This window comes from Vogesella oryzae, assembly GCF_902829295.1.
Classification (GTDB): Bacteria; Pseudomonadota; Gammaproteobacteria; order Burkholderiales; family Chromobacteriaceae; genus Vogesella; species Vogesella oryzae.
Genome location: NZ_CADEPL010000055.1, coordinates 1 through 56,871 on the forward strand (window position 1 = coordinate 1; position 56,871 = coordinate 56,871).

Annotated in this window: 51 protein-coding genes and 4 tRNA genes (1 of these 55 only partly in view); 35 read left to right on the top strand and 20 right to left on the bottom strand. The window is 62.8% G+C overall.

Translation table 11 applies throughout. The features are described from left to right. Positions 1 to 252 precede the first annotated feature (252 nt). Complete coding sequence (gene gltX / locus HU218_RS14945) at positions 253 to 1,638, top strand: glutamate--tRNA ligase (protein WP_174875744.1); 1,386 nt, start codon at positions 253 to 255, stop codon at positions 1,636 to 1,638. A gap of 159 nt (positions 1,639 to 1,797) precedes the next feature. Here gltX and rlmD read toward each other — a convergent pair whose 3' ends face one another. Continuing rightward, entirely contained in the window at positions 1,798 to 3,390 is a 1,593-nt protein-coding gene (rlmD, locus tag HU218_RS14950) for a 23S rRNA (uracil(1939)-C(5))-methyltransferase RlmD (protein WP_174875745.1), read from the bottom strand. Positions 3,391 to 3,516: 126 nt separating this feature from the next. Between rlmD and HU218_RS14955 the strand changes: the two genes are divergently transcribed. Beyond that, complete coding sequence (locus HU218_RS14955) at positions 3,517 to 4,416, top strand: L,D-transpeptidase (RefSeq protein WP_174875746.1); 900 nt, start codon at positions 3,517 to 3,519, stop codon at positions 4,414 to 4,416. A gap of 87 nt (positions 4,417 to 4,503) precedes the next feature. Here HU218_RS14955 and HU218_RS14960 read toward each other — a convergent pair. The 4 genes from HU218_RS14960 to HU218_RS14975 all read right to left on the bottom strand — a co-directional run bounded on the left by HU218_RS14960 (position 4,504) and on the right by HU218_RS14975 (position 4,972). Further along, a tRNA-Leu gene (locus HU218_RS14960) sits at positions 4,504 to 4,590 on the bottom strand. A 53-nt stretch (positions 4,591 to 4,643) separates the two neighbouring features. Next, a tRNA-Leu gene (locus HU218_RS14965) sits at positions 4,644 to 4,730 on the bottom strand. 39 nt (positions 4,731 to 4,769) lie between these two features. Beyond that, positions 4,770 to 4,856, bottom strand: a tRNA-Leu gene (locus HU218_RS14970). A gap of 29 nt (positions 4,857 to 4,885) precedes the next feature. Next, a tRNA-Leu gene (locus HU218_RS14975) sits at positions 4,886 to 4,972 on the bottom strand. Positions 4,973 to 5,059: 87 nt separating this feature from the next. On the opposite strand from HU218_RS14975, the gene rnr reads away from it, so the two are divergent. Both rnr and HU218_RS14985 read left to right on the top strand, forming a co-directional pair. After that, the gene (gene rnr / locus HU218_RS14980; protein WP_174875747.1) at positions 5,060 to 7,675 is read left to right on the top strand and encodes a ribonuclease R; all 2,616 of its coding nucleotides are present in this window, start codon (positions 5,060 to 5,062) and stop codon (positions 7,673 to 7,675) included. Between the two features lie 186 nt (positions 7,676 to 7,861). Next, positions 7,862 to 8,620: a CHAD domain-containing protein gene (locus HU218_RS14985; RefSeq protein WP_174875748.1), complete on the top strand. Its 759-nt coding sequence runs from the start codon at positions 7,862 to 7,864 to the stop codon at positions 8,618 to 8,620. 32 nt (positions 8,621 to 8,652) lie between these two features. On the opposite strand, the gene HU218_RS14990 is transcribed toward HU218_RS14985, so the two are convergent. The 4 genes from HU218_RS14990 to mfd form a co-directional block, all read right to left on the bottom strand. Continuing rightward, complete coding sequence (locus HU218_RS14990; protein ID WP_174875749.1) at positions 8,653 to 9,333, bottom strand: Clp protease ClpP; 681 nt, start codon at positions 9,331 to 9,333, stop codon at positions 8,653 to 8,655. Between the two features lie 135 nt (positions 9,334 to 9,468). Continuing rightward, a complete protein-coding gene (locus HU218_RS14995; RefSeq protein WP_217450843.1) occupies positions 9,469 to 10,074 on the bottom strand; it encodes a BPSL1445 family SYLF domain-containing lipoprotein in 606 nt (201 codons plus the stop codon). 111 nt (positions 10,075 to 10,185) lie between these two features. Further along, positions 10,186 to 10,662 carry a DUF2127 domain-containing protein gene (locus HU218_RS15000; RefSeq protein WP_174875750.1) on the bottom strand — a complete coding sequence of 159 codons (477 nt, stop codon included), beginning with the start codon at positions 10,660 to 10,662 and terminating at the stop codon, positions 10,186 to 10,188. 73 nt (positions 10,663 to 10,735) lie between these two features. Next, complete coding sequence (mfd, locus tag HU218_RS15005; protein WP_174875751.1) at positions 10,736 to 14,131, bottom strand: transcription-repair coupling factor; 3,396 nt, start codon at positions 14,129 to 14,131, stop codon at positions 10,736 to 10,738. Positions 14,132 to 14,318: 187 nt separating this feature from the next. Between mfd and HU218_RS15010 the strand changes: the two genes are divergently transcribed. Further along, complete coding sequence (locus tag HU218_RS15010) at positions 14,319 to 17,540, top strand: sensor domain-containing protein (RefSeq protein WP_246211248.1); 3,222 nt, start codon at positions 14,319 to 14,321, stop codon at positions 17,538 to 17,540. 50 nt (positions 17,541 to 17,590) lie between these two features. Beyond that, positions 17,591 to 18,337 (top strand): 23S rRNA (guanosine(2251)-2'-O)-methyltransferase RlmB, encoded by a 747-nt coding sequence (rlmB, locus tag HU218_RS15015; RefSeq protein WP_174875752.1) that lies wholly within the window; start codon positions 17,591 to 17,593, stop codon positions 18,335 to 18,337. A 45-nt stretch (positions 18,338 to 18,382) separates the two neighbouring features. On the opposite strand, the gene HU218_RS15020 is transcribed toward rlmB, so the two are convergent. Together HU218_RS15020 and HU218_RS15025 are read right to left on the bottom strand one after the other, a co-directional pair. Next, on the bottom strand, positions 18,383 to 19,384 hold the full coding sequence (locus HU218_RS15020) for an HD-GYP domain-containing protein (protein ID WP_174875753.1): 1,002 nt from the start codon (positions 19,382 to 19,384) through the stop codon (positions 18,383 to 18,385). Continuing rightward, positions 19,381 to 23,040, bottom strand: a complete 3,660-nt coding sequence (locus HU218_RS15025) for a PAS domain S-box protein (RefSeq protein ID WP_174875754.1) — start codon at positions 23,038 to 23,040, stop codon at positions 19,381 to 19,383. Before HU218_RS15025 ends, HU218_RS15020 begins: the two co-directional genes overlap by 4 nt. A gap of 137 nt (positions 23,041 to 23,177) precedes the next feature. On the opposite strand from HU218_RS15025, the gene HU218_RS15030 reads away from it, so the two are divergent. The 14 genes from HU218_RS15030 (at position 23,178) to HU218_RS15095 (ending at position 31,195) form a co-directional block, all read left to right on the top strand. Further along, the gene (locus HU218_RS15030) at positions 23,178 to 24,689 is read left to right on the top strand and encodes a multicopper oxidase family protein (protein ID WP_174875755.1); all 1,512 of its coding nucleotides are present in this window, start codon (positions 23,178 to 23,180) and stop codon (positions 24,687 to 24,689) included. Positions 24,690 to 24,691: 2 nt separating this feature from the next. Beyond that, positions 24,692 to 24,994, top strand: coding sequence for a metal-sensitive transcriptional regulator (locus HU218_RS15035; protein WP_174875756.1), 303 nt, complete (start codon positions 24,692 to 24,694; stop codon positions 24,992 to 24,994). Between the two features lie 26 nt (positions 24,995 to 25,020). Next, positions 25,021 to 25,227, top strand: a complete 207-nt coding sequence (locus HU218_RS15040; protein ID WP_174875757.1) for a heavy-metal-associated domain-containing protein — start codon at positions 25,021 to 25,023, stop codon at positions 25,225 to 25,227. 147 nt (positions 25,228 to 25,374) lie between these two features. After that, positions 25,375 to 25,743, top strand: a complete 369-nt coding sequence (gene rpsF / locus HU218_RS15045) for a 30S ribosomal protein S6 (protein ID WP_174875758.1) — start codon at positions 25,375 to 25,377, stop codon at positions 25,741 to 25,743. Between the two features lie 18 nt (positions 25,744 to 25,761). Further along, entirely contained in the window at positions 25,762 to 26,061 is a 300-nt protein-coding gene (gene priB, locus HU218_RS15050) for a primosomal replication protein N (RefSeq protein WP_174875759.1), read from the top strand. 4 nt (positions 26,062 to 26,065) lie between these two features. Further along, on the top strand, positions 26,066 to 26,293 hold the full coding sequence (rpsR, locus tag HU218_RS15055; protein ID WP_088966962.1) for a 30S ribosomal protein S18: 228 nt from the start codon (positions 26,066 to 26,068) through the stop codon (positions 26,291 to 26,293). A gap of 23 nt (positions 26,294 to 26,316) precedes the next feature. Further along, positions 26,317 to 26,766 (top strand): 50S ribosomal protein L9, encoded by a 450-nt coding sequence (gene rplI / locus HU218_RS15060; RefSeq protein WP_174875760.1) that lies wholly within the window; start codon positions 26,317 to 26,319, stop codon positions 26,764 to 26,766. 173 nt (positions 26,767 to 26,939) lie between these two features. Next, the gene (locus HU218_RS15065) at positions 26,940 to 27,122 is read left to right on the top strand and encodes a hypothetical protein (protein WP_174875761.1); all 183 of its coding nucleotides are present in this window, start codon (positions 26,940 to 26,942) and stop codon (positions 27,120 to 27,122) included. Between the two features lie 86 nt (positions 27,123 to 27,208). Beyond that, a complete protein-coding gene (locus HU218_RS15070) occupies positions 27,209 to 28,333 on the top strand; it encodes a glycerate kinase (protein ID WP_174875762.1) in 1,125 nt (374 codons plus the stop codon). Next, positions 28,327 to 28,863 carry a macro domain-containing protein gene (locus tag HU218_RS15075; RefSeq protein ID WP_174875763.1) on the top strand — a complete coding sequence of 179 codons (537 nt, stop codon included), beginning with the start codon at positions 28,327 to 28,329 and terminating at the stop codon, positions 28,861 to 28,863. The genes HU218_RS15070 and HU218_RS15075 overlap by 7 nt, the downstream gene beginning before the upstream one ends. Before the next feature lie 113 nt (positions 28,864 to 28,976). Then, positions 28,977 to 29,909, top strand: coding sequence for a cysteine synthase A (cysK, locus tag HU218_RS15080; RefSeq protein WP_174875764.1), 933 nt, complete (start codon positions 28,977 to 28,979; stop codon positions 29,907 to 29,909). A 46-nt stretch (positions 29,910 to 29,955) separates the two neighbouring features. Next, positions 29,956 to 30,384, top strand: coding sequence for a hypothetical protein (locus HU218_RS15085; protein WP_174875765.1), 429 nt, complete (start codon positions 29,956 to 29,958; stop codon positions 30,382 to 30,384). Then, positions 30,381 to 30,794 (top strand): YchJ family protein, encoded by a 414-nt coding sequence (locus tag HU218_RS15090; protein WP_174875766.1) that lies wholly within the window; start codon positions 30,381 to 30,383, stop codon positions 30,792 to 30,794. The genes HU218_RS15085 and HU218_RS15090 overlap by 4 nt, the downstream gene beginning before the upstream one ends. Before the next feature lie 92 nt (positions 30,795 to 30,886). Beyond that, a complete protein-coding gene (locus tag HU218_RS15095; RefSeq protein WP_174875767.1) occupies positions 30,887 to 31,195 on the top strand; it encodes a hypothetical protein in 309 nt (102 codons plus the stop codon). Positions 31,196 to 31,243: 48 nt separating this feature from the next. On the opposite strand, the gene HU218_RS15100 is transcribed toward HU218_RS15095, so the two are convergent. The 3 genes from HU218_RS15100 to dcd all read right to left on the bottom strand — a co-directional run bounded on the left by HU218_RS15100 (position 31,244) and on the right by dcd (position 33,001). Further along, positions 31,244 to 31,687: a MarR family winged helix-turn-helix transcriptional regulator gene (locus tag HU218_RS15100; RefSeq protein ID WP_174875768.1), complete on the bottom strand. Its 444-nt coding sequence runs from the start codon at positions 31,685 to 31,687 to the stop codon at positions 31,244 to 31,246. Continuing rightward, on the bottom strand, positions 31,684 to 32,160 hold the full coding sequence (locus HU218_RS15105; protein WP_174875769.1) for a glutathione peroxidase: 477 nt from the start codon (positions 32,158 to 32,160) through the stop codon (positions 31,684 to 31,686). Before HU218_RS15105 ends, HU218_RS15100 begins: the two co-directional genes overlap by 4 nt. A gap of 271 nt (positions 32,161 to 32,431) precedes the next feature. Then, a complete protein-coding gene (gene dcd, locus HU218_RS15110) occupies positions 32,432 to 33,001 on the bottom strand; it encodes a dCTP deaminase (protein ID WP_174875770.1) in 570 nt (189 codons plus the stop codon). A gap of 164 nt (positions 33,002 to 33,165) precedes the next feature. Here dcd and bfr point away from each other — a divergent pair, with 164 nt between their 5' ends. The 10 genes from bfr to HU218_RS15160 all read left to right on the top strand — a co-directional run bounded on the left by bfr (position 33,166) and on the right by HU218_RS15160 (position 45,539). Continuing rightward, a complete protein-coding gene (bfr, locus tag HU218_RS15115) occupies positions 33,166 to 33,654 on the top strand; it encodes a bacterioferritin (protein WP_174875771.1) in 489 nt (162 codons plus the stop codon). 152 nt (positions 33,655 to 33,806) lie between these two features. Continuing rightward, complete coding sequence (locus HU218_RS15120; RefSeq protein WP_174875772.1) at positions 33,807 to 34,547, top strand: response regulator; 741 nt, start codon at positions 33,807 to 33,809, stop codon at positions 34,545 to 34,547. Next, complete coding sequence (locus tag HU218_RS15125) at positions 34,544 to 37,129, top strand: ATP-binding protein (protein ID WP_174875773.1); 2,586 nt, start codon at positions 34,544 to 34,546, stop codon at positions 37,127 to 37,129. The genes HU218_RS15120 and HU218_RS15125 overlap by 4 nt, the downstream gene beginning before the upstream one ends. 139 nt (positions 37,130 to 37,268) lie before the next feature. Then, on the top strand, positions 37,269 to 38,543 hold the full coding sequence (locus HU218_RS15130) for an ABC transporter substrate-binding protein (RefSeq protein ID WP_246211259.1): 1,275 nt from the start codon (positions 37,269 to 37,271) through the stop codon (positions 38,541 to 38,543). Between the two features lie 80 nt (positions 38,544 to 38,623). Continuing rightward, complete coding sequence (locus HU218_RS15135; protein ID WP_174875774.1) at positions 38,624 to 39,562, top strand: carbohydrate ABC transporter permease; 939 nt, start codon at positions 38,624 to 38,626, stop codon at positions 39,560 to 39,562. Between the two features lies 1 nt (position 39,563). Continuing rightward, on the top strand, positions 39,564 to 40,400 hold the full coding sequence (locus HU218_RS15140; RefSeq protein WP_174875775.1) for a carbohydrate ABC transporter permease: 837 nt from the start codon (positions 39,564 to 39,566) through the stop codon (positions 40,398 to 40,400). 166 nt (positions 40,401 to 40,566) lie between these two features. Beyond that, entirely contained in the window at positions 40,567 to 42,183 is a 1,617-nt protein-coding gene (locus tag HU218_RS15145) for an alpha-amylase family glycosyl hydrolase (protein ID WP_174875776.1), read from the top strand. Positions 42,184 to 42,185: 2 nt separating this feature from the next. Beyond that, positions 42,186 to 43,307, top strand: a complete 1,122-nt coding sequence (locus HU218_RS15150; protein WP_174875777.1) for an ABC transporter ATP-binding protein — start codon at positions 42,186 to 42,188, stop codon at positions 43,305 to 43,307. A 242-nt stretch (positions 43,308 to 43,549) separates the two neighbouring features. Further along, positions 43,550 to 44,515 (top strand): porin, encoded by a 966-nt coding sequence (locus HU218_RS15155; RefSeq protein WP_174875778.1) that lies wholly within the window; start codon positions 43,550 to 43,552, stop codon positions 44,513 to 44,515. 88 nt (positions 44,516 to 44,603) lie between these two features. Then, a complete protein-coding gene (locus HU218_RS15160) occupies positions 44,604 to 45,539 on the top strand; it encodes a carbohydrate kinase family protein (protein WP_174875779.1) in 936 nt (311 codons plus the stop codon). Between the two features lie 61 nt (positions 45,540 to 45,600). On the opposite strand, the gene mscL is transcribed toward HU218_RS15160, so the two are convergent. The 5 genes from mscL to HU218_RS15185 form a co-directional block, all read right to left on the bottom strand. Further along, positions 45,601 to 46,062, bottom strand: coding sequence for a large conductance mechanosensitive channel protein MscL (gene mscL, locus HU218_RS15165; protein WP_174875780.1), 462 nt, complete (start codon positions 46,060 to 46,062; stop codon positions 45,601 to 45,603). A 182-nt stretch (positions 46,063 to 46,244) separates the two neighbouring features. After that, positions 46,245 to 47,912: an L-lactate permease gene (locus tag HU218_RS15170; RefSeq protein WP_174875781.1), complete on the bottom strand. Its 1,668-nt coding sequence runs from the start codon at positions 47,910 to 47,912 to the stop codon at positions 46,245 to 46,247. A gap of 273 nt (positions 47,913 to 48,185) precedes the next feature. After that, a complete protein-coding gene (locus HU218_RS15175; RefSeq protein ID WP_174875782.1) occupies positions 48,186 to 48,920 on the bottom strand; it encodes a UDP-2,3-diacylglucosamine diphosphatase in 735 nt (244 codons plus the stop codon). A 53-nt stretch (positions 48,921 to 48,973) separates the two neighbouring features. Then, positions 48,974 to 49,471, bottom strand: a complete 498-nt coding sequence (locus HU218_RS15180) for a peptidylprolyl isomerase (protein WP_174875783.1) — start codon at positions 49,469 to 49,471, stop codon at positions 48,974 to 48,976. A gap of 21 nt (positions 49,472 to 49,492) precedes the next feature. Continuing rightward, positions 49,493 to 50,056: a peptidylprolyl isomerase gene (locus HU218_RS15185; protein WP_174875784.1), complete on the bottom strand. Its 564-nt coding sequence runs from the start codon at positions 50,054 to 50,056 to the stop codon at positions 49,493 to 49,495. Between the two features lie 169 nt (positions 50,057 to 50,225). Here HU218_RS15185 and HU218_RS15190 point away from each other — a divergent pair, with 169 nt between their 5' ends. From HU218_RS15190 to HU218_RS15210, 5 genes are all read left to right on the top strand, one after another. Then, positions 50,226 to 50,945, top strand: a complete 720-nt coding sequence (locus HU218_RS15190) for an LPP20 family lipoprotein (protein WP_174875785.1) — start codon at positions 50,226 to 50,228, stop codon at positions 50,943 to 50,945. A gap of 6 nt (positions 50,946 to 50,951) precedes the next feature. Next, positions 50,952 to 52,256: a flagellar assembly protein T N-terminal domain-containing protein gene (locus HU218_RS15195; protein WP_174875786.1), complete on the top strand. Its 1,305-nt coding sequence runs from the start codon at positions 50,952 to 50,954 to the stop codon at positions 52,254 to 52,256. A gap of 82 nt (positions 52,257 to 52,338) precedes the next feature. Then, on the top strand, positions 52,339 to 53,331 hold the full coding sequence (locus HU218_RS15200) for a Fe(3+) ABC transporter substrate-binding protein (protein WP_174875787.1): 993 nt from the start codon (positions 52,339 to 52,341) through the stop codon (positions 53,329 to 53,331). 142 nt (positions 53,332 to 53,473) lie between these two features. Continuing rightward, positions 53,474 to 55,096, top strand: coding sequence for an ABC transporter permease (locus HU218_RS15205; RefSeq protein WP_174875788.1), 1,623 nt, complete (start codon positions 53,474 to 53,476; stop codon positions 55,094 to 55,096). Beyond that, positions 55,096 to 56,139: an ABC transporter ATP-binding protein gene (locus HU218_RS15210; protein WP_174875789.1), complete on the top strand. Its 1,044-nt coding sequence runs from the start codon at positions 55,096 to 55,098 to the stop codon at positions 56,137 to 56,139. Before HU218_RS15205 ends, HU218_RS15210 begins: the two co-directional genes overlap by 1 nt. Positions 56,140 to 56,208: 69 nt before the next feature. On the opposite strand, the gene pbpG is transcribed toward HU218_RS15210, so the two are convergent. Continuing rightward, on the bottom strand, positions 56,209 to 56,871 hold the 3' portion of the coding sequence (gene pbpG, locus HU218_RS15215; protein WP_174875790.1) for a D-alanyl-D-alanine endopeptidase. 192 nt of this gene lie beyond the right edge of the window; 663 of the gene's 855 nt are visible here — the last part of the coding sequence; the start codon falls outside the window, past its right edge — the gene reads right to left on this strand; the stop codon is at positions 56,209 to 56,211.

The following is a 56,871-nucleotide window of genomic DNA, read 5'->3' on the forward strand; positions in this document are numbered from 1 at the left end:
CGCCAGTTGTTTATAAGACCCCCCCGCCTGGCCACGGCCGCGGCCTCCCCCCGCTTGGTGGCTGCGGCTGCCCCCCCTGCCCGCCAACCCTGCCCTGCCGGCCGGCCTGAACGCCTGATCCCGCCATAGCCACCGTTGGCCGCATTGCCGCAGGGCATGCGGCCAACTTGCTTTGCAGCATGGTTTGCCCGCGCTTTGGCCGGCAACGTACAATAGCCGCCTTTACCGATCTTCACAGTTCAGGCGTAGACCATGATCCGCACCCGTTTTGCCCCCAGCCCCACCGGTTTCCTGCACATCGGTGGCGTGCGCACCGCGCTGTTTTCCTGGGCGTTCGCCCGCAAGAATGCCGGCACCTTCGTGCTGCGCATCGAAGACACCGATCTGGAGCGCTCCACTCCGGAGTCGGTAAAAGCGATTCTGGATGGCATGCACTGGGTAGGCCTGGACTACGACGAAGGCCCGTTCTACCAGACCCAGCGCTTTGACCGTTACAAGGACGTGATTCAGCAGCTGCTGGCCAGCGGCCACGCCTACCACTGCTACATGAGCAAGGAAGAGCTGGATGCACTGCGCGCACAGCAGGAAGCCAACGGCGAGAAGCCGCGCTACAACCGCGTGTGGCGTCCGGAAGCCGGTAAGACCCTGCCGGCGATTCCGGCCGACGTACAGCCGGTGGTGCGCTTCAAGAACCCGATCGGCGGTTCGGTGGTGTGGGAGGACGCGGTAAAAGGCCGCATCGAGATCAGCAACGACGAGCTGGACGACCTGATCATCGCCCGCCCGGACGGCAGCCCCACCTACAACTTCTGCGTGGTGGTGGACGACTGGGACATGAACATCACCCACGTGATCCGCGGTGACGACCACGTGAACAACACCCCGCGCCAGATCAACATCCTTAAGGCGCTGGATGCCCCGCTGCCGGTGTACGCGCACCTGCCGATGATTCTCAACGAGAACGGCAACAAGATGTCCAAGCGCCGCGACGCGGTGAGTGTGGTCGATTACGCCGCCAAAGGCATCCTGCCGGAAGCGCTGCTGAACTACCTGGCACGCCTGGGCTGGGGCCACGGCGACGAGGAATTCTTCAACATGGAGCAGTTCGTGGAATGGTTCAGCCTGGAGGCGGTAAGCCCGTCCGCCAGCCGCTTCAACCACGAAAAATTCATGTGGCTGAACGCGCAGCACATCAAGGCCGCCGACAACCAGCGCCTGGCCGGGCTGATTGCCGACCGCCTGGCTGCGGCCAACGTGGATACCAGCCACGGCCCCGCCCTGGCCGACGTGGTGGCGCTGGTGAAGGAGCGCATCCAGGACCTGAACGCACTGGCACAGGAAGTGGACTACTTCTACGCCAAGCGCGAGCCGCAGGCCGCCGACGTGGAAAAGCACCTGTCCGGTGACAGCCGCGAACGCATGCTGCGTTTTGCCGACAAGCTGGCCGCACTGGACAGCTGGACTGCCGAGAGCATCCACGAACTGTTCAAGCCATTCTGCGCCGAGGAAGGCATCAAGATGGGCCAGCTGGGCATGCCGCTGCGCGTGCTGGTATGCGGTACCACCCAGACACCGTCGGTGGATGCGGTGCTGGCACTGATCGGCAAGGATGAAGTGTTGCACCGCCTGCGCGCCTGATACGGCCTGCTGGCATCACACAACCCCGGTGCGTGCCGGGGTTTTTGTTTGCCTGCTGTAAGGGCGGGTGAGGCTGTGTTGTCGCATCGTCAAGAAAAAACCGGCAACGCGATGGGCGTTGCCGGTTGTTGAAGTTTCCTGCCGTCGAGTGGGCGGTGCTTACTCGCCCTGCGCCTCGCTGTTGCCGCCTTCGGCCTGGCGTGCTTCATAAGCGGCACGTTTGTCGGCGTTGGCCTGGGTGCGGGCGTGGAACTCGGCAGTGCGGGCGGCCTTGGCGGCCAACCTTTCGGCCTTTTCCGCGGCCTGCTGCTCGGCCAGCGTGGCTTCGCGCTCCAGACGGGCAGCGATGGCGATTTCACGGGCGGCGGCGCGCTGCGCTTCTTCCTCGGCTTCCATCGCTTCCAGTTCGGCGCGGGTCTTGCACGGGCCGGTCTTTTCGAACCAGGCGACGGACTCGACGTGCGCGGTGTGCGGGAACATGTTAACGATGCCGGCGGATTTCAACGTGTAGCCCTTGGTATGTACCAGTACGCCAGCGTCGCGTGCCAGGGTGGACGGGTTACAGGACACGTACACGATGCGCTGCGGCGCGGTTTCCTCGGTAATGGCTTTTACCAGCTGGATGGCGCCGTCGCGTGGCGGGTCGATCAGCATCTTGTCGAACTTGCCCAGCGCGGCGAACGATTCCTCGGTCACCTCGAACAGGTTGGCCATCTCGTAGCTCACCTTGTGCTGCAGCTGGTTGTGGGTGGCGTTTTCCACCGCGCGCTTCACCAGTGCCTCGCTGCCTTCCATGCCGTGTACGTCGGCACCGCTACGCGCGATCGGCAGGGTGAAGTTGCCGATACCGCAGAACATGTCGGCAATGCGTTCGCCGGCCTTGGGTTCCAGCAGGCGCAGTGCGCGGCTGACCATCACGTTGTTGATTTCCGGGTTCACCTGGGTGAATTCGGTGGGGTAGTACGGCATTTCCACGCTGAAATCGCGCAGGCGGTAGGTCAGCTTGGGCGCGTCCAGCGGGTAGATCGGGTAGCAGGTATCCGGTCCTTTGGGCTGCAGCCAGATCTGCAGCGGGCGCTTGGGTTGCGAGTATTGATCGGAGAACTTCTTCAGAATGTCGAAGTCAGCATCAGTAATGGCTTCCATATTGCGGAATACCAGGATGTCGACTTCGGCACCTACCGCTACTTCTACCTGCGGCATGCGATTGTTGATCGACAGCTTGATGATCATTTCGCGCAGCGGCACGATCAGATCCGAGATGTGCTTGGGCAGTACGCGGCATTCGCGCATGTCGGCAATGAAGCTGGAGCGCTTTTCGTGGAAGCCGACCAGCACGCCGCCTTTCTTCTCCACCAGGCGGGCGGACAGGCGGGCGCGATGGCGATAGCCCCAGGTCGGGCCTGCAATCGGGGTCATGACCACTTGCGGTTTTACCTTGCCCAGCCGGGTGAGGTTGTCTTCCAGTACGCGCTGCTTGATGGCGACCTGGGCACTGAACTCGACATGCTGCATCGAACAGCCGCCGCACACACCGAAGTGCGGGCAGGCCGGTTCGGCGCGCATATAACTTTCCTTGATAATATCGACGGCAACAGCGTTTTCGTAGCTGGGCTTTTTGCGGAAGCTGCTATAGCTCACGGTTTCGTAGGGCAGGGCCCCTTCGATGAACAGGGTTTTGCCGTCTACGTGGGCAACCCCGCGGCCTTCGTGGTCCAGTGATTCGATATGGGCAAGCTGCTGTTGAGTCATTGTTTTGTAAGTCAAAATGCTAGGGCAAAGACGATGATTGTCGCAGAAACCACCGCAAAACGCACGGTGCCGGCGGCTGTCGATCGCAATGCAACAAACGAGGGGTCATCTGCTACCATCACGGCCATGCAAATCTTGTTATCTATTCCATCCCTGTGGCGTGTCGGGCTGCTCTGCGGGCTGCTGGCGGGCTATGCTGCGCCGGCGCTGGCGGTCGATCCGGAGCCGGATGTGGCGATTGCCGATCAGGGGCAGCATCTGGTGGTTAACCTGCCACAAACCCGTGTCTATCTGTACCAGGACGGCTTGCTGCTCAGAACCTATCCGATAGCGGTAGGCAAGCAGCTGACCCAGACGCCTACCGGCAATTACAGTATTACCGGCATTTACCGCGACCCGACCTGGCATATTCCCAAGTCAATCCAGGACGAGATGGTGAAACAGGGCAAGCCGCTGCAGACCGAAATTCCGCCGGGGCCGGATAATCCGCTTGGCAAGGTGTTTATCCGCTTTGGCGAGCCGCGGCTGGGCCTGGGCTTTCACGGCACCAATCAGCCAGCGAGTGTGCCCGGGGTGCGCAGTCATGGCTGTGTGCGTCTGCGCAACGAGAATGCGCTGGCGCTGGCGGACTGGGTGAATGTCGGGGCGTTGGTAACCATTGCCTATCAGCCATTGGTGCTCAATGAAGATGAGGCAGGCGAACTGTGGCTGACGGCGTATCGTGATGTCTATGGCATGAAAGACCCTTCTTATCGCTATCTGGCCAATACCCTGCTTTCCTGGCAGCAGGAAAAGGGGCGGGTATTGCATGGTGCGCGGGTGGATCGGGCGATTCGTGAGCGCAAGGGGGTGCCGGTGTGTCTGTCTTGCAAGGATGCCGAGAAAGCGGTGGTAACGGGTAGTTTGATGGCCAAGCGCTGGCTGAGTATCGATAGCGGTGGGGTGCCAGAAGATGCCGAGTCGGTGCGGCCGGCTGGTGGTCACTTCAGCCCGAAATTCCCACGTAGCATGCCGAGTGTCAGCTAATCCGCTTGCGCCCCGCCAGTGCGGGGTGCTTTGTTTTTGCTGTTGAAATGCAAAAAAGCTGCAGACAATGTCTGCAGCTTTTTATGCTGGTGCCCAGGAGAAGACTCGAACTTCCACAGTGTTGCCACCGCTAGGACCTGAACCTAGTGCGTCTACCAATTCCGCCACCTGGGCTAAAACCTGATTGTGTATTGCTGATGTGAGGACACCAACAACAAGAAACTTGTTGGTGCCCAGGAGAAGACTCGAACTTCCACAGTGTTGCCACCGCTAGGACCTGAACCTAGTGCGTCTACCAATTCCGCCACCTGGGCACATCGCAAATTTTTATCCGGAGGGCATCAGCGTAGTGCTGGTGCCCAGGAGAAGACTCGAACTTCCACAGTGTTGCCACCGCTAGGACCTGAACCTAGTGCGTCTACCAATTCCGCCACCTGGGCCTTCCGGATTGTTACAGCTAGCAAAGTAGTGGTGCCCAGGAGAAGACTCGAACTTCCACAGTGTTGCCACCGCTAGGACCTGAACCTAGTGCGTCTACCAATTCCGCCACCTGGGCTTTGCTTTGCTGTATCATCGATGCGTTGCTTTTTCGCTGCAGCACATCGAAGAAGCACGCATTATAAAGAACTTTTTGAGTGTGTCAATGGCTACCAAGCGAAGAAACAGTAAAAATACCCCTTTGCGCCTGCAAGATCCGCATCTTGCCCGCGAAAAAGCCAAGTACGACAATCCCTTACCTAGCCGCGAGTTTGTGCTCGAGGTTCTCGAAAAAAATGGCGTGCCGATGCATGCCGAAGAGTTGGCCGCAGTTTTCCCTATTTACGACAATGAGCTCGACCTGTTCGAGCGCCGCCTGCGCGCCATGGAGCGTGCCGGCCAGATTCTCATCAACCGCAAGGGCGATATCTGCGTTGCGCAGAAACTGGACCTGATTCCCTGCCGCGTCAGCGGTCACCGTGACGGCTTCGGCTTCGCGATGCGCGAGGCCGCCGATGGCGACGATATCTTCCTGCCCGAGCGCGAGATGCGCAAAGTGATGCATGGCGACCGGGTCATGGTGCGCGTGGCCGGTGTCGATCGCCGCGGCCGCCAGGAAGGCCGTATTGCCGAAATTATCGAACGCAACACCACCCGCCTGATCGCCCGCATCTACAAAGAGCGCGGGGTATGGTTTGTGGTGCCGGAAGACCGTCGCATCAATCACGAGATGCTGGTGGAAGCCGGTGGCGAGGACGGCGCCAAAGATGGCCAGGTGGTGATGGTCGACATCATCGACTATCCGGACGAGCATCGTCAGGCCATCGTCAAGGTCAGTGAAGTGCTGGGCGACTATGCCGATCCGGGTATGGAAATCGAGATTGCGCTGCGCAAGCACGACCTGCCGCACGTGTTCTCCGACGATGCACTGGCGCAAGCCAAGGCTACCAGCCAGAAAGTGGGCAAGCGCGACATCAAGGATCGTGTCGATCTGCGCGATCTGCCGCTGGTGACCATCGACGGCGAAACCGCGCGCGACTTCGACGATGCGGTCTATGCCGAGAAAAGCGGCAAGGGCTATCGCCTGATCGTGGCGATTGCCGATGTCAGTCACTATGTGCGTCCGGGCGATGCGCTGGATATTGATGCCCGCGAACGCAGCACCTCGGTGTACTTCCCGCGCCGGGTGATTCCGATGTTGCCGGAGGAGCTGTCCAACGGCATCTGCTCGCTGAATCCGGATGTCGATCGCTTGTGCATGGTCTGCGATATGCAGATTTCCGCGCGCGGCAAGGTGAAAAAGTACCAGTTCTACCCGGCGGTGATGCGCTCTCAGCACCGTTTCACCTACACCCAAGTGTGGCAGCTGCTGTCGGAAAATGGCGAACACAAGCTCAAGCCGCAGCTGGAAACGCTGTATGCCTTGTTCCAGCAGTTGCTGGAGCAGCGCAAGAAGCGCGGCGCGGTGGACTTCGATACCACCGAAACGCAGATGCTATTCGACGACAATGGCAAGATCAGCCAGATCGTGCCGGTGGTGCGCAACGACGCGCACCGCCTGATCGAGGAATGCATGCTGGCGGCCAACGTTTGCGCCGCCGAATTCATCCTCAAGCACGAGCACAAGGGCCTGTTCCGCGTGCATGAAGGCCCGACGCCGGAGAAGCTGGAGCAGCTGCAATCCTTCCTGCGTCTGAAAGGCCTGCAGCTGGGCGGCGGCGACAAGCCGACCACCAAGGACTATGCCGCACTGGCCGATGCCGTACGCGAGCGCCCGGATGCACCGATGATCCAGACCATGCTGTTGCGCTCCATGCAGCAGGCGGTGTACCAGCCGGCCAACCTCGGCCACTTCGGTCTGTCCTACGACGCCTACACCCATTTCACTTCGCCGATCCGCCGCTATCCGGACTTGCTGGTGCATCGCACTATCAAGGCCATTTTGCTGGACAAGAAGTACAAGCCGGGCAAGTGGGAACAGCTGGGCATGCATTGCTCGATGGCCGAGCGCCGCGCCGACGATGCCAGCCGCGATGTGCAGTCCTGGCTCAAGACCTATTACATGCGCGACAAGGTGGGCGAAGTGTTCACCGGCAAGATCAGCGCGGTGGCCGGTTTCGGTATCTTCGTGCTGCTGGATGGCCTGTACGTGGAAGGCATGGTGCACATCTCCGAACTGGGCAAGGATTACTTCCATTTCCACAAGGAGCAGCAGGCCATCATCGGCGAGAAGAGCGGCCTGAAATACCAGCTGGGGGATGTTGTCACCATCAAGGTGATGCGTGCCGATCTGGATAGCGCGCAAGTGGACTTTGCGCTGGTCGGGGTTGGCCGCGATGCTGCCGCGCAGGGCGGCGATGTTGCCACCACTGGGCGCCGCCACGGTCGTGATGACAAGTCGGCACACAAGCCGGCAGGCAAGGGGCGTGACCAGCGCCGCCAGCCTGCGGCGAAGGCCGCGCCGCAACCGGCCGGCAAGGTTGCCACCAAGCCGGCAAGCAAGGCTGCGGCCAACGTTGCGGCCAAACCGGTAGCCAAGCCGGCGGCAGCAAGTGCAGTCGCACCGGAGCAGCCTCCGGTTACCGAGGCGCCTGCAGCCAAGCCGCCGCGCCGTAGCCCGGCCAAGCGCACTCCCGCCGCAGAAACGCCCGTCGCCGAGCTGCCGGCGGCCAAACCCGCCAGCCGTCGCCGCAGCCCGGCCAAACCGGCGGTTGAGCCCGCGCCACAGCCGGAGCCAACGCCGCCAGCGGCGCCACGCGCCCGCCGCAGCCGCCGTAGCTGATCGCCACCGGACCGCAGCCTTGTGCTGCGGTTTTTTTTGTCACTTGGCACCGCTGCCGCTGCTGCCAGGGTAGTCCGTCTGGCTGCCATGCCTTCGGCGATAGCACGCCAGCGCCAGCAAAATGGCCAAATGCGGCAATACTTGGGGTGTACAACGCCTGTCGCCAGGCGCAGCCATGGAGGAGTCATGAAACGCAAGTCACCGCGTCGCTTGCTTCGGCGCCGTTTGCAGCTGTTGCTGCAGCAAATCCGCAGTGCGCTGCCACAGCTGGCCGATACCGCCGTGCCGGAGGCGCTGCACGCCTTGCGCATTGCCCTGCGACAGTTACGCAGCCTGCTGCGGGTGTTGCAGGCGCTGCCGCAAGGCGAGCTGCTGCCCGCCTTGTCGTTGCAGTTGGCCGCATTTACCCGTGCCAGCAACGACTGGCGCGACCGCGAAGTGCGCCTGCAGCAGTTGCAGTTGCTGGCGCAGCAGGCCGATAGCCAGCGCTTTGCTGCCTGGCGCCGGCACGAGGCTTTTGCCATCGGTGCCGGAAAGTTGCAGCTGGCGCGCCAGCAGGGCGAACTGGAGCCGCTGCTGCTGGCCATCGAACAGGCATGCCTGCCGCCGCTGCGCAACAAGTCCGTCGTTCTGCGGCGGCAGGTGCGGCGGGCGCTGCGAGACAGTCGCCAGCGTTACCGCGAGGCCAGGCGCCGCTGGCAGCAACAGCCGGATAATGACCGTAGGGTGCATAAAGTGCGCTTGCTGGCCAAGCGGCTGCGCTACCAGGTGGAGGTGTGCCAAGGGCTGCTGGCTAAACGCTGGCAACGGCGTGCCGAGCGTGCCCGTGCTGACCAGCAGCAGCTGGGCGAGTTGCGCGACCGGCAGCTGCTGCTGCAAAGCCTGCGCCGCGATGCGGTGCCGCTACCGGCGGCATTGCGGCGGCAGCTGGGGCTGGCGGACTAGCTGGCGGCCAACCTTGTCGCCGCTGGCGGCCCTCAGGCGGGCTTGCTGTCTTTTTTCTCCAGTCCCGGTTCCATCTTGGGTTTTGGCTTGGGTTTGCTCTTGCGTGCCAACGTGCTGGGCTGCCCCTTCTGGATGCGGTGCAGGCGGCGGCGAATCTCGTCGCTATCCATCCAGATATCCTCGCCCTTGAAGATGCGCTCCAGTTCCTCGTCGGCGAGGAAGGGCTTGCAGACGTGGCGCATCACCTTGTCGAACCACTTACCGCTGGCCAGTACCTGCGCCTGCTGTTCGTTGCCCTTGCCGATTGATGCCGACGAGTAGTTGTGGAACATCAGCTGGCAGGTGTCGTGCAGGATCAGTTCGTCGCCGGCGAGGAACAGCAGCGCGCCCATCGAATAGGCGCGGGCTTCCAGGATGGTGACCACGTGTGCCGGGCTGGCGGCGATGTTGTTGATGATCTGCAGCCCGGTATCGAAGTTGCCGCCCGGCGTGTTCAGATGCAGAAAGATCACATCGGTATTGTTGGCGCTGCGCAGGGTATACAGCAGATCGGTGTAGTGGATCGGGTCGCCGATTTCGCCTGACAGGTAGAACGAAATCTGCCGTACCGTGCCCTGGGCCTCGTAACGGCGAAAGCGCGGGATGACTTCTTCGTCATCATCATCATCATCATCATGCTGGCGGGGCAGGTTGCTGAGGCGGTGGCGGGACATGGCGGCTCCTCTTGTTCGGGCATGGCGCCCGGGGCTGTTCATGTCTTGATGGTAGCTGCTGCAGCCTGCTCTTGCTGCCGGCATGCTGTGGCCAAGCGGTGCCGGCGGTCATGGCGGGCCGCCGGAAAACGGGTGTCACATATCGAGCTTGCTGATCTTGGTGCCTTCCAGCGTCAGGTTGGCCATCAGCCCGGCATTGGTCATCACGAAGCCGATTACCGGTTGTTGCGCGGTATTGAGATCGACATCGCCATTCGCGCCGATTTTCACCAGCGCCACCGAGGCATCCACGCCGGCGGTCCAGCCGTTGCCGCGACGGAAGCGGTCCAGCGCGTCCTGGGTCATGAACAGGAAAATGACGGCCTTGGACTGGGCGCCCAGTTGCCAGCCCAGCGAACCGCTAACCGTCTGGTAGTAGCCGGCAGGTTGGCCGCCAACCCGCAGCGCACCCTTGCCATACTCGGCGCCAACCACCAGGCCGGCAGCCAGTACCGAGGGGAAAATCAGCACGCCGCGTGCCTTGGCCACCAGCTCGCGGGAGCCGCGGGCATTCTGGTACAGGCGTGGCAGCGTGGCATCGTAGCCGGCGTCGATCTCCTGCTTCAGGCTGGCGATATTGCCGGCGGTGGCATTCGGCGCCGCCTTGCTGGTGGTCATGTAGCCGCCGCCTGTCGAGGTGCAGCCGCTGCCCAGCAACGCCGCGACGCTCCCCAGGATAAGCAGGGATAGTTTCAGTTTCATCGGGTCCTCCATTCTGCGACTTGCGCCGCACTACTGCTGGTAACGGGCAGCGTGTTGCCCAGACCTTAGTTATAGGCCCGGCGGCGGCGCAAGGCGCGGTGGAGAGTCCCGTTAGCGGGTGTGATGACCGGTTGGCCGCGCCGTCTGGCGGCGTTGCCACAGTGCGGCCAACATCAGCACCACCACCAGCAGATTGAGCACGAAGGAGCCAATGCTGATGCTGTTGGGGTGATGCAGCAGTTCGAGCACTTCGAACGGTAGATAAATGGCGCCGCTGGCGGCGGCCAGCACCTCGGCCCAGGCCGCTTCGCGGTACAGGCCGTAGGCTTCGGCAAACCGCAGCGAGGAGTAGGCGGCGGCGCCCAGCGCGATCAGCAGCAGCTTGCCATTGAGCTGCTGGGCGGCGGTGATGAAGATGCTGGGATAGTGGGCGGCCGGATTCAGGTGGGCATGCTCGACCAGGCGGATGGCCAGATCGTGCAAGTCCTTGTGCAGCAACAGGAGCAGGCCGGAGGCGCCGGCCAGCGCCAGCAGCCCCTTGAAGGCTTCGAAGGCGGCTACCGCACGGATGGCCTGGCGTGTCTGCATGGCAAATGTCTCTGCGCTTGATGTGGAAAATACTGACCGGTACCGGCGCGTAAAGTGCCGGGCCGGTCGCTTATCAGGCCAGTTCCTTCAGCAGCTCTTTCACCTTGACGATGCGCTGTGCCACTTCCGGCAGCGGCTGCTCCACCCGCAACTTGTCCTGGCCGGCCAGTTTGTAGTGCCGCTTGCTCTGGATCAGCATGATGATCTTCACCGGGTCGATCGGCGGGTTCTTCACGAAGCTGATCTGGATCGCCACCTCGCTGGCGTCCAGCTTCTGGATGCCCATTTCCTTGGCCGCCAGCCGCAGGCGGTGGCTTTCGATCAGCGTCTTCACGCTTTGCGGCGGCAGGCCGAAGCGGTCGATCAGCTCCTCGTGGATGGTGTCGATTTCTTCCTCGCTGTCGCAGGTAGCCAGCCGCTTATAGATCACCAGCCGTTCGTGCACGCCGGGGCAGTAGTCGTCCGGCAGCAGCGCCGGGCTGTGCAGGTTGATCTCGGTGGTGACGCCCAGCGGTGCGTCCAGGTCCGGCTCGCGGCCCTTTTTCAGGTCGCGCACCGCCTGCTTCAGCATCTCGGTGAACAGACTGAACCCGACTTCCTGCATCTCGCCGGACTGGCCTTCGCCCAGCACTTCGCCGGCGCCGCGGATTTCCAGATCGTGCATCGCCAGATAGAAGCCGGCGCCCAGTTCTTCGGAGGCCTGGATCGCCTCCAGCCGCTTCTGCGCGTCCTTGGTCATGCCGTCCGGCGTCAGCAGGTAGGCATAAGCCTGGTGGTGGCTGCGGCCAACCCGGCCGCGCAGCTGGTGCAGCTGCGCCAGACCGAATTTGTCGGCGCGGTTGATCAGGATGGTGTTGGCGTTGGGGATGTCGATGCCGGTCTCGATGATGGTGGAGCACAGCAGCACGTTGTAGCGTACCTGCAGGAAGTCGCGCATCACCTGTTCCAGCTCGCGTTCGCGCAGTTGGCCGTGCGCCACGCCGATGCGTGCCTCCGGCACCAGCTCGGCCAGCTTCTCGCGCATGTTCTCGATGGTGTCCACTTCGTTATGCAGGAAGAACACCTGCCCGCCGCGCTTGAACTCGCGCAGCATCGCCTCGCGGATGATGCCGTTGCGGGTCGGGCTGACGAAGGTTTTTACCGCCAGCCGGCGCGATGGCGCGGTGGTGATGGCGGAGAATTCGCGCAGCCCTTCCAGCGCCATCGACAGCGTGCGCGGAATCGGCGTCGCGGTCAGCGTCAGCACATCGACGTTGGCGCGCAGCCGCTTAAGCTGCTCCTTCTGCCGCACGCCAAAGCGGTGCTCCTCGTCGATGATCACCAGCCCCAGGTTCTTGAACTCGACATCCGGCTGCACCAGTTTGTGGGTGCCGATGACGATGTCGATGCTGCCATCGGCCAGGCCGGCCATGGCGGCTTTGACTTCCTTGGCGTTCTTGAAGCGCGACAGTTCGGCGATCTTCACCGGCCAGTCGGCAAAGCGGTCGGAGAAATTCTGGAAGTGCTGCTCGGCCAGCAGCGTGGTTGGCACCAGCACCGCCACCTGCTTGCCGCCCATTACCGCCACGAAGGCGGCGCGCAGCGCCACCTCGGTCTTGCCGAAGCCGACATCGCCGCATACCAGCCGATCCATCGGCTTGCCGCTGGTCATGTCGCCGATCACAGCCTCGATGGCGGCGGCCTGATCCGGGGTTTCCTCGAAGCCGAAGCCGGCGGCAAAGGCGTCGTAGTCGTGATGGCTCAGGGTAAAGGCATGGCCTTCGCGCGCGGCGCGCTGGGCATACAGGTTGAGCAGTTCGGCGGCGGTGTCGCGTGCCTTCTCGGCCGCCTTTTTCTTGGCCTTGTCCCATGCCGGGCTGCCCAGCCGGTGCAGCTGTACCGTGTCGCTGGCATTGCCGGCGTAGCGGCTGATCAGCTGCAGCTGCGATACCGGTACGTACAGCGTGGCGCCTTCGGCGTACTCCAGCTGCATCATCTCGGTTTCGCCTTCGCCCAGATCGATGGACACCAGCCCCAGGTAGCGGCCGATGCCGTGCGCCTCGTGCACTACCGGGTCGCCGATTTTCACCTCGGCCAGGTCGCGCAGCATGGCGTCGGAGCTGGCAGCCTTGCGGCGCTTGGCATGGCTGCGTGCCACGTGCTGGTACAGCTCGGCCTCGGTGACGATGGCAAGGTTGGCCGCAGCCAGTTCGAAGCCGCTGAACAGCGGCGTGGCCGCCAGTGCCAGCTTGTGGTCGCTGGCGAGGAACTCGGCCCAGCTGTCCATCGCCGTGGGCTGGATGCCGTTGTCGCGCAGGAACTGCTGCAGGGTTTCGCGGCGGCCCAGGCTTTCGGCGCCGATCAGCACCCGGCCGGGGAAGCGGCGCAGGAAGTCATCCAGCTTGGTCAGCGGGTTGTCGGCGCGGCGATCGACGCCCAGATCCGGCAGGCGGCGGTAATCGGCATTGTCGCCATCGGCGGCCAGCTCGAAGCGGGCATACGGCTTGATAGCGGCCATCAGCTCGTCCGGGCGCAGGAACAGGTCGGCCGGCGGTAGTACCGGCCGCTCCGGCGCGCCCTGTGCCATCTGGTAGCGCGACAGTGCATCGCGCCAGAAGCTCTCCGCCTCGGCCAGCACATCGCCGTGCAGTACCACGTTGGCCGCGGTGCCGAGGTAGTCGAACACGCTGGCGGTGTCGCTGAAGAACAGTGGCAGGTAATACTCGATACCGGCCGGCCACAGCCCGGCGGACACGTCCTTGTAAATGCGGCTTTTCGACGGGTCGCCCTCGATGCGTTCGCGGTAGTGCTGGCGGAAGGCGGTGATGCCGTCTTCGTCGCTGGGGTATTCGCGCGCCGGCAGCAGGCGGATTTCCGGCACCGGATACAGCGTGCGCTGGGTATCCGGGTCGAAAGTTCGCAGGCTGTCGATCTCGTCGTCGAACAGGTCGATGCGGTAGGGCAGGGTGCTGCCCATCGGGAACAGGTCCACCAGCCCGCCGCGGATGGAGAACTCGCCCGGCGCCACCACCTGCGACACGTGCTGGTAACCGGCGGTGACCATGTCGGCGCGCAGCTTGTCCACATCCAGCCGCTGTTTCTGCTGCAGCCAGAAGGTGCGGCCAACCAGATAGCTGACCGGGGCCAGCCGCGACAGCACCGTCGACACCGCGGCGATCACCACGTCGCACTCGCCATTGCGGATTTGCCACAGCGTGGCCAGCCGCTCGGAAATCAGGTCGCCATGAGGCGAAAAGTGGTCGTATGGCAGCGTCTCCCAATCCGGTAATAGTGCAATGCGCAAATCCGGACGGAAGAACGGCAACTCAGCCTGCAGGCGCTGCGCGTCCTGGGCGCTGGCGGTCAGTACCAGCAGGGGCAGGCCGGATTGCGGCAATGCAGCAAGCAGGGCGCTGTCGGCGCTGCTGGCCGGCATGGCAAGGCGGGTCTTGTGGGCGGCCGGCGGCCAGGCGGGCATAGGGGGGGGCATATCGCTACACATTCGCAAAGAGGCGGGTATTATAGTGCGGCGCCGTGATCCAGGCTGCGCAAGACAGCCGACACAACACATACAGCTTCCGGCGCTTACCCGTGTACTGCATTTACTGACGTTGCCATCACTGCCCCCAGCCGCAGGTTGCCGGGGTACGGGTAGTTTTTACTTGAAGCGGGGAGACGTGGACAAATCCACTGCAAGCGCGTTGAGCGCGATGATCATTTTTGTCGGTGGCATGCTGCTGTGGCCGGGAGACTGGCAGCATCCGCTATTGCCGGGCGCCTTCATTGCCCATGCCGCGATGGCATGGCGCTTTGCCGCCGGCCGCTTCCAGGTAGTGTGGTGGTGGGGGCTGCCGGCAACTGCCGTGGCGCTGCTGACCATGCCGCTGGAGCCGGCGCTGCTGTGGTCGGCCTCGTTCGGTGTCATGTTGCTGGGGCTGCATGTCATGCTGCCGGCCAGCCATTTCCGTCTTGATTCCCTGACTGCACTCGGCAAGCTGTTGCTGTGCCTGCTGTTGCCGGCGCTGCTGGTCAATGCCCTGCTGTGGCCGCTGCTGACGGTGACCGAGGCTTTGCGCGGCTTGCTGCTGCTGTGGTTGTCACTGTCCTTGCTGGTGCCCTTGCTGTATGCCGGTGTTCCGGCCGCCCTGGCGCGGCGCGAACTGCTGGGGCTGCTGTCGCTGCAGGCGGTGCTGGCCGGCGTACTGTGGTGGATCGGGCGTGGCAATTGCGCCACGACTTGCCAGCTGGTGTTGCTGCCATTGCTGTTTCTGGCCGCGATCCGCGCCGGTTTGGTCGGCGTCGCCGGCAGCGGCACGCTGTATCTGTTCATTTTCTCGTTGCCTGTGTTGCTGGGCGGTCTGGTGTGGGGTGTCGCCGCCGATCTCGGCAATACGCTGGGGCTGTTGCTGTTCGGCCTGCTGGCACTGGCGGTGGCGGTGTTCGGTGAAGGCTATCGCCGCCGCGAACGCTTGCTGCACGACGTGCAGGCGCGCTTCGAGTCGCTGCTCAACCAGAGCACCAGCCTGATGACGCTGAAAGACCCGGATGGCCGCTATCTGCTGGTGAACCTGAACTTTGCCCGCCTGCTGGGGCTACCGCAGCAGTTCTTCAAGGGTCGCAGCGCGCGCGAGTTGTTCGCGCCGGACGAGGCCGCGGTGATCATCCGCCATGACCAGCAGGTGATGAGCAGCCTGGAGTCGCGCCAGTTCGAGCAGTCGATCACCGTCGGCGGTCGCCATTACCTGATGCTGTCCAGCGTGTTCCCGCTGTTCGACAGCGACGGCCTGCCGGCAGGGGTAGGCAGTATCTCGGTGGACATCAGCCAGCGCGCCGAGGAAGAGCGCCAGCGGCAGGAGGCGATGGACCAGTACCGCGCGGTGGTGGAGCAGTCGCTGGTGGGGATTTACATCACCCAGCACGAGAAGCTGCTGTACGTGAACCCGAAGCTGGCCGCCATGGCCGGCTACCAGCCGGAAGAAGTCAGCGGCCGCAGTATCGAAGAGATGCTGATGCCGGGCGAGGATGGGCGCATTCGCGCCCAGATCCGCCGCCGCATCCGCGAGAACATCCAGGTGATGCACTACACCACGCGCATCCGTCATCGCGATGGCAGTGCGGTCGATGTCGAGGTGCACAGCCGGCTGTTCGATTACAACGGCGACAAGGCCATCATCGGCGTGATGATGGATATCTCCGACCGCATTGCGGCCAACGCCGAGCTGCGGCTGGCCGCCACGGTGTTCGACAATGCCACCGAAGGCATTCTGGTCACCGATGGCGAAGGCCGCATCGTGATGGTGAACCAGGCGTTCACCCGCATCACCGGTTTTACCCAGGATCTGGCGATCGGCCGCGTATCGCGCATGTTGCGGGTGGCCAACCGCGAGCGTAACCGCGGGCTGCAGGAGGCGCTGGAGCGCGATGGCCACTGGAAGGGCGAGTTGTTCGATCGCCGCAGGAATGGCGACCCGTACATTGCCGAGCTGTCGATCAGCGCGGTGCGCGATCCGTTCGGCCAGCTGTCGCACTACGTCGGCGTGTTCTCCGACATTACCGGCCGCAAGCAGGCCGAGGATCGCTTGCAGTTCCTCGCCAGCCACGACCCGCTCACCCGGCTGCCCAACCGCAGCGCGCTGATCGAAGCTATCGATACCGCCATTCTGGAGGCGGGGGACATCGAGCCGCGACTGGCGCTGATGTTCATCGATCTCGACCGCTTCAAGCTGATCAACGACTCCTTCGGCCATCAGGCCGGCGACGAGGTGCTGCACGAAATCGCCGCGCGGCTGACGCAGTCCACCGAACGCTTCGGCCTGGTAGCGCGGCTGGGGGGCGACGAGTTCACGCTGGTGGTGCGCGATTTTGACGACCACGGCAATCTGGGGCGCATGGCGGAGGAAGTGTTGGCCGCACTGGCGCGGCCGATCCGCATCGAAGAGCACGAGGTGTTTGTCAGCGGCAGTATCGGCATCAGCGTCTATCCCAACGACGGCGTGGAGGCGGCATCGCTGCTGAAGAACGCCGATGCGGCGATGTACCGTGCCAAGGAAGCCGGCAAGAACACCTACCAGTTCTTCGATGCGCAGATGAACGCGCAGACTTTCGAGCGGCTGCTGATGGAAAGCGGTCTGCGCCAGGCGCTGGAGCGGCAGGAGTTCGAACTGCACTACCAGCCGCAGGTGTCGTGCGACGGTGGCCGGCTGGAAGGGGTGGAGGCATTGATACGCTGGCGCCATCCGCATCTGGGGCTGGTGCCGCCGGGGCGCTTTATCCCGCTGGCGGAGGAAACCGGCCTGATCAAGCCAATCGGCGCCTGGGTGCTGCGCGAGGCCTGTCACCAGATGGTGGCGTGGGACAAGATGGGGCTGTGTGTGCCGCGGCTGGCGGTGAACCTGTCGGCGCGGCAGTTCGAGCAGCAGACCCTGCTGAACGAGGTCAACGACGTGCTGGCGGTCACCGGGTTGGCCGCCTCGCGTCTGGAGCTGGAAATCACCGAAAGCATGCTGATGCACAATCCGCAGGAGGCGGTATCGCTGCTGCGCGAGCTGAAGGCCTTGGGGGTGAAGCTGTCGATCGACGACTTCGGTACCGGCTACTCGTCGCTGTCCACGCTCAAGCGTTACCCGCTGGACTATCTCAAGGTCGACCGCTCCTTTGTCGAGGGCCTGCCCGGCGACGAGGACAGCGCGGCGATTACCGAGGCCATCATCGCCATGGCGCGCAAGCTCAAGTTCACCGTGATTGCCGAAGGGGTGGAAACCGCGGCGCAGAGCGTTTTCCTCGCCAACGCCGGCTGCGCCATCCTGCAAGGCTACTATTACAGCCGGCCGCTGCCGGTGGCGATGCTGGAGCAATGGTTGGCCGCACGGCAGATGAATCTCAGCGAAGTGGCGCACTAGATGCGGTTCGCGGGTAAAATGCGCGGTTCACTGATTGATGGCGCGACCCCATGAGCAACAAAAAACTGATCCACGGCTTCCACGCCGTCAATGCCCGCCTGTGGCAAAACCCGAAAAGCGTGCTGGAAGTATTTCTGGCCGGCGGCCGTCAGGACGCCCGGGCGCAGGCCGTGCTGGAGAAGGCCGCCAGCGAGAATGTGAAGGCGCATATCGTCGACAAGGCGCGGCTGGACAGCATGACCGGCAATGCCCGTCACCAGGGCGTGGTGGCGATGATCGACGCCAACCAGAACTTCGTGACGCTGGATGACGTGCTGGACAACCTGGCCGAGCCGCCGCTGTTGCTGATCCTCGATGGCGTTACCGATCCGCACAACCTCGGCGCCTGCCTGCGCGTGGCCGACGCCATGGGCGCGCACGCGGTGATCGCGCCCAAGGACCGCTCCGCCACGCTGAATGCCACCGTGTCCAAGGTGGCGTGCGGCGCCGCCGAAGTGGTGCCCTACATTACCGTCACCAATCTGGCACGCACGCTGCGCGACCTGAAGGACGCCGGAGTGTGGATTGCCGGCACCACCATGGAAGCCGACACCGACCTGTACCACTTCGATGCTGCCGGCCCGCTGGCCTGGGTGATGGGCGCCGAAGGCGAGGGCATGCGCCGTCTGACCCGCGAACATTGCGACGTGCTGGTGTCGATTCCGATGTTCGGCACGGTGGAAAGTCTCAATGTGTCGGTATCGTCCGGCATGGTGCTATCAGAAAGCCGCCGTCAGCGCGTGCTGAAGGCCGGCTAGCGACGGCCCTTGGTTGGCCGCAGGCATTCGCTGCGGCCTTGCGTGTCAGGCTTGTTCTGCCCAGCGCGCCTGGATGGCCAGAATTGCCGGCAGCTGGGCACAGAACAGCTCGGCCAGCCGCGGATCAAAATGCTTGCCGGCCTGGTCGCGGACATAGGCGATGGCCTCGTCCACCGGCCACGCCGGCTTGTATGGCCGTACGCTGGTCAGCGCATCGAAGACGTCGGCAATGGCGACGATGCGCGCCTCCAGCGGAATGGCTTCGCCGGCCAGACCATGCGGGTAACCGCTGCCATCCCATTTCTCGTGATGATACTCGGCCACCCGGCGTGCCATTTGCAGCAGGCTGGAGCTGTCTTCGCCGATGATGCGGGCGCCGATGGCGGTGTGCTGGCGCATCAGCACCCATTCCGCGTCGTCCAGTTTGCCCTTTTTCTGCAGGATGGCATCCGGCACGCCGATCTTGCCGATGTCGTGCATCGGCGCGGCATGCAGTAATTCATCCGCCAGTTCCTCTCCCAGCCCTGCCGCCAGGGCCAGTACCCGCGAATAGTGGCTCATGCGGATCACGTGCAGCCCGGTTTCGTTGTCCTTGTATTCTGCCGCCATGCCCAGACGCTGGATGATCTGCAGGCGGGTGGCCCGCAGTTCGTCCGCCCTTACCAGCGACAGATGGGTCTTGACGCGCGCCCGCACGATGGCGGGGCTCACCGGCTTGCTGATGTAGTCCACCGCGCCGGCGGCAAAGCCTTCCGCCTCGTCGCTGGCATCCGCCAGCGCGGTGACGAAGATCACCGGAATGGCGGCCGTGGCGGCAGCGGTTTTCAGCTGGCGGCAGACTTCCAGCCCGGTCATGCCGGGCATCATTACGTCCAGCAGGATCAGCCGCGGCTGCTCGCTGTGGGCCAGCGCCAGTGCCTTGTCGCCATCGCGGGCGAACAGCAGCCGGTAATCCTGCTGCAGGATGGCGCGCAGAATCTGCAGGTTGGTGGGCTCGTCGTCGACCAGCAGCAGCGTGGGGCGGGTATCGGTAGGGGTCTGGCTCACGATGCGGTTCCAGCGGCGCGGTCCAGCTGTGCCTCTATCGCGGCCAGCTGGGTCAGTGCCTGTTCAAAGTCGAAGTTATCCACTGCCTGTTGCAGCGGGGCCAACAATGCTTCCGGTAGTTGCTGCGCCAGCGTGCTGAGGCTGGCGTCGTCAATTTCGCCGTGCCGGCAGGCGTTTGCCAGCGCTTGCAGCAGCGGCCGCACCTCCGCTGTCAGCGCTTGCGGTGCGGGCTTGGCGCTTTGCGCCGGCTCGCTATCGGCAGGCAAGGCGGCCGCGATGGCGCCCAGTTCGCCGGCAATGGCGGCCAACTGCGCCTCATCACAGTGGCCTTGTGTCTCGATGGCGGCCAACAGGGCGCCCAGCTGCTGCAGTCCCAGGTTGGCCGCAGCGCCTTTGACGCGGTGGGCGGTGGCTGGCAGCTGCTCGCCGCTGCTCTGGCGCAGACTGTCAGCCAGTGAAGCATAGTCGGCAATGAAGCGCCGCAGTTGTGCCAGTAAGGCATCACGACTTCCCCAGCGCTGGCTGGCACGCGCCCAGTCGATGCTGGCCGGTCTGCTGCGCACGTCATCGGTCGGGCGCGCTGCGCTGCTGGCGGTGGTCAATTGCAGCACCCGGGCAATTTCGGCGTACAGCAGCGGCAGGTCTACCGGCTTGGAGGCAAAGCCGTTCATGCCGGCCGCGCTGGCTTCGCGGCGGTCTTTTTCCAGCACGCTGGCGGTCAGCGCGATTACTGGCGTAGTGGCCAACCGGTGTTGCTGTTCATGGGCGCGCATGCGGCGCGTAGCCGCCAGGCCGTCCAGACGTGGCATCTGGATATCCATCAGCACCACGTCAAACGCTTGCTGCTGAAAGCGTTCGCAGGCTTCCGCGCCGTCAGCCGCGGTCAGTACACGGTGACCGTCGCGGCTGAGCGCCAGTTGCAGCAGCTCCAGGTTTTGCGGGACGTCGTCGGCGACCAGGATGTTGAGCGGTGGCAGCGTGTCCGTGCTGGCGGGCGCCGGCAAGCGTTCGCCGCGGGCTTCCGGCAGCGGCAGGCTGACAATGAAGCTGCTGCCCACGCCGGGCAGGCTGGTGGCATGGATGTCGCCCCCCATCAGCTCGACCAGTTGCCGGGCGATGGTGGTGCCGAGCCCGGTACCGCCAAAACGGCGTGCCATGCTGGCATCGGCCTGGGTAAACGGCGCAAAGATATGCGGCAGCCGTTCCGGCGCGATGCCGATGCCGGTATCGATCACGCTCAGTTGCAGTCGGCCCTGCTGCTGGCGTAGCTGCAGGGTGACGCTGCCGCGTTCGGTGAACTTCACCGCGTTGCCCAGCAGGTTGATCAGGATCTGGCGCAGGCGGAGCGCATCGCCATGGAAACCGTCTGCCAGTTCGGGCGGATAGTCCAGTTGCAATGACAATCCTTTCTGGTTTGCCTGCAGTTGCAGTGCGGCCAACACCTGCTGGCATAGCTCGCGCAACGAAAAGTCGCGGTTTTCCAGTTCGATGGCGCCGCGTTCCAGCTTGGCGGTGTCGAGGATGTCGTTGAGCAGCCCCAGCAGCGCGCGTGCCGACTGGCGCACGGTGTTCAGGTGATGGCGCTGTTCGTCGTCCAGCCGGCTGCCCAGCAGCAGTTCGGTAAAGCCGATGATGGCGTTCATCGGGGTGCGGATTTCATGGCTCATATTGGCCAGGAACATACCCTTGGCGCTGGCGGCCTGCTCGGCCTTGTCGCGCGCCAGCAGCAGGTCGTGTTCCATCGCCTTGCGCTCGGTCAGGTCGCTGGCCAGCTTGACGACTTTCCACGGTTTGCCGTCGGCATCGAGAATGGGGTTGTAGCTGGCGTGAATCCAGAAGCTATGGCCGTCTTTTGCCCGGCGGCAGTATTCGCCCTTTATGAACTCCCCGTGTCGCAGCGTGGCCCAGAAGGTCTGGTAATCGGCACTGTCGGCCTCTGCCGGCAGGCACAGGCGGCGGTGATGTTGGCCGCGCAGTTCTTCCAGCGAGTAGCCGCTCAGGCGCAGGAAGTTGTCGTTGGCGTCGAGGATGCTGCCATCCAGGTCGAACTCCACCACCGCCATTGCCTGGCGCATGGCCTGCACGATGCCTTCGAATTCGGCGTTGCGCAGCTTGGAACGGGTGACATCGATGATCACGCCATCTATCCACAACGCGTCGCCATTGTCGTCATACACGCCGCTGGCACTTTCCGATACCCAGCGTTCGCCGCCGTCGCGGTGCAGGATGCGGTACTCCAGTACATAGGGGCGATGCTCGGCCAGCGCCTGCTCCACTTCCGTGCGCACCCTGTCCAGATCGTCGGGATGGATGATGCTGACAACGCTCAGCTTGCCTTGCAGGAAAAACGATTTTTCCCAGCCGGTCAGGGTTTCCACCGCGTCGCTGACAAACAGTTTGCTCCAGTCGTGGTCTACCCGGCTGCGAAAGGCGACACCGGGAATGTTGCCGATCAGGGTGCGGTACTGGGTTTCGCGGGCGCGCAGTTCCCGCTCCATCGCCTTGTGTTCGCTGATGTCGGTGATGAAGCCGACAAACATCGGCTGGCCGGAGGTTTCGGCGCGGCCAACCGCCAGCCGCACCGGCAGCAGGCTGCCATCGCGGCGCAGGGCGGTGACTTCGCGCCCCTGGCCGATGATCTTGGCCTCGCCGGTTTTCAGGTAGTTGGCCAGATAGCCATCGTGGTTGCCGCGATAGGGCTCCGGCATCAGCCGCTTGATGTTCAGGCCGATCAGTTCGCTTTTCTGCCAGCCGAACAGGCGCTCGGCAGACGGGTTCAGGTCCTGGATCAGCCCCTGATGGTTGATGGTGATGATGCCGTCCACCGCGGTGCTGACGATGGCGCGCAGTCGCTGCTCGCTGTCCAGCTTCTGGTTGTACAGGTGGCGGTAACGCAGGTAGGCGTTGCCGGCCAGGACAAACACGCTGCTGACCACGGTGATCAGCGCCACCGCCAGTGCCAGCACGGTATTGTTGTTCATGCCGCTGACGTAAGCGGGGTCGGGGCTGCCAATGAAGCGGGCCGCGGCCATGCCGGTGTAGTGCATGCCGGCAATGGCCAGTCCCATGACCAGCCCGCCCAGCATGATGGCCTGATTCACCGAGAAGCGGCCGCCGCGGCGCAGGCCGAAACGTATCCACAGCGACAGCATGGCCAGTACCACGGCGACCAGTATCGAAGCGGCAAACCATCGCGGGTCGTAACGCAACAGCGGCGCCATCTGCATGGCCGCCATTCCGCTGTAATGCATGGTGCCAATGCCGGCGCCTACCAGCACGCCACCGGTGACCAGTTGCAGGTGCGTGATGTCGCGGTGGGAAATCAGGCCCAGCGCTACCCGGGAGGCGAGTATGGCCGGCAGCAGCGACAGCAGGGTCAGGGTGAAGTCGTACTTCACCGTCGTGCAGATATCAAAGGCCAGCATGCCGATGAAATGCATGGCCCAGATGCCGCCACCCAGGGCCAGCGAGCCAGACAGCAGGGCGGTTTGCCGGATGCTGCCAGAGCTGGCAATGCGTGCAAAACCGGCTACCTGCAATGCCATGGTGGATGACAGCACGGCGATCAGCAGCGACAGGGTCACCAGCCAGGGATTGTAGTTACCCAGCAACAGCGGGGTGGCGGCGCCGTCGCGCAGCAGAAAGATGTCGAACATGGCGGTCTGGCGTGGGGTGGGGTACCCATCTTAGCGTGTCGGTAGCGGCGGGTTAACTGGGAAATGCAGCTGAAGCACCTCTGGTCATATACCTTGTGGGGGTATAAGATGGGGTGATCGGATTTCAGGAGGACAGCATGCAACGTCGCGATTTTCTACAGTTGGCCGCCGCAGGCAGCGCCAGTTGGCTGGCGGCACACGTCATGGCAGACGAGTTGCCGATGGTGGTAGCAGGTACCGATCACGCCGCAATGGGACACAGCATGCCGCAGATGGCGAGTCCAGTGACTGGCGGAGGCATGCCGCCGCTGCCGGCCGGAGAACCGCTGCCGGCTTTGCCGCGACTGGGCAATGAAACGCTGGACGCCGGCAAGTTCCGCGCCGCGCTGACGGCGGCACCGGTCGATGCCGCGCTGTGGGGCGATGCGCGCCAGACCACGTTCTGGGCCTATAACGGCAGTCTGCCTGGCCCGTTGATCGAACTGTGGGAAGGCGACGACGTGGATATTTCGTTTGCCAACCAGCTGGCGCAGCCGACCACCATCCACTGGCACGGCATGCCGGTACCGGCCGAGCAGGATGGCAATCCGCATGATCCGGTCGCCCCGGGGGGGCGCCGGCAATACCGTTTCACGCTGCCGGAAGGCAGTGCCGCCAGCTACTGGTATCACCCGCATCCGCATGGCCACACTGCGGAGCAGGCGTTTCGTGGTCTGGCCGGCGCGGTGATCGTGCGCAGCAAGCACGACCCGCTACGGCATCTGCCGGAACAGCATCTGCTGTTGTCCGACCTCAAGCTGGATGCCGCTGGCCAGGTGGCGGCCAACGATATGGCCGACATGCACGATGGCCGCGAAGGGCAGTATGTGCTGATCAACGGTGCCTGGCAGCCGATGATTCCGCTGGCACAGGGCGAGCGCCAGCGCTGGCGTATCTGGAATGCCACCAGCAGCCGCATTTTCAAGCTGGCACTGCCGGCACACGATGTCTTGCTGGTGGGGACTGATGGTGGCCTGCTGGAACAGGGCCATCCGGTCGAGAGCGTACTGCTGCCGCCGGGCGGACGTGTCGAGCTGGTGGTAACCGGTCGCTTCCGTGCTGGTGCGCAGGCCGGGCTGATCAGCCAGCCCTACCGTCGCGGCAAGATGATGCATCCGGAGCAGGCGACGGACGAAGTGCTGGCCAGCATCATGCAGCATGGCATGAAGCCGACACTGGCTCTGCCGGCACGCTTGCGCCCGCTGCCGCCACTGGGCGAGCCGGGCTTCCGTCGTCGTATTGAGCTGTCGGAAAACATGGCCGACCCCAAGGCCATGTTCCTGATCAATGGCCGCAGCTACGACATGAACCGTATCGACGGCACCGGCAAGGTTGGCCGCATCGAGGAGTGGGAAGTGCAGGGCAATGCCCATATGGATCACCCGTTCCACCTGCACGGCACCCAGTTCCAGGTGCTGGCGCGTACCGTGGACGGGGTATGGGAAGACGAACCGTTCCTGGCCTGGCGCGATGTGGTGAATGTGGCGGCAAACGAATCGGTACGCTTGCGCTTTGTCCAATCATTGCCGGGGCTGCGTATGCTGCATTGCCATATCCTGGAGCATGAAGATCAGGGCATGATGGCGCAGATCGATTTTCTGGCGGAGTAACCATGACGGATCAACACGAGGATTGCTGTAGCCACAAGCAGGTGGTGCAGCCGGACAAGACGGCATTGCTCAAGCGGCTGGCACGGCTGGAGGGCCAGGTGCGCGGCGTGGCCGGCATGATCGAGTCCGACCGCTACTGCGTGGATGTGCTGACGCAGATCGCCGCCGCCCGCTCGGCTCTCGACGCGGTGGCGCAGCAGCTGCTGGAAAACCACCTCAAGGGCTGTGTGACGCGGGCGATGCAGGAAGGCGATAGCGAGCAGGCGATCGCCGAAGTGATGCAGTTATTGAAAAAGATGCGCTGAGAGGCGCTGGCACTAGGAGTGGAATCATGACGCAACAAGTACTGAAAGTGGATGGCATGACCTGCGGTGGCTGCGCCAATGGCGTGAAAAATGCGCTGCAGGCGGTAGCCGGCGTGGATGCGGTCAGCGTGGATCTGGCCAGCAAGGCTGTGACCGTGGATTTCCACGGCGACGCACAGCCGGCGGCGTGGAAACAGGCGATCGAGGATGCCGGTTACGATCTGATCGGCTGATTTGCCACAGTGCCGAGACGTGGTGCGAGCCGCAGGCAGCGGATTCGTTTGCCTGCTTGCGGCCAACTGCGTATAATCCGCTGGTTTTAACCCTTGCCCTCCGGCTATCGCGCATGACGGGGGGCTTTATAGCCACAAGGAGTTCACATGCGGCATTACGAAATCGTGTTCATCGTCCATCCGGATCAGAGCGAACAGGTTGGCGCCATGGTTGAGCGTTACAAGGGCATGGTCCTGAACGCTAACGGCGTTATCCATCGTCTGGAAGACTGGGGCCGTCGTCAACTGGCTTACCCGATCCAGAAGGTTCACAAAGCTCACTACGTTCTGATGAACGTTGAGTGCGCTCCGGAAACCCTGGCCGAGATCGAGCACGCCTTCAAATTCAACGACGCCGTTCTGCGTCACCTGACCATCAAGATGAATCGTGCTATCACCGAAGCATCCCCGATGATGAAGGACGAGAAGGCCAAGAACCTGCTGGAAGGCAACGCCGAAGCAGAAGTTTCCGCCTAATCGGGCGTTACTGCATCCTTGCAGAACCGACTTGAACTGACCGCTACGGTCGAACGCGAAGACAGTCTGAGATACACCCCCGCCGGCTTGCCGGTGCTGGAAATGTGGCTCAGACACCAGTCCCGGCAAAGCGCTGCCAACCTGGAACGCGATGTGGTCTGTGAAATACAGGCTGTATTGCTGGGGGATGCGGCCAAAAAATTTGCCGGCAGGCTGGCAGGCAATACGGTGCAGTGCGCCGGCTTCCTGAGTCAGCGCAGTTTGCGTAATCCGCGGTTGGTTCTACACATCGAATACGTTGAATTTGTAAAAGGTTAATCAAATGGCTCGTCAACTCTTCAAGCGCAAGAAGTTCTGCCGCTTCACGGCAGAAGGTATCAAGGAAATCGACTACAAATCCGTTGATCTCCTGAAAGACTTCATCGCCGAAAACGGCAAAATCATCCCGGCTCGTATCACCGGCACCAAGACTGGCTACCAGCGCCAGCTGTCCGAAGCCATCAAGCGCGCGCGCTTCCTGGCCTTCCTGCCGTACACCGACCAGCACTAATCACGGGATAAGGATACGACAAGATGCAAATCATTCTGCTCGAACAAGTAGCCAACCTGGGCGTTCTGGGTGACGTTGTTAAAGTGAAGAACGGCTACGCCCGTAACTTCCTGATCCCGACCGGTAAAGCCAAGCGCGCTACCGAAGCCAACCTGAAAGAGTTCGAAGCTCGCCGCGCTGAACTGGAAGCCAAACAGGCTGCCATTCTGGCCGATGCCAAAGCTCGTGCTGAAAAGCTGGTTGATGCTTCCTTCACCATCGCTCAGAAAGCCGGCGTTGACGGCCGTCTGTTCGGTTCCGTAACCAACGTTGACATCGCCGATGCTATTACTGCTGCTGGCGTTGAAGTGAAGCGTTTCGAAGTTCGTCTGCCGAACGGCCCGCTGAAGGCCATCGGTGAATACGATCTGGAAATCGCTCTGCACCACGACGTGGTTGCTGCTGTGAAGATCGTGGTTGTTTCCGCTGCCTAATCGCAGACCGGCTGACAATCCGCAAAAAAGCCGCCTTCGGGCGGCTTTTTGTTTGTTCACCGGCCTGCGGCCAACGTTGTTATGTCGCACTGCACAAAACCAATGTCCTGTTTCTGAACGCAAAATAAGCTGCGTGCCGGGATAATGTATACACATTATTCAAGGAGCAGATCATGCAAACCCTGTTGGCCCTGGTGCTGCTGTATTTCTTTGTGTTGCCGTTGCTGGGCGGTGTGCTGGCTTTTTTTGCCGGTGCCGTGCGTGCGCGCCTGGCCAGAGAGGGCAAGCCGCTGGCCGGTTGGCATCCGCTGAACCCGTATTACGCGCAATCCCCTTATCATTTCGGCAAGCACTGAGTTCTGCCGCGCCTTACACTGTAGCCCCGCCATGCGGGGCTTTTGTTTTTTTGCGGCCAACGTGTTCGCTGGCCGGAGGAGGGCGCATGAGGTGTGTACTGGCACCGGATTCATTCAAGGGCAGTCTGGCGGCACCGGAGGTGGCGGCAGCGGTGGCCAGCGGCCTACGGCGCGTGCGGCCTGACATCGAGCTGGATATCTGTCCGATGGCCGATGGCGGCGAAGGTACCCTGCTGGCGCTGGCCACTGCCGGTGTCGGGACGCTGCAGACGGCGGTGGCAACTGATGCCGAAGGACGGTCGCGACAAGTACAGTGGCTGCGAAGCGAGCAACTTGCGGTACTGGAAGTAGCGCAGGTAGTCGGGCTGCCGGACGTTGGCCGCAGTAGCCTGGCCGAGCGGCACAGTGGTGGCGTCGGCGAGTTGCTGCGCCTGATGCTGGATCATGGTTGCCGACGTGTGGCGATCGCCTTGGGCGGTTCCAGCACCAATGACGGCGGTGCCGGCCTGCTGGCTGCCCTGGGCGGCGTGTGGCGTGATGGCAATGGCCAGCCACTGCCGCCTTTGCCGGCAAGTTGGCCGCCGGCAGTCTACTTTGATGAGAGCGGGCTTGACCCGCGGCTGGATGCGCTTGAGCTTGAAGTCTGGTCGGACGTCGGCAACCCGCTGTGCGGTCCGGCGGGGGCCAGCGCGGTATTCGGGCCGCAGAAGGGCCTGGCGGCAGGGCAGCTGGCGCAATTTGATGCCGCCTTGGCAACACTGGCGCAAGCCTTGCTGCGGCAAAAGCCGGGACTGTCGCTGGCGGTGGCCGGTGGTGGCGCGGCCGGTGGTATGGGCTTTGCGCTGCAATGGCTGGGCGCCGGGCAGCGCTCGGGTGCTGCAGCGGTCGCAGCGGCGGCCGGCCTTGCGGCGCGCATGGCCGCGGCTGACTGGGTGATTACCGGTGAGGGGCGCAGCGACAGCCAGACGCTGCATGGCAAGGCGCCGGCACTGGTGGCGCAACTGGCGCGCGAGGCGGGGGTGCCGGTCAGCCTGCTATCCGGCGCGGTGGAAGACAACCCCGTGCTGGCCGCCTGTTTTGATGGCTGCTTCTCGTTGTGTCCGCAGCCGGCCACGCTGGCGGAAGCGATGCAGCACGCGGCAATTTGGCTGGCGCGGGTGGCAGAACAGATGTTGCGGCTAAGGTTGGCCGCAAGGAGACCGACATGCTGACTCGCAAACACGGGGTCACCATCGAATTATGGCGCGGCGACATCACCCGTCTGGAAGTGGATGTGATCGTCAATGCGGCCAACAATGGCCTGCGCGGCGGCGGTGGCGTGGATGGCGCCATTCACCGCGCGGCGGGGCCGGAGCTGTTGCAGGCCTGCATGCACATCGGCCATTGCCCGACTGGCGAAGTGCGCCTGACGCCGGGCTTCCGCCTGCCATGCCGCTTTGTGTTTCATACCGTCGGGCCGGTGTGGCGCGGTGGCGATGAGGGCGAGGAACTCTTGCTGGCGCGTTGTTACCGCAGCTGCCTGCAATTGGCGGCAGATAATGCGGTACACAGTATTGCCTTCCCGGCGATCAGCTGCGGGGTGTATGGCTATCCGGCATTGTCGGCCATGAATATCGCCTGGCAACAGATCGGTGACTGGCTGGAGGAGGGGCATCAGCATAGTCTGCAGCGCATAGTGCTGGTGGCTTATGACGATGCCGTCTGGCATGCCGGTTGTCGGGTGATGCCCGGCATCAGCTGATACGGCGGATAGGAAAAAACTTAGCAGCAATCGGTATTAGCTAAGCTTGCTGCGGCTGTTTAGAATTATCGAGAATAACGGATTGGCCGTTAACAGGATTGGAGAATAAGCACATGCGCATTGCTGCAACCGTAACTGACCTGATTGGCAATACCCCGCTGGTTCGTCTGAATCGTGTCACTGCCGGTGTTGGCGCGACCGTGGTGGCCAAGCTGGAGTTTTTCAACCCGGCCCACAGCGTGAAAGACCGTATCGCGGTGTCGATGATCGATGCGGCGGAAGCGGCCGGCAAGATCGGGCCGGATACCGTGATCGTGGAGCCGACCTCCGGCAATACCGGTATCGGTCTGGCGATGGTGTGTGCCGCCCGCGGTTACAAGCTGGTGATTACCATGCCGGAAACCATGAGCCGCGAGCGTCGCCAGCTGCTGCGCGCCTATGGCGCCGAACTGGTGCTGACCCCGGGGCCGGACGGTATGGGTGGAGCCATTGCCAAGGCCAAGGAGATTGTGGACAGCAATCCGGATACCCATTTCATGCCGCAGCAGTTCGAGAACCCGGCCAACCCGGAAGTGCATCGTCGCACCACCGCCGAAGAAGTCTGGAACGATACCGATGGCCAGGTCGATATCTTCGTGGCCGGTGTGGGTACCGGCGGCACCATTACCGGTGTCGGTGAAGTGCTGAAGGTCCGCAAACCCGGCGTGCAGATCGTGGCGGTCGAGCCTGATGCCTCGCCGGTACTGTCCGGTGGCCAGAAAGGCCCGCACCCGATCCAGGGCATCGGTGCCGGCTTCGTGCCGCCTATCCTCAATACTGCGGTCTACGACGAAGTTATCCGCGTCAAGAACGAGGATGCATTCACTACTGCACGCGCGATGGCATCGCAGGAAGGCATCCTGACCGGCATTTCCTCCGGCGCGGCGGTATGGGCGGCGCTGGAATTGGCCAAGCGCCCGGAAAACGCCGGCAAACTGATCGTGGTGGTGATTCCGTCCTTCGGCGAGCGTTACCTGTCGACACCGCTGTTCGAGCATCTGGCCTGACAATTAGTCAAACCGCGCTACAATAACGGCCATGAACAGACTATTCATGGCCGTTTTGCTTGGCGCGCTCGCTGGCTGCGCCAACTTGCCCCAATTCTCGTTCCCTTCCTCTGCGCCTGCTTCCCGCACCGCCAATGCTGCCGATGCGCTGTTGACCGAGGCGGACCGCCTAGCCGACAAGGTTGGCCGCGGCGAAATCAACCGTGTCGATGCCGCCGAGAAGCTGGGCGAGATGCGGATCAAGCTGGTCGGGCGCAATCTGGTGGATGACGACGTCTACCGGCTCTACTACCAGATTTCGCAGCTGCGCGATGCCGGCAAACTCGATGGCGACAGCGCCCGCAAGCAGATGGAAGACCGCCTGAAATACTGGCAGCGGCGCTGGCCCGGCCTGCAGAACAAGCCAGCCAACCCTGCTTTCACCCAGTTCATGTTCAAGGTCTACGGCCTGTCGCCACTTCCGGTCAATAAATGAAAAAGCACAGCAAACCGGCGGCTGTGGACAATTGTCCCTGCGGCCAACCTTTGCCGTATACCAGCTGTTGCGGCAGGTTTCATCGTGGGGAGTTGCCGGCCACGGCCGAGCAGCTGATGCGTTCGCGCTACTGTGCCTATGTGCTGGCTGACGAGAGCTACCTGCTAACTAGCTGGGCCAGCAGCACGCGACCGCAGACGCTGGACCTGGCTGCCGATGCCGCGGTGAAGTGGCTGGGCTTGCAGGTGCAGCAAACCACTGCCGGGCAGGCTGCCGACCAGACCGGCACGGTGCGGTTTGTTGCCCGTTACAAGCTGGCGGGCCGTGCTTACCGACTGCAGGAAAACAGCCGTTTTATCCGCGAAGACGGTGCCTGGCGTTATCTGGATGGCGACGTTGACGAGGGCTGATTGCCCGTTATCAAGCTATAACCAATTGTGCCTTGGCTTCTCTCACTGGTGTGCCATGCTGGTGTTGAACACTTTTCACCAGGAGGCCCGTCATGACCGATGTTCTCTACGATTTTGTCAAACAGCTGGAAGCGCATCGTGCCGATGGCAAGGATCTGGCTCCGTTGCTGCATGCCCCGGCAGTAAGGCAGTTATCCGTTCCGCTTTGTCACGAGTGCTGTACGGAGCTGCGCGCCATGGCTGCCGTGTTCCAGTGTGATGAGGCCCAGCTGGCCGGGGCCATTCTGCGTGGCGCGCTGCGGCACATGCAGGCGCATCTGGACGAGGATCTGGATGAACTGGCGACCATAGCCAGCCAGCTGGTCGATAGTCCCTGCCAGAAAGCCAGCGAATCCATCTGATGGATCACAAACAGCAATGAAGAAGGCGCCCGCGGGCGCCTTCTTCATTTATGGTTGGCTGCTACCTTGCAACAGGCGCGTCAGCTGATGCAGGGTGTCGCGCAATTGCGCGCTGTGCTCGCCGCCGGCATCGCCAAAGCGACAGGAAAGCGTGGCAGGAATGACCGCTGCCTGTTCTTCAAGCGCCTTGCCGGTCTGGGTGAGGTGGATCAGCACACTGCGTTCATCGTCCTTGCTGCGCTGGCGTTGCAGCAGACCAGCGCTTTCCAGCCGTTTCAGTAGCGGGGTGAGGGTGCCGGAATCCAGCTGTAGCCGTTCGCCCAATCGCTTGACGGTGATGCCGTCCTGCTCCCACAGCACCAGTAACGCCAGATATTGCGGGTAGGTCAGCCCCAGTGGTGCCAGCAGTGGCTGGTAAACCTGGGTCATCGCACGGCTGGCAGCATAGAGGGCAAAGCACAGCTGCCGGTCCAGTTGCAGCTGCGGTTTCATAGCAGTGCCTTGATGTGCTCGGCCAGTGCCTGAGGCTTGGTGAGCGAACCGTAGCGGCCAACGACATGGCCATGGCGATCCACCAGAAACTTGGTGAAATTCCACTTGATGCTGCGGCTACCCAGAATGCCGGCCTGCTGTTGCTTGAGGTGTTGCCATAGCGGGTGGGCCTGCGGGCCGTTGACGTCGATCTTTTCGCTCATCAGAAAACTGACGCCATAGTTTTTCTGGCAGAACGCGCCGATTTCAGCGGCGCTGCCAGGCTCCTGCTTGCCAAACTGGTTGCACGGAAAGCCAATGATGACGAGGCCTTCGTCGGCAAACTGGCGGTGCAGTTGCTCCAGTTCCGCGTACTGCGGGGTAAAACCGCAGGCGCTGGCGGTGTTGACCAGCAGCAGCACCTTGTCCTGATAGTCGGCCAGGTTGATATCCTGACCTGCCAGATTGTGCAGCGGGTAGTGATAGAGACTCATGGTGGTATCCGGTACCAGTTTGAAGGGATGTCGGTCATTGTAATAAATATTGTGTGCAATTAAATTGTTTAATTGTATTTTGGGTAAAAAAAGAGCGATGCGGCAAGGGGGAACCACAACGCTCAGGAAGAAACGGCTTGCTGTGCCCAAGCCGGCAATAAGGCTGACCGACTCTGACTTTCATCCTAGAACAGCGCGTCCAAAATGCGAGCGGGAAACGCCGGTGCAATGAAAAAAGCGGCCAGCTGGCCGCTTTTTTTGCTGTCCGCTGTTACGGGCGGGGCAGGGTCACACCGACCTGGCCCATGTACTTGCCGGCGCGGTCCTTGTAGGACACATCGCAGATTTCATCCGACTCGAAGAACAGCACCTGGGCCACGCCTTCGTTGGCATAGATCTTGGCAGGCAGCGGCGTGGTGTTGGAGAACTCCAGCGTTACGTAGCCTTCCCACTCCGGTTCGAACGGCGTGACATTGACGATGATGCCGCAGCGGGCATAGGTCGACTTGCCCAGGCAAACCGTCAGTACCGAACGCGGAATGCGGAAGTATTCCACGGTCCGGGCCAGCGCGAAGCTGTTCGGCGGAATGATGCAGTAGCCCTTGCCGGAGACTTCCACGAAAGAATCCGGGTCAAAGTTTTTCGGGTCGACGATGGTGCTGTTGATATTGGTGAACACCTTGAACTCGTCGGCACAGCGGATATCGTAGCCATAGCTGGAGGTGCCGAAGGAAATTACCTTCTGCCCGTCGACATTCTTCACCTGGTCGTAGACGAAGGGCTCGATCATGCCCTGTTCTTCCGCCATGCGGCGGATCCACTTGTCCGATTTGATAGTCATCGTCTGTTCTGCATTCTGTAAGCGCGGGAATCGGCAGATTGTACTGGCTCCAATCTGGCTGCGCCACCAGGGGTGGTGGTGGCCGGGTAAAGGACACAGACATCTTTCCGGCGCTGGTCTAGAATCCGGACACAGTCGTCACGATAAAAAGACAAGGACCCCCTATGCAAGGCTCTCCCAAAATCATCGATCTGCTGAACGAACTGCTGGCAGAGGAACTGTCGGCTGCCGACCAGTATTTCATTCACGCCGAGATGTATAAGGACTGGGGGCTGCACAAGCTGTTCGAACGTATCGATCACGAACGCGAGGACGAACTGGAGCATGCCCGCAGCCTGATTGCCCGCATTCTGTTCCTGGGCGGTCGGCCGGATGTGGCCAAGCGGGTGCCGATTGCCGTCGGCGAGGATGTGCCCGCCATGCTGCGCAATGACCTGGACGTGGAATACCGCGTGGCCAAGGCGCTGAAGAGCGTGATCGCCGTTTGCGAGAAAGAGCGGGACTATGTGACCCGCGACGGCTTGATGGTGCTGCTGGAAGAAACCGAAAACGATCATGCCCACTGGCTGGAACAGCAGCTCAAACTGATCGAACTGACCGGTCTTGCCAATTACCAGCAATCGCAGCTGGCTGGTAACGGCAGTATCAGCTAAAGCTGGTCTGGAAGTGCCGTGTTGCCAATCTGACCGCACGCCCTGCATGCATCGGCACGCAGGGTTTTTTATTGCCTTCGATTTGAAATAATTGAAACACACGTCACGCCGCTTTCTGTTAAACCTGATGGTAAAAAAACAGGGAGACAGCAATGGACGACAGGCATGCCGTGTTGATCGTGGATGACGAGGCTGACATCCGCGACTGGTTGGCCGAGCTGCTACAGGATTGCGGCTATGCAGTAGTGGGGGCGGCCAACGGTTGCCAGATGCAGGCGGCGTTACAGCAGCATGCTTTCGCGCTAGTCGTGTTGGACCTGCGGCTGAAGGGCGAGGATGGCTTGCAGCTGGCGCGCACGCTGCGAGCGCAGTCGGCAGTGCCCATCATCATGATGAGTGGTAAGGGCGACGAGGCTGACCGTGTACTGGGGCTGGAGCTGGCCGCCGACGACTACCTGACCAAGCCATTTTCCGGGCGTGAATTTCTGGCCCGCGTCCGCGCCGCGCTGCGTCGCGCCACAGAACTGTCGCTGCCCATGTTGCGCAAGCAGGGTGAGGCGCACGAATGTTACTGCTTTCACGACTGGATTCTGGACACCACCGCCCGCGAGCTGCGCCATAACCGCGGCGGCGAGCCGTGCCCGCTCACCCAGGGCGAGTACGCGTTGCTGGCGGCGCTGGTGCGCCATCCCGGCCGGGTGTGGAGCCGCGAACAGTTATTGGAACAGACCCGGGGCATGGATACCGAGGTGTTTGACCGCACCATTGATGTACTGATCCTGCGCCTGCGCCGCAAAATCGAGCCCAACCCGCGTCTGCCGGCGCTGATCTGCACCGAGCGGGGTATCGGTTATGTGTTTCGCGCCAGTGTCAGCAAGGCCCATGCCGAATGATACCGACCCTACTGCGACAGCTGCGTACACAGCCCATCCGCGCCCGGCTGCAGGCGGCGTTCGTGTTGCTGTTCGCGCTGATGCTGGTGGTGATCGTGGTCAGTATCAGCGCCATGCGCAATACACAGGAGACACTGACCAGCTTCCGCGAGGAGGTGATGCCGGAACTGGCGCGTGTGCTGGAGCTGGCAGAGAAGGTGTCGCAGATCGCTGCCATTGCACCGACGCTGGCCGATAGTTATGCACCGGAAACGATGTCGAATGACATCAACCGGTTGCAGGCACTTACCCGCGAAATCCGTCAGCTATCGCAGAGCCTGCCGCCCGAGGCCGACCGGCAACTGGCGGTCAGCAGCATGCTGGAAGGCGCCGAGCGCGACTTGTCGCAGCTGTTGTTGCTGTCTGCACAGCGCCGCAGTAGCCAGCAGATACTCAACACCTATATGGCCCGCCTCGATGAACTGGGTGGCAGGTTGGCCGCACAGCACGCCGAACAGGCGCGGCGGGCGCCAACGCTGATTCCGCTATGGCAGACGCTACTGGCAGTGCCGTTATCGCGTGACCGTGCCCGGCTTGGCGAGCTGGAAGCCAGCGCCGAAGCGCTAATGCTGGCCATGGCGCGCCGTGGTGAAACCGCCCAGTTACCCGACTGGCTGGTGGTGGAACTGGAAGTGATGGTGCAGGCGCCGCAGAACCTGTTCGAGCAGCAGCGCGCATTGACCGAAAGCGGCGAGCGCATTGCCGTGCTGCTGCAGCTGTACCGCAGTAATGCCGAGCACCTCAGCTACCGCACGGCCGGCTATGTGCAAGCCATCCGCCAGCACGCCGATGACCGCAGTGGCCAGATGGCGGCCGAGCTCCGTTCCGGCAGCAGCAGCGCCTTGTTACTGGCCGCCATCGGCGTGGTAGTGGCCATGCTGGCAGCCGCCTACGTGCGCCGCGTGGCGCAGCGCATGCAGGCTATCTCCAGTGTGATGAGCCGACTGGCGGGTGGCGATACCGAGCAGCTGACACCGGCTACCGAGCAGGCCGACGAAATCGGCGATCTGGCGCGCGCGTTTCAGGTTTTTCGTGACAACCTGCTGGAAAAGCAGCGCTTGTCACACGGTATCGAAGCGCAGCGCCGGCTGTTGCAGACGGTCTTCCGCAGCATGCACGACGGCCTGTCGGTGTACGACGAAGACGGCAAGCTGATGGTGTGGAACCCGCAGTTTCCGGCCCAGCTGGGCATGACGCCCGATTGCCTGTACAGCGGCATGCCGTATACCGCGCTGCGAGCCGCCATGCCGGCCGGTACCCGCTGGGAGGCGGTGGCCGGCGATACTGTGGCACGGCCGGACGACAGCCATCGCATTGCCAGTCACGCCGAGCTGCACCTGCCGGGCGGCCGCGTGCTGGAGTTCATGAGCCATGCCATGCCGGAAGGTGGCTGGGTGGCCGTATGCCGCGACGTGTCGGCGCGCCGCGCTGCCGAGGCGCAGCTTCAGCAGATGCAGAAAATGGAAGTGCTGGGCCAGCTCACCGGCGGCGTGGCACACGACTTCAACAATATCCTGATCGCCATCCTGGGCAACCTGGAGCTGCTGGAGCAGCGTGCCGACCTGCCGGCCGAGGCGCGGCAGCGGTTGGAGCGGGCACAGGCTGCGGCCAACAAGGCGGCGGCGCTGACGCGGCGGCTGCTGGCCTTTGCCCGCCGGCAGCCCTTGTGTACAGAACGGGTGGACGTGGGCGACATGCTGTACGAGATGCTGGACCTGGTGGAATACAGCGTCAGCGACGGCATTCGCGTCAGCGTGGACGCGCCGGAAGGCATGGCGGTGCAGGTGGACCGCGGCCAGCTGGAAAACGCCATCCTCAACCTGGCCCTCAATGCCGCGCAGGCGATGGGCGAGCACGGCAGCCTGCAGCTGCGGGTTAGCCGCATCCAGCGCGATGGTCGCGACTGGGTGGCCATCAATGTGCAGGATGACGGGCCGGGCATCCCGCCCGATGTGTTGCCGCACGTGCTGGAGCCGTTCTTCACCACCAAGGCGCAGGGCAAGGGCAGCGGGCTGGGGCTGTCCATCGTCTACGGTTTTGTGAAGCAGAGCGGTGGCGAGCTGGCCATCCACAGTCGGCAGGGCGAGGGTACCACGGTGTGTATCGAGCTGCCGGCCAGCGCCGGCCAGCACAGCCCGCAAGCCTGCGCCAGCGCGCTGCCGGCTGTACTGCCGGCCCGTCACGTGCTGCTGGTGGAAGACGACGCCGACGTGCGCGACACCGCACAGCAGCAGTTGGCCGCATTGGGCGCCCGCGTCAGCGTGTTTGCCAGCGAGGCGGCGCTGTTGGGCTGGCTGGCCGCGGGGGGCAAGGCCGACCTGGTGCTGTCCGACGTCATGTTGGGCGAGGGCGGTGATGGTGTGCGCTTGTACCGCACGCTGCAGGCGTCCTACCCCGCGCTGCCGGTGGTGCTCACCTCTGGACTGCCGCCCGAACACCACGCCCGCCGCAGCGACTGGCCGGCGGGCGTGCCGTTCCTCGCCAAGCCTTACCGCCGCGACGATCTGGCGTGCCTGCTGGCCTGGGAACCGGCGGCGCGGTGAGCGATGTTGCAATTGTTAATGGCATCGGCATGAAAATGAAATTGCGCATTAATGTCTCCGCGTTTACATGGCAGGGCGACGGCACCCAGCCGGCCTCCAGGGCCGCTGGTGTGCGGCCAACAACACAACGAGGAGACACATGATGAAATACAGCCTGATCAGTGCTGCCGTGATGATGACCCTGGCTGCCGGTGCCCAGGCCGCCCCGCTGAAGATTTCCTGCGGTGCCGTGGGCCAGGAGCTGGAGCTGTGCAAACAGTCGGTAGCGGAGTGGAGCAAGAAAACCGGTAACGACGTGCAGGTGGTATCCACCCCCAACGATTCCAACGAGCGCCTGGCGCTGTACCAGCAGATCCTCGGCAGCGGCTCCGACAAGATCGACGTGTTCCAGATCGACGTGGTGTGGCCCGGCATTCTGGCCAACCATCTGCTGGACCTGAAGCCGTACACCAACGGTGCCGAGAAGCAGCACTTTGCCGGCATCGTCAGCAACAACACCATTGGCGGCCGCCTGCTGGCCATGCCGTGGTTTACCGATGCCGGCGTGTTGTACTACCGCAAGGACCTGCTGGAAAAATACAAGCAGCCGGTACCCAGGACCTGGGAAGAGCTGACCGCCAGCGCCAGGAAGATCCAGGACGCCGAGCGCGCTGCCGGCAACGACAAGATGTGGGGCTTTGTGTGGCAGGGCCGTGCCTACGAAGGGCTGAGCTGCGACGCGCTGGAATGGGTAGTGAGCTACAAGGGCGGCACCATCATTGACGCGGCCAGCGGTAAAGCCACCATCAATAACCCGCAAGCGGTGAAGGCGCTGACCACCGCCGCCGGCTGGGTGGGCAGCATCACGCCGAAGGCGGTATTGAACTACGGCGAAGAAGAAGCACGCGGCGTGTTCCAGGCCGGCAACGCGGTGTTCATGCGCAACTGGCCGTACGCCTGGGCGCTGGCGCAAAAGCCGGATAGCGCGGTGAACGGCAAGGTCGGCGTGGTGGCGCTACCCAAGGGCGGCGCCGACGGCCGCAACGCCGCCACCCTGGGCGGCTGGCAGCTGGCGGTGTCCAAGTACTCCAAGAACCAGAAGCTGGCCGCCGAGCTGGTGACCTACCTCACCAGCAGCAGCGTGCAGAAAATGCGCGCCATCAACGGTGCCTACAACCCCACCATCGCCGCGTTGTACCGCGACCCGGAAGTGCTGAAAGCCAACCCGTTCTTTGGCGAGCTGTACAACACCTTCACCAGCGCCGTGGGCCGCCCGTCGTCGGTATCGGCCGCCCGCTACAACCAGGTCAGCAACCAGTTCTGGAATGCCACCCACGAGGTGTTGTCCGGCAAGAGCGACGCCAAGACCTCGCTGGCGCAGCTGGACGCCCAGCTGAAGCGCCTGGCGCCGCAAGGTTTCAGCGCCGCCAAGTAAGCCCCTGCCTGTCCTGACCGGGGCAGCCCCGGCTGCGGCCAACCCTGGCCGTAGCAGGCGCCGGCCTCGCGGAGAATCCTATGTCTAGCCCAACCCTGACCGCCACCTTGCCGGCGGGCGGTGCCTTGTCGTCGCTGCAGCGCAGCCGCCAGCGTATGGCCTGGCTGCTGGTGTTGCCCAGCCTGCTGGTGCTGCTGGCCATCGCCGGCCTGCCGCTGGCGCGTACTTTCTTTCTGAGCCTGACCGACGCCCAGCTGTCCGACCTGTCGGCACGGCAGTTTGTCGGCCTCGCCAACTACATCGGCGACGCCGGCGTGCTGGCCGACCCGCAATGGTGGCAGGCGGTGCGCAACACGTTGTGGTTTGCGCTGCTGTCGGTGTCGCTGGAAACCGTATTCGGCCTGGGCGTGGCGCTGATGCTGAACCATCCGTCGCCGCTGAAGGCGCTGCTGCGTGCCGCCGTGCTGGTGCCGTGGGCCATCCCCACCGTGGTGTCGGCCAAGATGTGGACCTGGATGCTGCACGACCAGTTTGGCGTCATCAACGCCATGCTGCTGTCGGCCGGCCTGATCGACGCGCCGCTGGCGTGGACGGCCGACCCCGACCTGGCCTTTACCACCATCGTGCTGGTGGACGTGTGGAAGACCACGCCGTTCATGGCGCTGCTGATCCTGGCCGCGCTGCAGATGGTGCCGGGCGATTGCTACGAAGCGGCGCGCGTGGACGGCGTGCCTACCTGGTCGGTGTTCGTCAACATCACGCTGCCGCTGATCACCCCGGCGGTGCTGGTGGCGATGATCTTCCGCACGCTGGACGCGCTGCGCGTGTTCGACCTGATCTACGTGATGACGTCCAACAGCCGTACCACCAAGAGCATGTCGGTGTACGTGCGCGAGCAGCTGATCGACTTCCAGCTGGCCGGTTACGGCTCGGCCGCCGCCACGCTGCTGTTCCTGCTGATTGCGCTGATCACCCTGTGTTACATGGCGCTGGCGCGCCGCCGCATGGAGGGCCATTGAGATGCTGCCCAAACGTTTGCAGGCCACCGACCTGGCCTATTACCTGTTGCTGCCGCTGGTGCTGGCGTTTTCGCTGTACCCGTTTGCCTACGCCATCGCTACCTCGTTCAAGCAGGGCAGTGCGCTGTTCTCCAGCGATTTCTGGCCCAAAAGCTGGAGCGCGGCCAACTACGTGGCGGTGTTCGCCGAGCAGCCGTTCGGCCAGAACCTGCTGAACTCGGTGCTGGTAGCGGGCGGCGTGGTGCTGCTGTCGCTGACCGTGTCGCTGCTGGCGGCCTACGCGCTGGGGCGGGTGCAGTTCCGTGGCCGCGGCGTGCTGATGATGACCATCCTCGGCGTGTCGATGTTTCCGCAGGTGGCCATCCTGTCCGGCCTGTTCGAGCTGATCTCCTGGCTGGGTCTGTACGACAGCCTGTGGGCGCTGGTGCTGTCCGATCTGATCTTTACGCTGCCGTTTACGGTGTGGGTGCTGGTGACCTTTATGCGCGAGCTGCCACGCGAGCTGGAAGAGGCGGCGCTGATGGACGGCGCCGGCGTGCTGACGGTGATCTTCCGCATCTTCCTGCCGCTGCTGTGGCCGGCGGTGGCGGCTACCTCCTTGCTGGCCTTCATCGCGGCGTGGAACGAGTTTTTGTTTGCGCTCACCTTCACGCTGTCCGGCGAGCAGCGCACGGTGCCGGTGGCCATCGCGCTGATCAGCGGCGCCAGCAGTTACGAACTGCCGTGGGGCAACATTATGGCCGCCTCGGTGATTGTCACCGTGCCGCTGATCGTGCTGGTGCTGATTTTCCAGCGCCAGATCGTGTCGGGCCTGACTGCCGGCGCGGTAAAAGGCTGATTTAACTTTCCATAAGATGCCTGTTTATTACCAGGAAAACCTATTTTCTGCTCGCCGGCATCAAATAACCCGTCGCCAGCTATTCAGCAAATGACGCAGGGTGTCATGGCGACCCCGGATATTATTTCGTGCTTATCGCGGCATTTGTAGCCAAGGAATGAATACGATGCAAAAGAATCAACACTGGTGGCAAAACACCGTGATTTACCAGATTTATCCGCGCAGTTACCAGGACAGTAATGGTGATGGTATTGGTGATCTCCCGGGTATTACCCGCCGCCTGCCGCATATTGCGCAACTGGGCGCCGAGGCGATCTGGATTTCGCCATTCTTTACTTCGCCGATGGCCGATTTCGGTTACGACGTTTCCGATTACTGCGATGTGGACCCGATGTTCGGCACGCTGGACGATTTCCGCGCCCTGGTTGGCCGCGCCCATGAACTGGGGCTGAAAGTGCTGATCGACCTGGTGCTTAGCCATACCTCCGACCAGCACCCGTGGTTTGCCGAAAGCCGCGCCAGCCGCGACAACGCCCGCGCCGACTGGTACGTGTGGGCCGACCCGCGCGCCGATGGCACGCCGCCCAACAACTGGCTCAGCATTTTTGGCGGCAGCGCCTGGCAGTGGGATGCCCGTCGCGGCCAGTACTACCTGCACAATTTCCTCACCAGCCAGCCGGACCTCAACTTCCACCAGCCGGCGGTGCAGGACGCGGTGCTGGACGTGGCGCGCTTCTGGCTGCAGCTGGGGGTGGATGGCTTCCGGCTGGATACCGTCAACTTCTACACCCACGACGCGCAGCTGCGTGACAACCCGCCGCAGCCGGCTGGCAGCTACGCCGGCGGCGTGCCGCGCAGCAACCCGTACGCCTTCCAGCGCCACCTGTACGACAAGACGCAACCGGAAAACCTGACCTTCATCCGCCGCCTGCGCCGCCTGTGCGACGAGTTCAGCGCCATCACCGTGGGGGAGATCGGCGACGATTTGCAGTACCAGACGCTATGCGACTACACCGCCGGCAGCGATCTGCTGCACATGGCCTACGTGTTCACGCTGCTGACCGACGATTGCCACCCGCGCTACCTGCACCGCGTGCTGCAGGAGTACGTGGCCGAGGCCGGTGACGCCACCGTGTGCTGGGCGCTATCCAACCACGACAACATCCGCGTGGTCAGCCGTTGGGCGGCGCTGGGCGGCAGCGAGGCGGCGCGCGCCCGCGTGTTTGCCATGCTGCTGCTGGCGCTGCCGGGGCCGGTGTGCATTTACCAGGGCGAGGAGCTGGGCTGGCCGGAAGCGGAGATCAGCTACGAACAGCTGCAAGACCCGTACGCCAAGGTGCTGTGGCCCGAGTTCAAAGGCCGCGACGGTTGCCGCACGCCGATGGCGTGGGACGACAGCGCCGACGGCGGCTTCGGCAGCGCGCAGCCGTGGCTGCCGCTGTGGCCGGCGCACCGTGCTGCGGCGGTGGCACAACAGTCGGCACAGGCTGACAGCACGCTGGCGTTCTGGCGGCAGTTGCTGGCCTGGCGCCGTCAGCAGCCGGCCTTGCACGGTGGCGATTTCGTGCTGGGCGCGGCCGACGACAGTCTGCTGCGCTTTGGCCGCAGCGGTCATGGCCAGCAGCTGCAGTGTGTGTTCAACCTGGGTAGCACGGCGGCCAACCTGCCGCTGCCGGCAGGCGCCAGCGTGCTGCTGCATAGCGACGGTAGCCAGGCTGCCGGACAAGTCATCGAACTGGCGCCGATGTCGGCTGCCTTCATCCAGCTGGCCGTGGAGGGCTGATCATGAGCGAAATCCGACTGCAAGGTATTCATAAGCGCTTTGGTGGCAACCCCATCCTGGCCGACATCAACCTCACCATCGCACCGGGCGAGTTCTGCGTGTTCATCGGCCCGTCCGGTTGTGGCAAGTCCACGCTGCTGCGGCTGATCGCCGGCCTGGACGACGCCAGTGGCGGCGAGCTGTACATCGACGGCCGCTGCGTTAACGAGGTGCCGCCGGCGCAACGCGATGTGGCGATGGTGTTCCAGAGCTACGCGCTGTACCCGCACATGACGGTGTACGACAACATGGCCTTCGGCCTGCGCCACCTGAAGCTGGGCAAAACCGAGATCGAACGCCGCGTGCGCAGCGCCGCCGAGTCGCTGCACCTTACTGCGCTGCTGGACCGCAAGCCGGGCGCATTGTCTGGCGGCCAGCGCCAGCGGGTGGCCATCGGGCGCGCCATCGTGCGGCAGCCCAAGGTGTTTCTGTTTGACGAGCCGCTGTCCAACCTGGACGCCTCGCTGCGCGTGAAGACGCGGGTGGAGATTGCCCGTCTGCACCGCGCGCTGGGGAGCGCCAGCATGGTGTATGTGACGCACGACCAGGTGGAGGCGATGACGCTGGCCGACAAGATCGTGCTGCTCAAGCCGCTGGCCGGACAGGAGGGAGTGCCCAGTATTGCCCAGGTGGGCCACCCGCTGGAGCTGTACCACCACCCGAAGAACCGCTTCGTGGCCGGTTTCATCGGCTCGCCGGGCATGAACTTCTTTCCTGCCGGGGTGAGCATGGCGCGCAGCGACGGCCTGCAATGCCAGGCGGGCAGCGCCACCGTGCTGGCGGAGGTGAATGCGGCGGGGCTGGTGGCCGGCAGTGCGGTGACGCTGGGCATCCGCCCCGAGCATGTGCAGGTGGGAGAGGGTAGCCTGCTGGGCCGCATTACCCATCTGGAGCACCTGGGCGAACACAGCTACGCCTATCTGGATAGCGATCTGTCTCCGGCGCCGTTAGTTGTGAAGCTGACTGCTCAGGGCGCTGTTATCGGCGACAGCCTGCGCTTTACGCTCCCGGCCGATCGCGTGCATGTGTTCGATGCCGCCGACGAGGCGCTGCCACGGCTGGCGGCCAACCTGGCCGCGGCCTGAGTCAGCCGGCGGCGGTTTCGTTTTTCCCGGATAAAGGCATCGCAAGGTGCCTTTATTTATTTATGCAATATTTCAATTATTAATATCCGGTTTTGATTGTGAATATTATTTTGTTGCTGGTAACCAATTCATTTTAAAAAAATTCAGGCATTGTTTTGTAATTTGTTGGCTACATTATTGTCACCGTTTTAAATGGCCATCACCGGTGGAACGCCGGAAAATAAACATAAACGGAGACAAGTATGATCCAGAATAAAAACATCCTGCTGCTGGTTGGCATTCTGATGACTGGCCACGCTTTTGCCCTGGATGGCGATATCAAGCTTACCGGCAAGATTGAAGTCGGTATGGCATCGAAAAAAGAAAACGGTATTACTAATCGTGCGGTGGAAGATGGTGGTTCCGAATTGGATGTGGTGGGCAGTGCCGATATCGGTAATGGTTTGAAAGCGCTGCTGCAGGTAAATACCGATATCAAACTGGATAATAATAAGGGTACCGATTATTTCGCCAATGGCGATACCTTTGTCGGTCTGCAGGGTGATTTCGGTACCGTGAAACTGGGCCGGGGCATCAATGCCTACGGTGACGGCTACTTCAAGGCCAATCTGTACGCCTACGACGTAGGCCCGGATCGTGGCGATATCGCCAGCGGTGGTGGTTCTGGCCGTGGCGCCTTCAAATACGAAGCGCCCAACCTGAATGGCCTGGCGCTGTCGTTCAGCTACTCGCCGGGTGAAGACAAGACCACCACCCAGCCGCGCGCGACCGACGCCTGGGCGGCCAGCGGCACCTACGAGCAAGGCATGTTCGGTGCCCGACTGTCGGTTGGCCAGCAGAAAGTAGCTGCCGGCGGTACGCTGAAAGACACGCTGCTGGCGTTCAAAGTGATGCCGGCTGCCGGTCTGACCCTGGCGACCGAGTTCAACAACTCCAAGAATGTCAGCGGCCCGATGCAAAAGAGCGTGGGAGTGTACGCCGAGTACAAGCCGCAGCGTGTCGGCGTACGTGCCGGCTACATCAACACCAACGACTACGGCTATGTGAATGGCGGCAAGCACAAGGTGAGTCTGCTGGGTGCCGATTACGATTTGTCCAGCAAGGAAAGCCGTTTCCAGACCAGCCTGTTAGTCGAATTCAAGTCTGACAAGAAGAACGGTAACCCGCGAGACAATTCGCTGTTTGCTGGTGTGCACATCGGCTTTTGATGCCGTTGTGCATGGCAGCGTGTGCTGCCGGCTCCAGAGGTCCTGGCCTGCCGTCCTGCGGCAGGTTTTTTTTCATGCAGGAGACGCAATGACACAGCCCTTACCGGCCTTGCTCTGTTTTGGCGAGGCCTTGACCGACATGATCATCCAGTCTGATGACCGCTGGCTGTCGCGCCCCGGCGGCGCGCCGTGGAACGTGGCACGCATCCTGGCTGGCTGGGGGCTACCGGCTGCCTTTGCCGGCAGCATCAGCCGTGACTGCTTTGGCGACGCGCTGCTGGCCGCCAGTGCCGAGGCCGGACTGGATTTGCGCTACCTGCAGCAAGTTGACGCCGCGCCCCTGCTGGCCATGGTGTACAGCACACAGCAGCCGCGCTACTTCTTTGTGGGCGACAACAGTGCTGACCTGCACTTCGATGCGGCCAACCTGCCGCAGGATTGGCGGCAAGCGGCGCGCTGGGCGCTGTTCGGCGGCATCAGCCTGGCCCGCCAGCCGCTGGCGGGGCATTTGCTGGCGCAGGCCCGGCAACTTAAGGCCGCCGGCACCCGCATCGCCTACGACCCGAATTTCCGTGTGGTGATGGATGCCGGCTACGATGGCATGTTGCGCGAGATGGTGATGCTGGCCGACGTGATCAAGGTGTCCGACGAAGACCTGGTCGGCCTGTTCCGCCACGATGATCAGGCGGCAGCGCTGGCCACATTGCGGCAGTGGAACCCGCAGGCGTGGCTGCTGTACACGCAAGGAGCCGCCGGCGCGCAGCTGTGGATCGGGGAACATGTATGGCAACTGGCACCACCGCCGGTGGCGGTGGTGGATACAGTGGGGGCAGGGGATGCCAGCATGGCCGGCTTGCTGGCCAGCCTGTGGCAGACACCGCAGGCGGTGCCGATGCGGCATCTGGCGACCGCAGTGGCCAGTGGCTGTGCCGCGTGTGGCGTAGCCGGGGCTGCCATTCCGCCGTGGAGCACGGTGGTCAGTTTGTTGACAGGCCTGGTGCCGCAGGTGCAGCAGTTGCGCTAGAAGGGTTCTCTGCAAAACCAACAACAAGGCCGCCTGCGGGCGGCCTTTGTCATGAGCCGGATCAGTCCAGCTGCGAGGTGCAGCATGGGCAGCGGCTGGCTTTCAGCGGAATGCTGGACAGGCAGTAGCGGCATTCCTTGCTGGTGACTTCGGCCGGCGCTTCGGCTTTCTCTTCGCGTTTCAGGCGGTTGATGACTTTCACCAGCATGAAGATGGCAAATGCCACGATGGTGAAGCTCACCAGCGCGTTGATGAACAGGCCGATGTTGAGGGTAACGGCACCGGCTTCCTTGGCTGCCGCTACCGAGGCGTACGGCGCGGCGGCCTTGGCGCCTTCCTTCAATACCAGGAACAGGTTGGCAAAGTCGACATTGCCGACCAGCAGGCCGATGGGCGGCATGATCACGTCGTCTACCAGCGATTTGACGATGGCACCGAACGCGCCGCCGATAACCACACCGACAGCCAGATCGATGACATTGCCGCGCATGGCAAATTCGCGGAACTCCTTGATGATGGACATATAGCCCCCCTTGTTTTTGATGGTGGATGGATAGTGCCGCCAGTATCGGCAAATTTGCTGCAAATTTGAAGCCTGGATGGCGAAAGCCGCGCGGCGGCGTTGATTCCGGGTCGGCGCCTTGCGGGCTGCTGACAATAAAAAACCCCGGTTAGCGAACCGGGGTTTTGCTGGCAGACGGGGTGTTATGGGTGGATCACCAGGCTGGTGAACGGGGGCAGGTAGGCCATTGCCGTGACCACCAGGCCGACCAGGCAGGCCAGCGCCAGCGAGTGGAAGAACACGTAGCGCAGGATCACGCCTTCCTTGCCGTAGTACTGGGTGGCGGTGGAAGCGACCACGATGGATTGCGCGTCGATCATCTTGCCCATCACGCCGCCGGAGGAGTTGGCCGCCGTCATCAGTACCGGCGACAGGCCCAGCTGCTGCGCCGAGGCTTTCTGCAAACCGCCGAACAGTACGTTGGCCGCGGTATCGGAGCCGGTTAGCGCCACGCCCAGCCAGCCCAGCAGGGTGCCGAAGAACGGGTACAACACGCCGGTGTGCGAGAACGCCAGACCCAGGGTGATGTCCACGCCGGAGAAACGGGTGACGTAGCCCAGAGCCAGCATCGCCACGATGGTGATCAGCGAGAAGCGCAGCGACCAGAACGTTTCCTTGTATACCTTCAGCATCTCGCCCGGGCGATAGCCCATGATCAGCGCCGAGATCAGTGCGGCCACCAGAATGCCGGTACCGGTGGCAGACAGCAGGTTGAGCTTGTAGATGGCGGCTTCCAGATGCGGCGCGGTCACTACCGGCGGCATCTTGTAGATCAGGTTGTGCAGGCCCGGCCACTGGATTTCCAGCGTGAAGATGCCATCCAGCACTTTCTTGACGCTGGGCGAACCGAACGCGAACACCGCCACCGACAGGATCAGCCACGGCAGCCAGGCGCGGATCACCTCGCCACTGCTGTAACCGTGATGCTTGTCGGCAACGATGGCCTTGGCGCCGTTGGCGGCCTCACCACCCATGGTGCCGGCGGTAGAGGTGTAGATTTCCTTCGGCTTCCACATTTTCAGGAAGGTCACCAGCGCGGCGATCGAGCAGACCGAGGCGATCACGGCGACCAGTTCCGGCCCCATCAGGTTGGAAACCAGCAGTTGCGGGATGGCGAACGACAGCCCGGCCACCAGTACTGCCGGCCAGATGCGCAGGGTGTTACGCCAGCCGCAGAAGGCGATCAGCAGCCAGAACGGCACGATGATGGCGAAGATGGTCATCTGGCGGCCAACCATGGCCGACACCTGCAGCACATCCAGGCCGGTGACCTTGGCCAGGGTGGTGATCGGGGTGCCCAGCGCGCCATAGGCCACCGGGGCGGTATTGGCGATCAGCGACAGGCCGGAGGCGGCCAGCGGCGAGAAGCCCAGACCGATCAGCATGGCGCCGGTCACCGCTACCGGGGTACCGAAGCCGCCGGCGCCTTCAAAGAACGCGCCGAAGCAGAAGGCGATCAGCAGCAGCTGCAGGCGGCGGTCGGTGGTGATGCCGGAAATCGACTCGCGCAGAATGGCGAACTGGCCTTTGCGCTCGGTGAGCTGGTACAGAAAGATCACGTTGAGGATGATCCAGCCGATCGGCAGCAAGCCGTTGGCCGCGCCCAGCAGCGTCGCGCTGGCGGCCATGCTGGCGGGCATGCTGAAGATGCCGACGGCGACCAGCAGCGAAGTGGCCAGACCGAGCAAGGCGGCCTTGTGTGCCTTGACGTGGAAGATACCCAGCGCGCCCAGCAGCACGATAACGGGTATGCCGGCTGCCAGTGTGGACAGCCAGGGGTTGCCTAGCGGGTCATAGACGTGTGACCACATGTTTCTCTCCTTGTTGTATCGGATGCGGCGTTGCTTGTCCTTGTTGGCAAGCGGGTTTTGTTGCGCACGGCCGGACTGTAGCGGGAGAGAAAATGCTTGTCTGTTGGGGCTGCCCCTTGCGGGGAAACCCTTAACTGCGCCGAAAAGCGGCGATTATTAGCCGATCGCGCACGTCTGCAGCCGGCTTGGCTGCAGACTGGCAGCAAGGGGCGCCGGATGTGACAAGGCCCGGCTTAGCCGGGCCTTGGACGGGGAGGGTAATGCGGCCAACGTTCAGTGATGCGGCAGTGCCAGTGGATGGGCGCTGAGGCCGACGCTGTCCAGCCGCAGGTAGCCGCCGTGGCCGTCGTGCCAGTCGGCAATCACCCAGCGCTCGCGCTCTTCGCCGTTGACGCGGTGCTCGTGGCGCGCCGGACGGTGGGTGTGACCGTGGATCAGGGTGGCACCGGGGTAGCGTGCCAGCAGCGCCTCGATGGCGGCCGGGGTGACATCGCTGATCTCGCTCGGGCCTTGGGTCTGTTTTTTCTGCTCGCTCATGCCGCGCACCTGGCGGGCAATGGCATGGCGCTCGGCCAGCGACTTCTGCAGGAACGCGGCCTGCCATGCCGGCTGGCGCACCATGGCGCGGAATTGCTGGTAGGGCGCATCGTCGGTGCATTCGCCGTCGCCGTGAACCAGCAGATAGTCGCGGCCATATGCCTTCAGCAAATGCGGTTCTTCCAGCAGGGTGGCACCACTGGCGGCGGCAAAGCCCGGCCCCAGCAGGAAGTCGCGATTGCCGCGCATCACGAACAGCGGGGTGACGGCGGAAAAGTCGCGCATCGCCGCCAGCATGGTATCGCTGAATGCCTGCCGGTCGTCGTCACCCACCCAGTATTCGAACAGGTCGCCCAGGATGTAGAGTGCATCGATCTTGCCGCGCCACTCGGCCAGGGTGCGGGTGAACAGCTCGCCCAGCCAGCTGGCTTCGTCATGCAGGTGCAGATCGGAAATGAAATGGATGGCCATGATCAGTCGTCAAAAAGGGCCGCACAAGGCGGCCCGTGGTCGGCACAAGCGGCTTAGCCCTGGATGATCTCGGCTTTTTCGATGACTACCGGAGTCAGCGGCACGTCCTGGTGGCCGCCGGCACGACCGGTTGCCACGGTCTTGATGCGGTCAACCACGTCCTGGCCTTGCACTACCTGGCCGAATACGCAGTAGCCCCAGCCCTGCATGGTTTCGGCGCGGAAATCGAGGAAGTCGTTATCGGCGACGTTGATGAAGAACTGGGCGCTGGCGGAATGCGGGTCCGGGGTGCGGGCCATGGCAATGGTGTAGGTCTTGTTGGAGACACCGTTGTTGGCTTCGTTCTTGATGGTGTCGCGGGTGTCTTTCTGTTCCATGTCGGCAGTGAAACCGCCGCCCTGGATCATGAAGCCATTGATTACGCGATGAAAGATGGTGCCGTTGTAGTGGCCATCCAGTACGTATTGCTCGAAGTTGGCGACGGTTTTCGGCGCCTTGTCGGCAAACATTTCCAGCACGATGTCACCGTGGTTGGTGCTCAGCTTGATCATGAGTCTATCCTTAAGTGTTGCTCAGGGTTTGTAGGTAGCTTTGGTAATGATGACCGGCTCCAGCGGCACATCCTGCATGCCGCCAATGTAGCCGGTGCGTACCTTGGAAATCCGGTTTACGACGTCCATGCCGGCAATGACCTTGCCAAAGACGGTATAGCCCCAGCCTTCCGGAGTCTTGCTGCGGAAGTCGAGGAAGTCGTTGTTCACCAGATTGATGAAGAACTGCGAGGTGGCGGAATTCGGGTTCGGCGTGCGTGCCATAGCGATACTGCCGATCACGTTTTTCAGGCCGTTGTCTGCCTCGATCATTACCGGCGCGCGAGTCGGCTTCTGTTCCAGGTTGCCATTCTGCACCGTGAAGCCGCCGCCCTGGATCATGAAGCCATCAATCACGCGATGGAACAGGGTGTTGCTGTAGTGGCCGGCTTTGACGTAGGCCACGAAGTTTTCCACCGTCTTTGGCGCTTTGGCCGGATTCAGCTCGATGGTGATCGGGCCCTTGTTGGTGGTCAGTTCCACGGTCGGAACGGCCTGCGCCGCCAGCGGCAGCAGCAACAATAGTGATGTCAGCAGTTTTTTCATGCGCGGCAATCCGGGGTGTGCAATGGGCGGGAGTTTAGCATGCTCGTTGCCGGGCGGCAGCCGTTGCCGGCCTTGAAGCGCTGCTTGCAAATAGCCTCAAGCTTTGTGAACCGGAGCCGATAAAGCAGACACGCTGTACAACAATATAGATAGCTTGCGGAGCTGCACCATGAACTTAATCAGACTGTTACCAGGCCTGCTGGCCCTTACCGCGCTGACTGCCTGCGCCTCTACTCCTGCAGCGCAGGCAGAAGGCCAGCAATGGATGGTAGTGGCTGCCGCACCGGCACCTGCGGCCAACGTTGAAGAGGCGCCGGCGGTGGCTGGCAGCCACGAACAGCTGGGTATTGCCCGCCAGCCGGTCATGACCCAGAACGGGGTAATGATGGGGGGCGGTTATGTCGGGCCGTTGTCCGATCCGCCGGCACCGAAAGCCGAAACCTATAACGCCCTGCGCATCCGCGTGATTGGCCGCGGCGCACCGCCGTCCGGCAAGGATCTGTCGCCGGTGCAGCGTCGCCTGCTGGCGATGCGCGCCGCGCAACTGGATGCCTATCGCGCCATTGCCGAACAGGTGCAGGGCTTCAAATTGTCCGGTAACAGCTCGGTAGGCAATCTGGTGGCCAGCAACGACAGCTTCCGCGTCTATGTCGATGCCTATCTGCGTGGCGTGCGCTTGCTGTCCACCGAGTTCAAGCCGGATGGCAGTAGCGAGAGCATTGCCGAGATGGTGCTGGACGAGGGCTTCTTCAAAGCTTACCGTACGGCTCTGGCGACCACCGGCAATGTGGCCACCGCGGCCCGTGTCCTGCCGGCCAGCGATGGCAGCAAGCTTGGCTGTACTGACAGCGGCTGCGTGTATGGCGGGGACTTCTACGTTGCACACTGAGACATAATGCAAACATCCAGTCTGTTACGCGCCGCCTTCGGGGCGGCGTTTGTTTTGCTGGCTGCACCGGCAGTCATGGCCGAGGTATATCAAGCCGAGGGCATGGCCTCGCTGGAGGCCGGCCCGTTGGCCGCGCGGCAAGCCGCCATCGAAGACGCCTTGCGCCAGATCGCGATGACCCGCCAGGGCGGCGTGCAAGGCAGCAGCGAAGTAAACAATGGCACGGTGACGGCAGAGAGCCTGATGCTTGGCCCGGTATCGTTGCCGGGCAAGACGCAGGTAATCAGCGAAAGCCGTCGCGATGGCTTGCTGTTTGTCACCGTGCAGCTGGACACCGATCCGCCGGCAACGCCGGCAGAGGCGGCTTCCAGCACCGACAAGGCCAGCGCTGCCTGCCAGCGCTCCACGCTGCCACCCGGGCGCTTCCTGGCACGGCGACTGGTTACCACCTATTTTTCTGTCGAGCAGCCGCAGCAGGCATCGGATCTGGGCAATATTTCTACCTGGTTTCCGAGTGAACTGGTGCGGCGACTCAACCGCCAGCGCGATGTGCAGGCGCTGGATGCCGGCAATGTGACGCTGTTTCCGGATGGCAAGGTGCAGGACCCGTGGCAGGCCACTGATGCGGTGCGCGATGTTGGCCGCAGGGAGGGTGTGCAGTTCGTGCTGGCCGGACGCATTATCGATAACGCCATTACCCGCAACGAGCCGCGGGCGACGATGTTCGGCAATGTTAACGATATGCAGCAAGGCGTGTACTACACCGGGCCGTTTGCCGGCTTGCTGGGGCTGTCGGTGCGGCAGGTGCCGGTAGAGCGACGGCTGGGGGTGGAGTACTGGCTGTATGACGCGATCAGTGGCGGGGTGCTGCTGCGCGATGTGGTGAATCGCGAAGCACGCGGTGATGTCCATGTCGATTCGGCGCGGCTGTTCGATACCGCTGTTCTGGCACAAACCGACTACGGCCGTCTGATCGACCAGACGCTTGGCGGCATTGCCGACAAGGTGCGCGACACCATGCAGTGTTTGCCGTTTACCACCCGTGTCGCGCGGGTAGAGGGCGACCGTGTCTTTCTGGCGGCCGGCGCGCTGGATGGTCTGGCGGTACGTGATCGGTTGCTGCTGTACAAGCCGCGACCGGCTACCGAAGTACGGCGTCTGGATGGTCAGGTGCTGGGTGTGCCGGAACAGGTGATTGGTGATCTGGAAATCGAGCAGGTGCAGCCGCGTTTTGCCGTGGCCCGGTTACGCAATAACCGTCAGCAGGCGACAGCGGGGGATTGGGTACGGTTTCCGGTTCGGCCCAACTAATTCGCGCAGTTGTTGATAGTAGTTCTTGTTACGATTATACTTTTCGCGTTTGTAACGGTTTGTAGCGCGAAAGGGACGGGTTGTGAGCAAGAAACTGGTAATGATGGCAGTGCTGGCTGCCATGAGCAGCGCGGCGCTGGCGGAAGAAATCACGGTATATACCGCGCGTGCCGAACAGCTGATCAAGCCCATTCTGGGCGTGTTCGAGCAGGAAACCGGCATCAAGGTCAATGTGGTCAGCGGTGGCGAAGGCCCGTTGATGGAGCGCCTGAAAGCCGAAGGCTCCAACTCGCCGGCCGATATTTTCATGACCGTGGATGCCGGCAATCTGTGGCAGGCCAACAACCTGGGGCTGTTCCAGCCGGTGAAGTCCGCCGCGCTGGCGGCCAACGTCCCGGCGCACCTGCGCGATCCGGGCAATAACTGGTTTGGCCTGTCAGTACGCGCCCGCACCATTTTCTACAACAAGCAGACCGTTAAGCCGGAGCAGCTGTCCAGTTACGAAGATCTGGCCAGCCCGAAATGGAAGGGCAAGCTGTGTCTGCGTACCGCCAAGAAGGTGTACAACCAGTCGCTGGTCGGCACCATGATCGGCAATTACGGTGTGGAGAAAACCGAGCGTATTGTCAAAGGCTGGGTCGATAACCTGGCGGCACCGGTCTTCCCGGACGACACCAAGATGCTGGAGGCCATTGGCGCCGGCCAGTGCGATGTCGGTATTGCCAACACCTATTACTTCGGTCGCCTGTTGAAAAAAGAGCCCAACCTGCCGGTGGGGCTGTTCTGGGCTAACCAGAAGCTGGATGGCGTGCACGTGAACGTATCCGGTGCCGGTGTTACCAAACATGCCAAGAACGCCAAGGGCGCGGTGAAACTGCTGGAGTGGCTGTCGGCCGAGAAGGCGCAGAAGCTGTTCGCCGACATCGACATGGAGTTCCCGGCCAACCCGAAAGTGGCACCGAATCCGGTGGTGGCGTCGTGGGGCAAGCCGAAGCAGGATCTGATCAACGTGTCCGAAGCCGGCTCCAAGCAGGCGCAGGCCGTGATGCTGATGGATCGTGTTGGCTACAAGTAAGCAATAGCCAATCTGGCCGGCAAGGGGAGTTCGCTGCCCTTGTCGGCTTTTCGCTTTCCGGCTTGTCAACGGAGTTGCGTACGCAATGCAGTTAGAAAAATCCCTGCCGAGCACTCGGCACTCGCCGCCGCCCGGCGCAGCCATGCCCGCCGGTATCCGCCGGCGCCTGGCAATCTGGCCCGCTCGACTGCTGGTGCTGGCGATCAGTCTGTTTACCGTAGTGCCGCTGGCGGTGGTGATGACTTCCTCGCTCAGCCCCGATCCCGCCATCTGGCAGCATTTGCTGGAATTTGCCTTGCCCGAGTTGCTGCGTAATACGCTGCTGATGCTGCTGGGGGTAACTGCCGGCGTGCTGCTGATCGGCGTATCACTGGCCTGGCTGGTGGCGGTGTACCAGTTTCCCGGCCGGCGCTTCTTCAGCTGGGCACTGATGCTGCCGCTGGCGATGCCGGCCTATGTGCTGGCCTTTGCCCAGGTGGGGATTTTTGAATTTACCGGGCCGATACAGACGCTGTTGCGCCCCCACTTCGACAATATGCGCTGGTTCCCGGAGATTCGTAGCACCACGGGTTTGCTGCTGGTGATGTCGCTGGCGTTCTACCCCTATGTCTACCTGCTGGCGCGCAACGCTTTCGCCACCATGGGACGACGTGCGCTGGAAGTGGGGCAGAGCCTGGGGCTGTCGCCGCGGCAGGGTTTCTGGCGCATTGCGCTGCCGATGGCACGGCCGTGGATCATGGGGGGGGTGTTGCTGGTGGTGATGGAAAGCCTGGCCGATTTCGGCACCGTGGCGGTATTCAACTACGACACCTTTACCACCGCCATCTACAAGGCGTGGTTCGCGCTGTTCTCGCTGGACACCGCCAAGCAACTGGCCTCGCTGCTGGTGGTGATGGTGTTCGTGCTGTTGCTGCTGGAACAGTACAGCCGCGGCCGCCGTGCCTATTCGCAGGCCGGCCGTACTGCACCTGCTCCACGGTTGCCTTTGACGGGCTGGCGCGGCTGGGCGGCGAGTGGTATCGCCAGCCTGGTGCTGCTGCTGGCCTTCGTGCTGCCCCTGCTGCAACTGGGCTACTGGGCGTCGCGTGATTTTGCCAATCAGTTCAGTGCCGATTTCATCGTGTATGCCTGGCGGTCGGTGTTGCTGTCATTGTTGGCCGCAGTGCTGGTGACGCTGATCGCGCTGGTACTGGCTTATCTGGTGCGCCGCGATGGCGGCGCCATCGTCAGGCTGGCGGCTCGCGTGGCGACGATAGGCTACGCCATTCCCGGTACCGTGCTGGCGGTGGGGGTGTTCGTGCCGGTAGCGTGGCTGGACAATCAGCTGATTGCCCTGCTTGGCCTCGGCGGCGAGGTGACGGCGGTGTTCAAGGGAACCTTGCTGGCGATGCTGCTGGCCTTTATGGCCCGGTTTCTGGCGGTAGGGCATTCGGCGGTGGATGCTGCGATGAACCGCATTACCCGCAGTCACGACGAGGCAGCACGCAATCTGGGGGTGTCCGGGTGGGCGTTGTTGTATCGGGTCTATTTGCCGCTGCTGTCGGGCGGACTGTTCACCGCGATGCTGATGGTGTTTGTCGACGTGATGAAGGAAATGCCGATCACGCTGATGACGCGGCCGTTCGGCTGGGACACGCTGTCGGTGCGGGTCTACAACATGACCAGCGAAGGCATGTGGGATCAGGCGGCGCTGCCGGCCATCGCCATTGTGCTGGTGGGGCTGTTGCCAACCATTTTGCTGTCGCGTCAACGGGATGTTGCCTGATGAGTTTGCTTGAATTGGTATCGGTGTCGCAGTGCTATGGCGACAAGAAAATCATCGACCAGCTGTCGTTAGCGCTGGAGGCCGGCGAAATCGGCTGCCTGCTGGGCAGTTCCGGCTGTGGCAAGACCACGGTGCTGCGCTGTATTGCCGGGTTTGAGCCGCTGCTGGACGGCGAAATCCGTCTGGACGGGCGTGGCATTGCCAGTGCTGCGGCCAACGTGCCGGCGCATCAACGCGAAATCGGCATGGTGTTTCAGGACTACGCGCTGTTTCCGCATTTGTCGGTAGTGGAGAACGTCGGCTTTGGCCTGGGCGGCCTGTCGCGTAGTGCACGCGCGCGCCGTGTGGCCGCCATGCTGGAGGTGGTAGGGTTGGCCGCATACGGTAAGGCCTATCCGCACGAGTTGTCCGGCGGCCAGCAGCAGCGGGTGGCGCTGGCACGCGCGCTGGCACCGCAACCGCGCTTGCTGTTGCTGGATGAGCCGTTTTCCAATCTGGATGTCGACCTGCGCGAGCGCTTGTCACGCGAGGTGCGCGAGATTCTGAAGTCGCAAGGCACGACCGCCATTCTGGTGACGCACGATCAGCACGAAGCCTTTGCCATGGCTGACAAGGTGGGAGTGATGGCGCAGGGCCGGTTGCAGCAATGGGCTTCGCCCTACGAGCTGTACCACGAGCCGCAGACGCGTTATGTGGCTGACTTCATCGGCCAGGGAGCCTTCGTGCCGGGCCGGGTGACCGGGCCGCGCTGTGTCGCGCTGGAGCTGGGCGAGTACTGCAGTGCGGTGCCGCGACAGTTTGTGGTCGGGGATGATGTCGACGTGCTGTTGCGGCCAGACGACGTGGTGCATGACGATGGCAGCGAGGTGAAGGCGCTGGTGCTGGGCAAAGTGTTCCGTGGTTCGGAATTTCTTTACACCCTGCAGCTGGCATCCGGTCGCAGCGTGCTGGCGCTGGTGCCCAGTCATCACAATCACGCCATTGGTGAAGCCATCGGCATCCGGCTGGAGCTGGAGCATCTGATTGCGTTTCGCCAGCAGTAATCTGGCGACAAAAAAATGGCCGCCTCTGGAATGAGGGCGGCCACTTTCTTTACTGCCGGCACTGGGGCATCAGCCCGACAGCCAGGTGTTGGGGTGTGCTTCAAGCCAGTTCTTGATCGACTTGGCATCGTTCACACGGGCGGCGGAACCATTGGCATCCAGCAGCACCATGATCATGCGCTGGCTGCCTACCATGGTCTGCATCACCAGACAGCGGCCGGCTTCCTCGATATAGCCGGTCTTGGACAGGCCGATGTCCCACTCGCCCTCACGAACCAGCGGGTTGCTGTTCTTGTAATGCAGCACGCGGGTCGCGGTGGGATGGGCGTAGTATTCTGCCGTGGTGGTGAACTGGCGGATCAGCGGGTAGTTGGCGGCGGCCTTCACCATGCGCACCAGATCCATCGCGGTGGAGGTATTGCGCACGTCCAGGCCGGTGGCATCGTGGAACACGGTGTTGGTCATGCCAAGCGACCTGGCTTTGCGGTTCATCTGCGCGATAAACGCCGCCTTGCCGCCCGGGTAGGTTCGCGCCAGCGAGGCGGCGGCACGGTTCTCCGACGACATCAGTGCCAGCAGCAACATTTCGCGGCGGGTCAGCGTGGAGCCGACAGCCAGACGCGAGCTGGTGTTTTTCAGACGGTCGATCTCGTCATCCGTGATCGTGATCGGCGCATCCATAGACGGATTGGCATCCAGCGTCACCATCGCCGTCATCAGTTTGGTGATGGA

Coding starts and splice junctions, on each gene's coding strand:
- HU218_RS15075 (WP_174875763.1), top strand. CDS start 28,327: ATGCTGACTCGCAAACACGGGGTCACCATCGAATTATGGCGCGGCGAC.
- HU218_RS15205 (WP_174875788.1), top strand. CDS start 53,474: ATGCCCGCCGGTATCCGCCGGCGCCTGGCAATCTGGCCCGCTCGACTG.
- HU218_RS15030 (WP_174875755.1), top strand. CDS start 23,178: ATGCAACGTCGCGATTTTCTACAGTTGGCCGCCGCAGGCAGCGCCAGT.
- HU218_RS14955 (WP_174875746.1), top strand. CDS start 3,517: ATGCAAATCTTGTTATCTATTCCATCCCTGTGGCGTGTCGGGCTGCTC.
- HU218_RS15120 (WP_174875772.1), top strand. CDS start 33,807: ATGGACGACAGGCATGCCGTGTTGATCGTGGATGACGAGGCTGACATC.
- HU218_RS15180 (WP_174875783.1), bottom strand. CDS start 49,471: ATGATCAAGCTGAGCACCAACCACGGTGACATCGTGCTGGAAATGTTT.
- HU218_RS15170 (WP_174875781.1), bottom strand. CDS start 47,912: ATGTGGTCACACGTCTATGACCCGCTAGGCAACCCCTGGCTGTCCACA.
- HU218_RS15025 (WP_174875754.1), bottom strand. CDS start 23,040: ATGTTCGACATCTTTCTGCTGCGCGACGGCGCCGCCACCCCGCTGTTG.
- HU218_RS15040 (WP_174875757.1), top strand. CDS start 25,021: ATGACGCAACAAGTACTGAAAGTGGATGGCATGACCTGCGGTGGCTGC.
- rplI (WP_174875760.1), top strand. CDS start 26,317: ATGCAAATCATTCTGCTCGAACAAGTAGCCAACCTGGGCGTTCTGGGT.
- HU218_RS15105 (WP_174875769.1), bottom strand. CDS start 32,160: ATGAGTCTCTATCACTACCCGCTGCACAATCTGGCAGGTCAGGATATC.
- rlmD (WP_174875745.1), bottom strand. CDS start 3,390: ATGACTCAACAGCAGCTTGCCCATATCGAATCACTGGACCACGAAGGC.
- rnr (WP_174875747.1), top strand. CDS start 5,060: ATGGCTACCAAGCGAAGAAACAGTAAAAATACCCCTTTGCGCCTGCAA.
- HU218_RS15145 (WP_174875776.1), top strand. CDS start 40,567: ATGCAAAAGAATCAACACTGGTGGCAAAACACCGTGATTTACCAGATT.
- rpsR (WP_088966962.1), top strand. CDS start 26,066: ATGGCTCGTCAACTCTTCAAGCGCAAGAAGTTCTGCCGCTTCACGGCA.
- HU218_RS15130 (WP_246211259.1), top strand. CDS start 37,269: ATGATGAAATACAGCCTGATCAGTGCTGCCGTGATGATGACCCTGGCT.
- HU218_RS15035 (WP_174875756.1), top strand. CDS start 24,692: ATGACGGATCAACACGAGGATTGCTGTAGCCACAAGCAGGTGGTGCAG.
- mscL (WP_174875780.1), bottom strand. CDS start 46,062: ATGTCCATCATCAAGGAGTTCCGCGAATTTGCCATGCGCGGCAATGTC.
- mfd (WP_174875751.1), bottom strand. CDS start 14,131: ATGCCCCCCCCTATGCCCGCCTGGCCGCCGGCCGCCCACAAGACCCGC.
- HU218_RS15190 (WP_174875785.1), top strand. CDS start 50,226: ATGAACTTAATCAGACTGTTACCAGGCCTGCTGGCCCTTACCGCGCTG.
- gltX (WP_174875744.1), top strand. CDS start 253: ATGATCCGCACCCGTTTTGCCCCCAGCCCCACCGGTTTCCTGCACATC.
- HU218_RS15100 (WP_174875768.1), bottom strand. CDS start 31,687: ATGAAACCGCAGCTGCAACTGGACCGGCAGCTGTGCTTTGCCCTCTAT.
- HU218_RS15000 (WP_174875750.1), bottom strand. CDS start 10,662: ATGCAGACACGCCAGGCCATCCGTGCGGTAGCCGCCTTCGAAGCCTTC.
- rpsF (WP_174875758.1), top strand. CDS start 25,375: ATGCGGCATTACGAAATCGTGTTCATCGTCCATCCGGATCAGAGCGAA.
- HU218_RS15160 (WP_174875779.1), top strand. CDS start 44,604: ATGACACAGCCCTTACCGGCCTTGCTCTGTTTTGGCGAGGCCTTGACC.
- HU218_RS15150 (WP_174875777.1), top strand. CDS start 42,186: ATGAGCGAAATCCGACTGCAAGGTATTCATAAGCGCTTTGGTGGCAAC.
- HU218_RS14985 (WP_174875748.1), top strand. CDS start 7,862: ATGAAACGCAAGTCACCGCGTCGCTTGCTTCGGCGCCGTTTGCAGCTG.
- HU218_RS15185 (WP_174875784.1), bottom strand. CDS start 50,056: ATGAAAAAACTGCTGACATCACTATTGTTGCTGCTGCCGCTGGCGGCG.
- HU218_RS15175 (WP_174875782.1), bottom strand. CDS start 48,920: ATGGCCATCCATTTCATTTCCGATCTGCACCTGCATGACGAAGCCAGC.
- bfr (WP_174875771.1), top strand. CDS start 33,166: ATGCAAGGCTCTCCCAAAATCATCGATCTGCTGAACGAACTGCTGGCA.
- HU218_RS14995 (WP_217450843.1), bottom strand. CDS start 10,074: ATGAAACTGAAACTATCCCTGCTTATCCTGGGGAGCGTCGCGGCGTTG.
- HU218_RS15195 (WP_174875786.1), top strand. CDS start 50,952: ATGCAAACATCCAGTCTGTTACGCGCCGCCTTCGGGGCGGCGTTTGTT.
- HU218_RS15085 (WP_174875765.1), top strand. CDS start 29,956: ATGGCCGTTTTGCTTGGCGCGCTCGCTGGCTGCGCCAACTTGCCCCAA.
- HU218_RS15090 (WP_174875766.1), top strand. CDS start 30,381: ATGAAAAAGCACAGCAAACCGGCGGCTGTGGACAATTGTCCCTGCGGC.
- rlmB (WP_174875752.1), top strand. CDS start 17,591: ATGAGCAACAAAAAACTGATCCACGGCTTCCACGCCGTCAATGCCCGC.
- cysK (WP_174875764.1), top strand. CDS start 28,977: ATGCGCATTGCTGCAACCGTAACTGACCTGATTGGCAATACCCCGCTG.
- HU218_RS15135 (WP_174875774.1), top strand. CDS start 38,624: ATGTCTAGCCCAACCCTGACCGCCACCTTGCCGGCGGGCGGTGCCTTG.
- dcd (WP_174875770.1), bottom strand. CDS start 33,001: ATGACTATCAAATCGGACAAGTGGATCCGCCGCATGGCGGAAGAACAG.
- HU218_RS15125 (WP_174875773.1), top strand. CDS start 34,544: ATGATACCGACCCTACTGCGACAGCTGCGTACACAGCCCATCCGCGCC.
- HU218_RS15210 (WP_174875789.1), top strand. CDS start 55,096: ATGAGTTTGCTTGAATTGGTATCGGTGTCGCAGTGCTATGGCGACAAG.
- HU218_RS15155 (WP_174875778.1), top strand. CDS start 43,550: ATGATCCAGAATAAAAACATCCTGCTGCTGGTTGGCATTCTGATGACT.
- HU218_RS15095 (WP_174875767.1), top strand. CDS start 30,887: ATGACCGATGTTCTCTACGATTTTGTCAAACAGCTGGAAGCGCATCGT.
- HU218_RS15065 (WP_174875761.1), top strand. CDS start 26,940: ATGCAAACCCTGTTGGCCCTGGTGCTGCTGTATTTCTTTGTGTTGCCG.
- HU218_RS14990 (WP_174875749.1), bottom strand. CDS start 9,333: ATGTCCCGCCACCGCCTCAGCAACCTGCCCCGCCAGCATGATGATGAT.
- HU218_RS15070 (WP_174875762.1), top strand. CDS start 27,209: ATGAGGTGTGTACTGGCACCGGATTCATTCAAGGGCAGTCTGGCGGCA.
- HU218_RS15140 (WP_174875775.1), top strand. CDS start 39,564: ATGCTGCCCAAACGTTTGCAGGCCACCGACCTGGCCTATTACCTGTTG.